The 56,018-nt window shown below is 65.4% G+C and carries 53 protein-coding genes, 1 tRNA gene and 1 pseudogene (1 of these 55 cut by a window edge); 16 read left to right on the plus strand and 39 right to left on the minus strand.

All coding sequences use genetic code 11. From position 1 onward, the window contains the following. From FPH17_RS00280 to dop, 7 genes are all read right to left on the minus strand, one after another. On the minus strand, nt 1–528 hold the beginning of the coding sequence (locus FPH17_RS00280; RefSeq protein ID WP_154878253.1) for a DEAD/DEAH box helicase. The gene continues 2,352 nt to the left of window position 1, outside the view; only the first 528 of its 2,880 coding nucleotides appear in the window; the start codon lies at nt 526–528; its stop codon lies off the left edge, out of view. Nucleotides 529–533: 5 nt separating this feature from the next. After that, nucleotides 534–1,514 (minus strand): twin-arginine translocase subunit TatC, encoded by a 981-nt coding sequence (tatC, locus tag FPH17_RS00285; RefSeq protein ID WP_154878566.1) that lies wholly within the window; start codon nt 1,512–1,514, stop codon nt 534–536. A 78-nt stretch (nt 1,515–1,592) separates the two neighbouring features. Beyond that, a complete protein-coding gene (gene tatA / locus FPH17_RS00290) occupies nt 1,593–1,880 on the minus strand; it encodes a Sec-independent protein translocase subunit TatA (protein WP_095276619.1) in 288 nt (95 codons plus the stop codon). Nucleotides 1,881–1,963: 83 nt separating this feature from the next. Continuing rightward, on the minus strand, nt 1,964–3,919 hold the full coding sequence (locus FPH17_RS00295; protein ID WP_154878254.1) for a helix-turn-helix transcriptional regulator: 1,956 nt from the start codon (nt 3,917–3,919) through the stop codon (nt 1,964–1,966). 32 nt (nt 3,920–3,951) lie between these two features. Then, nucleotides 3,952–5,343 (minus strand): Pup--protein ligase, encoded by a 1,392-nt coding sequence (gene pafA, locus FPH17_RS00300; protein WP_154878255.1) that lies wholly within the window; start codon nt 5,341–5,343, stop codon nt 3,952–3,954. Between the two features lie 5 nt (nt 5,344–5,348). Next, nucleotides 5,349–5,537, minus strand: a complete 189-nt coding sequence (locus FPH17_RS00305) for a ubiquitin-like protein Pup (protein ID WP_154878256.1) — start codon at nt 5,535–5,537, stop codon at nt 5,349–5,351. Then, entirely contained in the window at nt 5,530–7,041 is a 1,512-nt protein-coding gene (gene dop, locus FPH17_RS00310; RefSeq protein ID WP_154878257.1) for a depupylase/deamidase Dop, read from the minus strand. The genes FPH17_RS00305 and dop overlap by 8 nt, the downstream gene beginning before the upstream one ends. A gap of 67 nt (nt 7,042–7,108) precedes the next feature. On the opposite strand from dop, the gene FPH17_RS00315 reads away from it, so the two are divergent. Further along, nucleotides 7,109–8,596, plus strand: a complete 1,488-nt coding sequence (locus FPH17_RS00315; protein ID WP_154878258.1) for a peptide MFS transporter — start codon at nt 7,109–7,111, stop codon at nt 8,594–8,596. Between the two features lie 106 nt (nt 8,597–8,702). On the opposite strand, the gene pdxS is transcribed toward FPH17_RS00315, so the two are convergent. After that, nucleotides 8,703–9,587 carry a pyridoxal 5'-phosphate synthase lyase subunit PdxS gene (pdxS, locus tag FPH17_RS00320; RefSeq protein ID WP_095536145.1) on the minus strand — a complete coding sequence of 295 codons (885 nt, stop codon included), beginning with the start codon at nt 9,585–9,587 and terminating at the stop codon, nt 8,703–8,705. A gap of 79 nt (nt 9,588–9,666) precedes the next feature. Between pdxS and pdxR the strand changes: the two genes are divergently transcribed. Next, entirely contained in the window at nt 9,667–11,031 is a 1,365-nt protein-coding gene (gene pdxR / locus FPH17_RS00325; RefSeq protein WP_154878259.1) for a MocR-like pyridoxine biosynthesis transcription factor PdxR, read from the plus strand. 1 nt (nt 11,032) lies between these two features. Here the strand turns inward: pdxR and FPH17_RS00330 are convergent. The 4 genes and pseudogenes from FPH17_RS00330 to FPH17_RS00345 all read right to left on the minus strand — a co-directional run. Next, a pseudogene (locus FPH17_RS00330) lies at nt 11,033–11,764 on the minus strand (bile acid:sodium symporter family protein); the annotation flags it as partial. Between the two features lie 119 nt (nt 11,765–11,883). Then, entirely contained in the window at nt 11,884–13,434 is a 1,551-nt protein-coding gene (arc, locus tag FPH17_RS00335; protein ID WP_154878261.1) for a proteasome ATPase, read from the minus strand. Between the two features lie 30 nt (nt 13,435–13,464). Then, a complete protein-coding gene (locus FPH17_RS00340) occupies nt 13,465–14,298 on the minus strand; it encodes a tRNA (adenine-N1)-methyltransferase (RefSeq protein ID WP_095276590.1) in 834 nt (277 codons plus the stop codon). A 15-nt stretch (nt 14,299–14,313) separates the two neighbouring features. Next, nucleotides 14,314–15,537 (minus strand): M18 family aminopeptidase, encoded by a 1,224-nt coding sequence (locus FPH17_RS00345; protein WP_154878262.1) that lies wholly within the window; start codon nt 15,535–15,537, stop codon nt 14,314–14,316. 26 nt (nt 15,538–15,563) lie between these two features. On the opposite strand from FPH17_RS00345, the gene FPH17_RS00350 reads away from it, so the two are divergent. Then, the gene (locus tag FPH17_RS00350; RefSeq protein WP_414437229.1) at nt 15,564–16,388 is read left to right on the plus strand and encodes a RecB family exonuclease; all 825 of its coding nucleotides are present in this window, start codon (nt 15,564–15,566) and stop codon (nt 16,386–16,388) included. Here FPH17_RS00350 and FPH17_RS00355 read toward each other — a convergent pair. The 9 genes from FPH17_RS00355 to FPH17_RS00395 form a co-directional block, all read right to left on the minus strand. Further along, a complete protein-coding gene (locus tag FPH17_RS00355) occupies nt 16,385–18,085 on the minus strand; it encodes a formate--tetrahydrofolate ligase (protein WP_154878264.1) in 1,701 nt (566 codons plus the stop codon). The two genes, FPH17_RS00350 and FPH17_RS00355, sit on opposite strands and share 4 nt — an antisense overlap. Nucleotides 18,086–18,134: 49 nt before the next feature. Then, on the minus strand, nt 18,135–19,442 hold the full coding sequence (locus tag FPH17_RS00360) for an anaerobic C4-dicarboxylate transporter (protein ID WP_154878567.1): 1,308 nt from the start codon (nt 19,440–19,442) through the stop codon (nt 18,135–18,137). A gap of 187 nt (nt 19,443–19,629) precedes the next feature. Continuing rightward, nucleotides 19,630–21,054, minus strand: coding sequence for an aspartate ammonia-lyase (aspA, locus tag FPH17_RS00365; protein WP_154878265.1), 1,425 nt, complete (start codon nt 21,052–21,054; stop codon nt 19,630–19,632). A 61-nt stretch (nt 21,055–21,115) separates the two neighbouring features. Continuing rightward, nucleotides 21,116–21,964, minus strand: a complete 849-nt coding sequence (hisG, locus tag FPH17_RS00370; RefSeq protein ID WP_154878568.1) for an ATP phosphoribosyltransferase — start codon at nt 21,962–21,964, stop codon at nt 21,116–21,118. A 33-nt stretch (nt 21,965–21,997) separates the two neighbouring features. Next, entirely contained in the window at nt 21,998–22,261 is a 264-nt protein-coding gene (locus FPH17_RS00375; RefSeq protein WP_154878266.1) for a phosphoribosyl-ATP diphosphatase, read from the minus strand. Nucleotides 22,262–22,272: 11 nt separating this feature from the next. Then, on the minus strand, nt 22,273–22,986 hold the full coding sequence (locus FPH17_RS00380; protein ID WP_269150538.1) for an HAD family hydrolase: 714 nt from the start codon (nt 22,984–22,986) through the stop codon (nt 22,273–22,275). Then, entirely contained in the window at nt 22,952–23,356 is a 405-nt protein-coding gene (locus FPH17_RS00385; protein WP_154878268.1) for a hypothetical protein, read from the minus strand. The genes FPH17_RS00380 and FPH17_RS00385 overlap by 35 nt, the downstream gene beginning before the upstream one ends. A gap of 9 nt (nt 23,357–23,365) precedes the next feature. Beyond that, a complete protein-coding gene (mshC, locus tag FPH17_RS00390) occupies nt 23,366–24,586 on the minus strand; it encodes a cysteine--1-D-myo-inosityl 2-amino-2-deoxy-alpha-D-glucopyranoside ligase (protein ID WP_154878269.1) in 1,221 nt (406 codons plus the stop codon). 67 nt (nt 24,587–24,653) lie between these two features. Next, nucleotides 24,654–25,511 (minus strand): undecaprenyl-diphosphate phosphatase, encoded by an 858-nt coding sequence (locus FPH17_RS00395; protein ID WP_154878270.1) that lies wholly within the window; start codon nt 25,509–25,511, stop codon nt 24,654–24,656. 85 nt (nt 25,512–25,596) lie between these two features. Here FPH17_RS00395 and FPH17_RS00400 point away from each other — a divergent pair, with 85 nt between their 5' ends. Together FPH17_RS00400 and FPH17_RS00405 are read left to right on the plus strand one after the other, a co-directional pair. Beyond that, nucleotides 25,597–26,688 carry a YncE family protein gene (locus FPH17_RS00400; RefSeq protein ID WP_244288028.1) on the plus strand — a complete coding sequence of 364 codons (1,092 nt, stop codon included), beginning with the start codon at nt 25,597–25,599 and terminating at the stop codon, nt 26,686–26,688. A gap of 23 nt (nt 26,689–26,711) precedes the next feature. Beyond that, the gene (locus FPH17_RS00405; RefSeq protein ID WP_154878569.1) at nt 26,712–27,842 is read left to right on the plus strand and encodes a quinone-dependent dihydroorotate dehydrogenase; all 1,131 of its coding nucleotides are present in this window, start codon (nt 26,712–26,714) and stop codon (nt 27,840–27,842) included. 13 nt (nt 27,843–27,855) lie between these two features. On the opposite strand, the gene FPH17_RS00410 is transcribed toward FPH17_RS00405, so the two are convergent. Beyond that, nucleotides 27,856–28,212, minus strand: coding sequence for a hypothetical protein (locus FPH17_RS00410; protein ID WP_154878271.1), 357 nt, complete (start codon nt 28,210–28,212; stop codon nt 27,856–27,858). Between the two features lie 11 nt (nt 28,213–28,223). After that, nucleotides 28,224–28,760, minus strand: coding sequence for a YbhB/YbcL family Raf kinase inhibitor-like protein (locus tag FPH17_RS00415; protein ID WP_154878272.1), 537 nt, complete (start codon nt 28,758–28,760; stop codon nt 28,224–28,226). Between the two features lie 233 nt (nt 28,761–28,993). Here FPH17_RS00415 and FPH17_RS00420 point away from each other — a divergent pair. The 3 genes from FPH17_RS00420 (at nt 28,994) to FPH17_RS00430 (ending at nt 30,405) form a co-directional block, all read left to right on the plus strand. Continuing rightward, nucleotides 28,994–29,079 (plus strand) — tRNA-Leu (locus FPH17_RS00420). 59 nt (nt 29,080–29,138) lie between these two features. After that, entirely contained in the window at nt 29,139–29,840 is a 702-nt protein-coding gene (locus FPH17_RS00425; protein WP_244288029.1) for a TVP38/TMEM64 family protein, read from the plus strand. A gap of 10 nt (nt 29,841–29,850) precedes the next feature. Next, entirely contained in the window at nt 29,851–30,405 is a 555-nt protein-coding gene (locus tag FPH17_RS00430) for a MarR family transcriptional regulator (RefSeq protein WP_144716974.1), read from the plus strand. A gap of 4 nt (nt 30,406–30,409) precedes the next feature. Here the strand turns inward: FPH17_RS00430 and FPH17_RS00435 are convergent, their stop codons facing one another. The 3 genes from FPH17_RS00435 to FPH17_RS00445 are packed head-to-tail and all read right to left on the minus strand — an operon-like array spanning nt 30,410 to nt 32,916. Then, complete coding sequence (locus FPH17_RS00435) at nt 30,410–31,621, minus strand: SPFH domain-containing protein (RefSeq protein ID WP_154878274.1); 1,212 nt, start codon at nt 31,619–31,621, stop codon at nt 30,410–30,412. Next, the gene (locus FPH17_RS00440) at nt 31,622–32,050 is read right to left on the minus strand and encodes an NfeD family protein (protein ID WP_154878275.1); all 429 of its coding nucleotides are present in this window, start codon (nt 32,048–32,050) and stop codon (nt 31,622–31,624) included. Between the two features lie 20 nt (nt 32,051–32,070). Then, nucleotides 32,071–32,916, minus strand: coding sequence for a DUF3097 domain-containing protein (locus FPH17_RS00445; RefSeq protein ID WP_154878276.1), 846 nt, complete (start codon nt 32,914–32,916; stop codon nt 32,071–32,073). Between the two features lie 52 nt (nt 32,917–32,968). On the opposite strand from FPH17_RS00445, the gene FPH17_RS00450 reads away from it, so the two are divergent. Continuing rightward, nucleotides 32,969–33,754 carry an Rv1486c family protein gene (locus FPH17_RS00450; RefSeq protein ID WP_154878277.1) on the plus strand — a complete coding sequence of 262 codons (786 nt, stop codon included), beginning with the start codon at nt 32,969–32,971 and terminating at the stop codon, nt 33,752–33,754. On the opposite strand, the gene FPH17_RS00455 is transcribed toward FPH17_RS00450, so the two are convergent. From FPH17_RS00455 to FPH17_RS00465, 3 genes are all read right to left on the minus strand, one after another. After that, nucleotides 33,751–34,803, minus strand: a complete 1,053-nt coding sequence (locus FPH17_RS00455) for a ferrochelatase (RefSeq protein ID WP_154878278.1) — start codon at nt 34,801–34,803, stop codon at nt 33,751–33,753. The genes FPH17_RS00450 and FPH17_RS00455 overlap by 4 nt on opposite strands. A gap of 51 nt (nt 34,804–34,854) precedes the next feature. Continuing rightward, nucleotides 34,855–36,690: a DIP1281 family NlpC/P60 protein gene (locus FPH17_RS00460; protein WP_154878279.1), complete on the minus strand. Its 1,836-nt coding sequence runs from the start codon at nt 36,688–36,690 to the stop codon at nt 34,855–34,857. A 544-nt stretch (nt 36,691–37,234) separates the two neighbouring features. Continuing rightward, complete coding sequence (locus FPH17_RS00465) at nt 37,235–37,687, minus strand: Rv1476 family membrane protein (protein WP_154878280.1); 453 nt, start codon at nt 37,685–37,687, stop codon at nt 37,235–37,237. A gap of 396 nt (nt 37,688–38,083) precedes the next feature. Between FPH17_RS00465 and acnA the strand changes: the two genes are divergently transcribed. From acnA to FPH17_RS00480, 3 genes are all read left to right on the plus strand, one after another. Further along, the gene (gene acnA / locus FPH17_RS00470) at nt 38,084–40,864 is read left to right on the plus strand and encodes an aconitate hydratase AcnA (RefSeq protein ID WP_203085490.1); all 2,781 of its coding nucleotides are present in this window, start codon (nt 38,084–38,086) and stop codon (nt 40,862–40,864) included. 115 nt (nt 40,865–40,979) lie between these two features. Beyond that, the gene (locus FPH17_RS00475) at nt 40,980–41,546 is read left to right on the plus strand and encodes a TetR/AcrR family transcriptional regulator (protein WP_095276521.1); all 567 of its coding nucleotides are present in this window, start codon (nt 40,980–40,982) and stop codon (nt 41,544–41,546) included. Between the two features lie 24 nt (nt 41,547–41,570). Further along, nucleotides 41,571–42,326 (plus strand): glutamine amidotransferase-related protein, encoded by a 756-nt coding sequence (locus tag FPH17_RS00480; protein ID WP_154878282.1) that lies wholly within the window; start codon nt 41,571–41,573, stop codon nt 42,324–42,326. A gap of 30 nt (nt 42,327–42,356) precedes the next feature. On the opposite strand, the gene FPH17_RS00485 is transcribed toward FPH17_RS00480, so the two are convergent. Further along, nucleotides 42,357–43,100: an SDR family oxidoreductase gene (locus tag FPH17_RS00485; RefSeq protein ID WP_154878283.1), complete on the minus strand. Its 744-nt coding sequence runs from the start codon at nt 43,098–43,100 to the stop codon at nt 42,357–42,359. A gap of 84 nt (nt 43,101–43,184) precedes the next feature. Between FPH17_RS00485 and FPH17_RS00490 the strand changes: the two genes are divergently transcribed. Then, complete coding sequence (locus FPH17_RS00490) at nt 43,185–43,454, plus strand: ACT domain-containing protein (RefSeq protein ID WP_154878284.1); 270 nt, start codon at nt 43,185–43,187, stop codon at nt 43,452–43,454. A gap of 10 nt (nt 43,455–43,464) precedes the next feature. Further along, on the plus strand, nt 43,465–44,835 hold the full coding sequence (locus FPH17_RS00495; protein WP_154878285.1) for a PFL family protein: 1,371 nt from the start codon (nt 43,465–43,467) through the stop codon (nt 44,833–44,835). Here FPH17_RS00495 and FPH17_RS00500 read toward each other — a convergent pair. The 9 genes from FPH17_RS00500 to FPH17_RS00540 all read right to left on the minus strand — a co-directional run bounded on the left by FPH17_RS00500 (nt 44,832) and on the right by FPH17_RS00540 (nt 53,177). Further along, entirely contained in the window at nt 44,832–45,080 is a 249-nt protein-coding gene (locus tag FPH17_RS00500) for a PLDc N-terminal domain-containing protein (protein WP_238397079.1), read from the minus strand. The genes FPH17_RS00495 and FPH17_RS00500 overlap by 4 nt on opposite strands. A 32-nt stretch (nt 45,081–45,112) precedes the next feature. Continuing rightward, on the minus strand, nt 45,113–46,741 hold the full coding sequence (locus tag FPH17_RS00505; RefSeq protein ID WP_095554897.1) for an ABC-F family ATP-binding cassette domain-containing protein: 1,629 nt from the start codon (nt 46,739–46,741) through the stop codon (nt 45,113–45,115). 108 nt (nt 46,742–46,849) lie between these two features. Beyond that, complete coding sequence (locus FPH17_RS00510) at nt 46,850–47,290, minus strand: metal-sulfur cluster assembly factor (protein WP_095536171.1); 441 nt, start codon at nt 47,288–47,290, stop codon at nt 46,850–46,852. A gap of 3 nt (nt 47,291–47,293) precedes the next feature. Next, the gene (gene sufU, locus FPH17_RS00515; protein WP_154878286.1) at nt 47,294–47,746 is read right to left on the minus strand and encodes a Fe-S cluster assembly sulfur transfer protein SufU; all 453 of its coding nucleotides are present in this window, start codon (nt 47,744–47,746) and stop codon (nt 47,294–47,296) included. Next, a complete protein-coding gene (locus tag FPH17_RS00520; RefSeq protein ID WP_154878287.1) occupies nt 47,743–49,002 on the minus strand; it encodes a cysteine desulfurase in 1,260 nt (419 codons plus the stop codon). The genes sufU and FPH17_RS00520 overlap by 4 nt, the downstream gene beginning before the upstream one ends. After that, the gene (gene sufC, locus FPH17_RS00525; protein ID WP_095276490.1) at nt 49,002–49,757 is read right to left on the minus strand and encodes a Fe-S cluster assembly ATPase SufC; all 756 of its coding nucleotides are present in this window, start codon (nt 49,755–49,757) and stop codon (nt 49,002–49,004) included. Before sufC ends, FPH17_RS00520 begins: the two co-directional genes overlap by 1 nt. Nucleotides 49,758–49,826: 69 nt before the next feature. After that, the gene (gene sufD, locus FPH17_RS00530) at nt 49,827–50,999 is read right to left on the minus strand and encodes a Fe-S cluster assembly protein SufD (protein ID WP_095276487.1); all 1,173 of its coding nucleotides are present in this window, start codon (nt 50,997–50,999) and stop codon (nt 49,827–49,829) included. A 5-nt stretch (nt 51,000–51,004) separates the two neighbouring features. Further along, nucleotides 51,005–52,450, minus strand: coding sequence for a Fe-S cluster assembly protein SufB (gene sufB, locus FPH17_RS00535; RefSeq protein WP_095536175.1), 1,446 nt, complete (start codon nt 52,448–52,450; stop codon nt 51,005–51,007). After that, on the minus strand, nt 52,437–53,177 hold the full coding sequence (locus FPH17_RS00540; RefSeq protein ID WP_154878288.1) for a helix-turn-helix transcriptional regulator: 741 nt from the start codon (nt 53,175–53,177) through the stop codon (nt 52,437–52,439). Before FPH17_RS00540 ends, sufB begins: the two co-directional genes overlap by 14 nt. Before the next feature lie 166 nt (nt 53,178–53,343). Here FPH17_RS00540 and mptB point away from each other — a divergent pair, with 166 nt between their 5' ends. Continuing rightward, nucleotides 53,344–55,017 (plus strand): polyprenol phosphomannose-dependent alpha 1,6 mannosyltransferase MptB, encoded by a 1,674-nt coding sequence (gene mptB / locus FPH17_RS00545; RefSeq protein ID WP_167496749.1) that lies wholly within the window; start codon nt 53,344–53,346, stop codon nt 55,015–55,017. Nucleotides 55,018–55,023: 6 nt separating this feature from the next. Beyond that, entirely contained in the window at nt 55,024–55,968 is a 945-nt protein-coding gene (locus FPH17_RS00550; protein ID WP_154878289.1) for an ABC transporter ATP-binding protein, read from the plus strand. The last annotated feature ends 50 nt before the right edge of the window (nt 55,969–56,018 follow it).

Consider the following 56,018-nt stretch of genomic DNA (forward strand, 5'->3'; position numbering starts at 1 on the left):
CTCCCACACCGCGCCGCGGTCCCGGTCGGCGAGGTAGTGGATTTCATCCATCACCACGTGCGAGAGCCGATCAAGCTGCCGGGAGTCCGCGTAGATCATATTTCGCAGCACCTCGGTGGTCATCACCACGATTTCGGCGGACCCGTTGATGGAGGTGTCGCCGGTGAGGAGGCCGACGGCGTCCTCACCGTGCTCGGCGACGAGGTCGTGGTACTTCTGGTTACTCAGCGCTTTAATCGGCGTGGTGTAGAAGCACTTCGTGCCTTGGTGCAGGGCCAGCGCCACGGCGAACTCGCCCACAATCGTCTTGCCGGAGCCGGTCGGTGCGCACACGAGGACGCCGTGGCCGCGCTCGATGTCTGCGCAGGCCTCCACCTGGAAGTCGTCGAGTGGGAAGGGCTTAGCGTCGCGGAACTCCGGCAGAAACGCTAAGGGTGCGGAAGCCTCAGTGGCCCCTGTGATCTCGGCGGTGTTGTCCTCCGAAAGACTTTGGTTGTCTGACTGTGAGGGGGTAACGCTGGAATCCATGCCCCTTACAGTACGTCGTTGAACGGATCCCCGTGACCGTAGGTGTGCGAGCCACCGCGGCCCGGGGCGGGCGGGGCGCTCGGGGCCGCCGGCGGTGCCGACGGGGAAACCCTCGACGGCGCGCTTGGCCGGGAGGTCGCGCCGACGGGCTGTGCGCGCCCGATGGAGCCGGAGGAGGCGACGGGTCCGGACGCTTGCTCGTCGTCAAGGTCCATCCACTCCGGGCGCGACTGGTTCGTGCGCTTGTCATGAATGCGGCAGAACTGGAAGGCCATCTCCACTAGCACGGTGATGGACAGCGCGAGCGCGACCATGGAGAACGGATCCTGCCCCGGGGTCATGATGGCGGCGAAGATGAAGATGAGCACGATGATCAGGCGGCGCTTGCCCGCGACGTGCTCGTAGCGCAGCACGCCGACGAGGTTGAGCATCACGATGATGAGCGGCAGCTCGAAGCTCACGCCAAAGATGACGATCAACGCGAGCAGGAAGCTGTAATAGTTGCCGCCGGTGAGCGCGCCGACTTGCACTTCGGTGCCGATGGACATGAGCACGTACAGGCCCTTGTCCAGCACGAAGTACGCGAGCACAGCGCCAGCCACAAACAGCGCGACCGCCAGCGTGACAAAGGTAAAGGTGTAGCGGCGCTCGTTCTTGTGCAGCCCCGGGGTGATGAAGTTCCAGATCTGCGTCAGCCATACCGGGGAGGCCAGGACGAGACCGGCGAGGGCGCCGACCTTCAGGCGCAGCATGAACATCTCGAACGGGCTGGTGGCAAGCAGGCGGCACTCGCCGTCGCCGGCCAGGTCTACGCGCAGTTCGCTGGGCAGGTTGCAATAGGGGCCGCGAATGATCTCGCCCAACGGAAAGATGCCCGGCGGGGCGGTCTGATACCAAATGAAGCCGACAATGGTGCCCACCAAAATTGCGGCCATGGACACCATGACGCGCCGGCGTAGCTCCTGGAGGTGCTCTACCAGGCTCATTTCACCGGTCGGGTTTTTCGGCTTCCTCGCGCGCTTGAGCTTCAGCGCCAACGCTTTTCCCCTCTCTGTCGCGAGCGGTTACTGCTGCGCGGGCGGGGTCTGGTTGCGCTGGTGCTCCGGCTTGTCCCAGAAGCTTTCCGGTTGCGCAACGGACTGGGTCTCCGCGTTGCGGCCGGACTCGATCGCGTTCGGCTGAGCCTTGGGTGCCTCGCCCGCGTCGTCGTGCTTCATCTCATCAACCTCGGACTTGAAGATGCGCGCGGAGCGACCCATCGATCGCGCGAGGTCCGGCAACTTGTTTGCGCCGAACAGCAGCAACACGATGACTAGGATGATGAGGAGCTCTGTCCAACCAATGTTTGGCATGGTTTCTCTTTCCACGGGTATCGACGATGCCCTGCAACGAAAACATCGACATCGAATGTTTGAATTTCTCAATATCTAACGCGTCATCTTAACGCGTCGAGCGCGCGAAGTGAACGCTCGCGCACCGTGTCCACCAAGCTTTCCGGTTCCACCAAGCGCAGTCGGTCCGCGTGGGCCAGGCAGAACCTCACCAGCCAGTCCTCACTGCCAAAGCGGAACGTCGCAGGCACCCACGTTCCGGTGCCGCCCGCCTCGTCGATCTCCAGTTCCCAGTAGTCGGCCATCCACGTCGCGTCGCTGCGCACAAGCAGTTGCGCGAGTGGCGCATCGGCCAGTCCGAAAGGGTTGTCGGGGTCAAGGGGCGCGACGCTTATCGACGCCTCCGCGTCCCCCTCCCCCTGCCTGACCTCACGAATCCGGTCGAGCCGGAAGGACTTGACGCGGTCGCCGTCGAGCGCCTGCAGGTACGCCTGCTCGTCGCGTTGAAACACGCCGACCGGGGATACGGTTCGCTCGGTCACCCGGTCCGAGGAAGCGGAATAGTAGCGGAGCTCGAGCTGCTTGCCGGCGTCGATTGCCTGGCGGATTTCCTGCGCGACGGACCCCAGGCCGCCGACCTGGTCCACGTCCGCTACCCCGCGCTTCCGGTTGACACGGCGGATCTTGTCCGCGGCGGAGCGCACGGCGTCGACGTTGACCAGGCCGGGCAGCGTCTCGAGCGATTCGAGCAGGAGCAGCAGCGCGTGGGCCTCGGTGGGCTTGAGGTGGAGTGGCGCGGTGAGACCCTGGTCATCCAGGACGGTCACACCGCGCCAGGTGTGCTCGAGGTCGAACATCTCGCCCGGGCCGCGCCCGACCCCGGAAAGCAGGAGCCGGTTGAGGTCGTCGCGGACCTCGTCCACGCTGGACCCGAGGTCGCGAGCGATCTCCATAAGTGATTTCCCCTGGTGCCTCGTGATGTACGGCAGGAGGTTGAGGAGGCGGACGAGCCTGGTTGACCCGGTGGCGTTTCCGTGACCCGTGGGACGCTTGCTCCCCGAGTCCTCCGGAGATGGGGCCTTGACACTCGTTGCGCTGCGGAGCGGGGCGTCGTGGGGCGTGGCGGATTGTTTAAGCAGGGCGATGACCTGTTCGCGGACCGTCTCCGGATCCACGGCGACCAGGTCGGCGGCGTGGGCCGCCGATGTGCGCACCACCCAGTCGAGCTCAGCGTCGTGCAGACGAATCTCGTCGCGGTCCGCACGAGCGTCGCCCCGGGCGCCCGGCGCGCGAGTGCCGGCGGCGGCGAGTTCCTCACAGGTGCCGCGGCGTACGGTGACAATGGCGTCGGTGACCGGTCCGCGCAGCACGTCGCGAACCAGCTCCCCGGTGTTCTCCGGCGACTGGTGGAAGTCCTCGGTCTCGCGCACGAGGGTCACGTTGGCGACGCGGACCAGCCGGAAGATGCGGTCGGCGTCGCGCTCGATGTCCCACCCTACGAGGTAGGCGCGGTTGTTCAGCGAGACGATGTCCCACGGGTCCAACGTCCGGCGCTGCGGGGGCCCTCCGCCGGCTGGGGTGAAGTCGAACGAGACTCGCTTCTGCAGCTCAATCGCGGCGAGGAGGTTGTGGAATGCCTGCGGGTCGATCCGATTGGCGTCGCTGGCCGCAGAGGTCAACGGCGCGCTGTCAAATACGCGGGTCGCGCCGGACGCCGCGAGCTTGGTCCAGCCGGAGCGGGCAAACGCGCCGAGCGAGCCGCCAGTGCTGAGATCCACCGCCAAACCCACGGCGCTCGCCTCTTCTTCGGTGAGGTCGACGGGTTCCAGCTCGTAGCGGTCCCGGTCCATGGTGAGGGTCCCGCCGGAATACGCAATAGGCACTCCTGCCCGGCGCAGCGCCTCAACATCGCGCCGGATCTTCACGCGTAACGCTTCGGTCTCCAGGTCCTGGTAGCCGTCCACGTTGCGGGCAACCCACTCCGACTCGCGGTCGTGCGAGGACCCCAGCATGGCAAAGGCCAGATTCGCCTGCCGGACTTCCGGTTCGAGCTCTGCCACGTAACTGCCTTTCTCCCTCGTCCCCGGTCCGGCTAGTCGGCGGCGTCCATCGCGCGGATATGTGCGATGAACTCGTCGACGCGCTGGTCCTCGGTAGCGAAGGGATCGAGCAGCTCCAAGGTGCGGGGTTCCGGGCGGTTGGTTTTCAGGTGGACCCAGTCCACATTGTGGTCCATCCCCGCCGAGCGCGCAGCGCTGAGGAACCGGCCGCGCAACGACGCGCGCGTCGTCTCCGGCGGTGCCGTCGCGGCGTGGGCGATCGCTTCGTCGGTGGTCCACCGGCGCACTAGGCCCTTGCGCTCCAGGAGGTAAAACAGCCCGCGCTCGCGGTTGATGTCGTGGTAGGTCAGGTCGATCTGCGCGAGCTTTGGATGGTCCCACTCCGCCCCGAGTTTGTCCTTGACCTGGAGCAACAACTTTCGCTTGATCACCCAGTCAATCTCTTGGTCCACGCCGGAGAAGTCTTGCGACGCAATTGCGTCCAGGGTGCGTTGCCACAAGTCAATGACGCGTGCCATTTCCTCGTTCGGCGTGCCCTCGTCCGGCCGGGACTCCAACCAGCGCCGTGCGGCATCCAACGTGGCCTGCTGGACCTCGAGCGCGGTGACTGTGCCCCCGCTCTTGAGCGCGAGTGGGGTCTGGCCCGTGGGGTCCGCCGCGATGTCGCGGATGTGATCGATGGCGTTGTCGAGGGTGAAATCCGGGAGATCGAAGCCAGCTTCGAGCATCTCAATGACCAACAGTGTCGAGCCGACCTTGAGCGCGAACGTCGGTTCCGCCATGTTCGAGTCGCCGACGATGACGTGCATACGGCGGAAGCGGTGGGAATCGCCGTGGGGTTCGTCGCGGGTGTTGATGATCGGCCGGGTGCGGGTGGTGGCCGAGGAGACGCCCTCCCACACCTGGTCCGCCCGCTGCGAGAGGACGAAGCGCCCCTTCTTGATCATCCCGGCTCCGCAGAGAAGTTGGCGGGTGATGAGGAACGGCAGCAGCTGCATGCCGAACGACTTCAGGGCGAGCTCGCGGCTGATCAGGTAGTTTTCGTGCGTGCCGTAGGAGTTGCCCTTCGAGTCCACGTTGTTTTTGAACAGGAAGACTTTGCCGCCCACACGGTCCCGCTCGAGCGCCTGCTCTGCTTGCGTGGCGAGGTCGCTGAAGATGACCTCGCCCGCCTTGTCGTAGTTGAGCAGCTGGGTGACCGAGTCACATTCGGCGGTGGCGTACTCGGGGTGCGAGCCAACGTCGAGGTAGAGGCGCGACGCGTTGTCGGTGAAGATGTTGGAGCTGCGGTGCTCGGCGACGACCGGGCGAAAGAGGTAGCGGGAGATCTCCTCGGGTGTGAGCACGGCCTTGCCGTGCTCGAACGCGGTGACGCCAAACTCGGTCTCCACGCCCATGATGCGGCGGGGGTAGACGGTGGCCATGCGGGTTACTGCCCGCCCTTCTGCACGAACGAGCGCACGAACTCCTCGGCGTTGGTGTCCAGCAGGGCGTCAATCTCGTCGAGGATGTCGTCGGTGCCAGAGGTATTCAGCTGGGCCTGCCCGGCATCAACGGCGCCCTCGTCCGCGCCGTCGTCGCCGTGGTTGCCGCCTTGTACAAACTGCTGCTTAGACATGATGCGATTCTAATCCTTTCAGTAGCGATTCGACGGTGTCGGCGCGCTCGATAAGCCCGCCGACCTCCGCCTTGGTCAAACCGTCGACCTCGTCCATGGCGAACCGGAACGGCTGGCCGCCCACCGCAAAGAGGACGGACTGCCAGCTTGACGCGATGATGTTCTCGCCGAACTTCTCGCTCACCTTGCCGCGGAACCACGCCCGTGAGTCCTCCGGCGGCACGGTCACGGCTCGGCGGATTGCTTCCTCGCCCACGAGCGTGCGCATCTGTCCCTTGCGCACGAGGGCGTGGTACAGCGACTTCGCGGGGTCAATGTCGGCGTATTGGATGTCTATCAGCTTGAGCTTCGGGTCCGAGATGGGCACGCCGCGCTCCAGGTACCGGCTGATGAGGGCCCACTTCGCCGTCCAATCCAGGCGGTCTGCGGTAGACAGCGGGTCGCGCTCGAGGTCGTCGAGCACCTCGCCCCACAGGCGCAGGACCTTTGCATCGACCTCGTCCAGGTCCGGGAGCGCTGCGGCACGGTCGCGGTACTCGCGCAGGAGGTCGATTGCGGTGAGCCGGCGCCCGTCGGCAAGCAACAGGCGATGCGTGCACGTTGGGTCGTGGGAGACCTGCTTGATCTCGTCAACGGCGTTGGTGAGCCGCAGGTCGCTGAAGTCGACGTCAGCCTCGATGCAGTCGAGCACGAGCTTGGTCATCCCCAGCTTGAGGAAGTTGGAGAACTGGCTCATGTTCGCATCGCCAACGATGACGTGCAGGCGGCGGAACTTGGTGGCCAGTGCGTGCGGTTCGTCGCGCGTGTTCACGATGCCGCGGTTGAGCGTGGTTTCCAGCGAGACTTCCTGCTCGAAGTAGTCCGCGCGCTGCGAGATCTGGAAGCCGTCGCGCTCGGATTCCTGGCCAATGCCCACGCGGCCTGCGCCGATGATGACCTGGCGGGTGACAAAGAACGGGACGAGCGCCTGGGTGAGCCGCGAGAAGTCGGTCTGGCGGGAGTACTGATAGTTCTCGTGGCTGCCGTAGGACTGGCCTTTGCCATCAACGTTGTTTTTGTAAAACTTCAGCGGCGGGCACGGCGCGGTCTTGTCCAGCACGCTGACCTGCTGCTCCCACAGCTCGCGGATGTCCGCCGCGGCCTTGTTGAGGACGTAGTCCCCGGCAGCGTCATAGATCATCGCGTCCCATGCGTTGGACACCTCCGGCGAGGAGTACTCGGGGTGGCCGTGGTCGACGTAGTAGCGCGCGCCGTTGGTGGTCACCACGTTGGCCACGCCCATCGCGTTCGGGTCCACCACGGGAACCGTGCGGTAGCGCTGCAGATCGAACCCGCGGGTGTCTTTGAGCGGTGCTTCCTCCTCGTAGTCCCAGCGGGAGCGGGCGGCCGTATTCATCGCGGCATACGCCACCACCGCGTGCGTCGAAGTGAGCAGCGGGCTTATCGACGGGTCGTCCGGGGTCGTGATCCCGTACTCGGTCTCGGTCCCCATGTAACGTGTCATACTGAACTACCGTACTCGTTGGTATGCCTATTTGTGTGAAAAATGCATACTGGCGTATTTTATTTACATGAGTTCTGAGACCCTCGCAAGCGACCCAGGTGTAGTGCCGAAGGAACGTAAATTCTTCGGTCAGCCCTGGGGACTCGCTAACCTCTTCGGCATTGAGCTGTGGGAGCGCTTCAGCTTCTACGGCATGCAGGCCCTCCTGGCCTTCTACATGTACTACTCCACCACTGAAGGTGGTCTGGGCATTGACCAGACCACGGCGCTTAACCTCGTGGGCGCCTACGGTGGCTTCGTCTACATGATGGCGCTGGTCGCCTCGTTTGTGGGTGACCGGTTGCTTGGCGCGGAGCGCACACTGTTCTACTCCGCGATCCTGGTGATGGTCGGACACATCGTCCTCGCCCTTGTGCCTGGCGGTCTAGGCCTTGCCACTGGCTTGGTGTGCATCGGTATAGGCTCCGGTGGAGTCAAAACGTCCTCGCAGGTGGTGCTCGGCGATTTGTACTCGCGTGAGGATCCCCGCCGAGACGCTGGCTTCTCCATCTTCTACATGTCGGTCAATATTGGTTCCCTATTTGGCCCGGCGTTGACTGGCCTAGTGTGGGGCAAGGCCGGTTTCCACTGGGGCTTTGGGCTTGCCGCGATCGGAATGGCAATGGGACTGACGCAGTACATCATTATGCGGAAGTCTTCCATCGGCGCTGTCGGATCTGAAGTTCCAAATCCACTGCCGCGCGAGCGGCGTGGTGTGTGGGCGATTGGTGCAATTGCTGTCGTTGTTGTCGTAGTCGCGCTGCTGGTCACCGGCATTGTTCCGCTCGGATCGCTGTCGTGGATCGTGTTTGCTATCGCTCTTATCGCCACGATTTACCTGTTGTGGGAAATGTTCCACTCTGATGAAGTTACCCCTGCTGAGAAGTCGCGTCTAACCGGCTACATTCCGCTCCTGTTTGGTTCTGTGGCGTTTTTCGCGATCTTTCAATCCCAATTCACTGTGGTCGCGGTCTACTCCGATCAGCGCGCTAACCTGAATTTCTTGATGTGGGAGCTCACGCCGGCCCAGGTACAGGCGTTTAACCCTTTCTTCATCGTGGTCTTCTCCCCCATCTTTGCAGCCATGTGGACTGCGCTGGGGCAGCGCCAGTGGTCATCTGCGGTGAAGTTTGGTGTGGCAAACTTGGTTACAGGTAGCGCGCTCTTCTTCTTCCTGCCGTACGCGGGTGGTGGTCCGAAGTCGACGCCGCTGCTGGTCTTGGTGATTATCCTCTTTATGTTCACGATGGGCGAGCTGCTGTTGTCTCCTGTGGGCAACTCGCTGGCAACGAAGGTAGCACCTGAGGCGTTTAAATCTCGGCTGTTTGCTGCCTGGTTGATGTCGCTGTCTATGGGCACGGCGCTATCTGGCGTGCTCGGCTCGCTGTACAACCCTGATGATGCCTCCGCCGAGCGGACGTTCTTCATTACGCTGTCGGTGATCACCATTGTGCTTGGCGTAGTGTTGATCTCGATTCGTCGCTGGGTGCTGAAGAAGTTCGTCGACGTGCGCTAGCGCGCCTCGCTTCACGACGCCACCGCGTCCCCATCCCAACCACAAAGCCGGCCCCTCGGGGCCGGCTTTCCTCGTTACCTCAGTTCCGCGACGAGCGGGGCGTGCGCTACCAGCCGCGCTCTGCCAGGCGGTGCGGTGCGGGCAGGTCAGCAACGTTGATGCCCACCATCGCCTCGCCCAGGCCGCGGGACGCCTCGGTGACGACGGCGATGTCGTCCCAGTTGCGCACGGCCTTGACCACTGCCTTGGCGCGTGCCTCCGGGTTCCCGGACTTGAAGATGCCGGAGCCGACGAAGACGCCGTCGGCGCCGAGCTCCATCATCAGCGCGGCGTCGGCAGGCGTTGCCACGCCGCCGGCGGTAAACAGCGGCACCGGCAGCTTGCCGTGTTCCGCGACGTAGCAGACCAGCTCGTAGGGTGCCTGCAGCTCCTTAGCGGCGACGTAGAGCTCGTCGCGGTTGGCGTTGTAGGTGGCTTGCAGCGCTGCGATCTCGCTGCGGATGGCGCGCATGTGCTTCGTGGCTTCGGAGACGTCACCAGTGCCGGCCTCGCCCTTGGAGCGGATCATCGCGGCGCCCTCGTTGACGCGGCGCAGCGCCTCGCCGAGGTTGGTAGCGCCGCAGACGAAGGGAACGTCGAAGGCGCGCTTGTCCACGTGGTGGGCGTAATCGGCGGGGCTGAGCACCTCGGACTCATCGATGTAGTGGATGCCCAGGTGCTCGAGGACGCGCGCCTCCATGGTGTGACCGATGCGGGCCTTCGCCATCACCGGGATGTTTACGGCGTTCAGAATGCCCTCGATGAGGTCGGGGTCGGACATGCGGGCGACGCCGCCCTCAGCGCGGATGTCCGCGGGTACGCGCTCGAGCGCCATGACGGCCACGGCACCGGCCGCTTCGGCGATCTTCGCCTGCTCCGGCGTGACGACGTCCATGATCACGCCGCCCTTGAACGAGTTGGTGAGTTCTGCAAACTTGGTGAAATCTGTCATAGTGCTCCATTGTCTGAGCACAACTGGTAGATTCCAAGGTCCAGTATCATTTTCATTCCTTGTACCAGTTGGTGATCATGTGCTCCTCAGCATCTCCCCCGAGCTGCCCATCCCCTTGCCCACGCAGATCGCACAGCAGATTCGGCTCGCGGTCACCAATGGCACGCTGCAGCCCGGAGACACGGTCTCCAGCACACGCGCACTCGCCCGCCAGCTCGGCGTCTCCCGTGGCACGGTCGTTACCGCCTACGACCAACTCATCAGTGAGGGCTTCCTTCTCGCTGCACAGGGCGCACCGACTCGGATCCACCCGGCGCTCACGCTTGCGCCACCGGCGCAGGAGCCGCAGCGCGACACGCGCCCAAGGACGACACCCCGCCCTCGGGTGTCGTTGCGGCCGTCCGCGGGCAGCGCCGGCGCAGTGCGCCCGGCCGCGTGGCGCAAGGCCTGGAGGGACGCCCTTAACGCGGACGGTGCCAGCCTGGATAAGACCGGAGAACCAGAACTCAGAGCCGCCATCGCCGAGCACCTGCGCCTCGCGCGTGGCATACAGGTCGACCCCGCACACGTGGTGGTCACTGGAGGATCGCGCGAAGGGCTGCAGCTCATCCTGTACACACTGGGGTCGCGGCTGCGCGTGGGCGTTGAAGACCCGGGCCACCCCGGCCTGCGTCGCGTGATCCCCCTCAGCGGACACGAGGTGGTCCCCTGCACCACCGATCCCGGCGGGGTGGTCGTGGGCGAGCTTTCAGACCGCCTCAACGCGCTCTTGGTCACTCCGTCCCACCTGTACCCTTTTGGCGGTGCGATGAGCGCCTCGCGCCGCTCCTCCCTGCTCAACTGGGCAACGCGGACCGGCGCCGTGCTCATCGAGGACGACTTCAACACCGAGCTGCGCTACCTCATCTCGCCACAGCCTCCGCTCGCGGCGCTATCACCGGGCGCCGACGTGCTCACGCTCGGCACGTTCTCCACGCTCCTCTCCCGCGAGCTCGCCGCGGGGTATGTCGTGGCCTCCCCCACGCTTGCTCCCGCGCTGCGAGAGACCCGAGAGCTCCTGGGAATGCCTGTGGCCACGGTGACGCAGCGCGCCATCGCGCACCTCCTCGACCGCGGGTACGTGCGCCGAAACGCGCGTGCAGCACACAATCGGCTCGCGCGACGGCGCAAAGCCGTTGCCGCCGCGGTGGTCCCCGCCCTGGAGGCGCGCGGCGCGCGGGTGACCGTGCCGGAAGCAGGCGGCGCGGACGTTACCGCCGAGTTTCCCACCGTTGCGCTGCGGCAACAGTTCGAGGACCAGCTTGCCGCCAGCGGCGTGGAGTGCGGCCACGAGTCCAGCCTGTGGTCGGGTGGTGGGGATGGGCTTGTCCTGAGCTTTTCGCACCTGACGGATGAGGACTTCGAGTACGCGCTCGAGGCCATCCACCCGGGAAAGACGGCCTGACCTAGCCAGCTGCGGCCGCGACCGCAGCGCGACGCGGGGGCTCGCCGGCAGGTGCCCCCGCCTTCCGGCGTACTGCCCAGGCGTAGATCGCGCCGGTGATGTTGTGTAGCACCGCGGCGACCGCGCCGGGCAGCGCCGCCTCCGGGGAGAAGAACTTGCTGGCCATGCCACTTGCAAGACCCGCCGACTGCGTGCCCACCTCGATCGCCACCGTCCGGCGGTAGCTCGCTGGCTGCCCTGTCACCTTCGCCGTGAAGTAGCCCAGCAGGTAGCCGAGCGCGTTGTGCAGCAGCACCGCCGCGAACACGAGCAGCCCGACCTCGATGAGCGCCTCGTGGTTCTTCGCCACGGTTGGGAAGACCACGCCGCCAATGCCCAGGATGGAGATCCACGGCAGCACCGGAGCGATCTTGCCCATCCACGCATCGAGCGCGTAGCGCAGCGCGATCCCGCCGATCACCGGGATGAGCACGGTCTGCGCGAGCGACCAGGCCATCCCCGCGCCGTCCACCGCCACGTCAGTGCCGGCGAGCAGCAGCATGATAACCGGGGTCATGATCGGGGCGAGCAGCGTGGAAACGCTCGTCATCGCCACGGACAGCGCGACATCTCTCTTGGCCAGATACGCGATCACGTTCGAGGAGGTGCCGCCGGGAACCGAGCCCAGCATGAGCAGCCCCACCGCAAGCGCAGCGCTCAGGCCCAGGAGCTTGGCCACCGCGACCGCGCCGAGCGATCTTCCTGTGTATTCATGGCGAACTCCTACTCACTCTGTGGGATGAAATTCCGCATAACGGAATATGGGTGAGTATAAGTGATACCGCGCACACTTTTGGGCGTTTCGCTCGATTGCTACCCGACGACCTCCGCGGCCACCACTCGCTTGCCCTGCCGGCCGGAGATGCGCGCCCACTCATCGGGGTTCGCCGTGTTCGGCATATCTTCGCTCTCGTCCTGCTCAGCGCGCACGGCCGCCCGGAGATGTTCCGCGGTAATCCCCTTCTGCATCCCGCCGAGCTGCTTATCGACGCCCACCGCCCCGATCCAGTCCTTAATCGCCAGCTTCTTCGCGCGGTCCACCACGTTGGCGATCATCGCGCCGGAGATGAAGTCGGAATAGTGGAGGAGCTGCGACGTGCCGTCGACAAGCTCCAAGCGCACGAACGGACGCGGGGCGAACATGGCGTCGGCGGCCGCGGCAATGAGCTCCTCGGGTGCCGCAGCGAGCGGGATGTCGGGCGTGATGTAGCGGGCGAGGATGTCTTCGGCCTCCGCGCGGTTTGGGCGCGAGACGCGCACCTTGATGTCCAGGCGGCCGGGGCGCAGGATGGCGGGGTCGATGAGCTCCTCGCGGTTGGTTGCGCCGATGACGATGACATTGGCGATGCCCTCGACGCCGTCGATTTCGGTAAGCAGCTGCGGCACCACGGTGGTTTCCATGTCGGAGCTGACCCCGGAGCCGCGGGTGCGGAAGATGGACTCCATCTCGTCGAAAAACACGATGACGGGGCGGCCACCCTCGGCCAGCTCGCGGGCGCGCTCGAAGATAAGCCGGATGCGTCGCTCGGTCTCACCGACGAACTTGTTCAGCAGCTCGGGGCCCTTGACGTTGATGAAGTGGGCCTGTCCCCCGTCGCCGATGCGCTGAGACAGCGAGTTGGCCACGGCCTTGGCAATCAGCGTTTTGCCGCACCCGGGCGGACCGTAGAGTAGAAGCCCCTTCGGCGGGGTGAGGTCGAACTCTCGATAGAGGTCCGGGTGCGAGAACGGGAGCTCGACCGAGTCCTGGATCATCTCAATCTGCGAGCTCAGTCCGCCGATGTCGGCGTAGGTGACGTCCGGAACCTCGTCGAGGGAAAGCTGGTTGACCTGGGTCTTAGGGATGCGCTCGAAGGCGTACCCGGCGCGGGTGTCCACCAGGACCGTATCGCCTGCGCGTGCGTGCTCCCGGAGTGGCTGCGCGAGGTAGACCAGGTGCTCGGCACCCTGTTGGTCCGCAATGATGGCGCGCTCCGTGCCAATCTTCTCGGACAGGGTGGCGAGCTGGCCGACGGCCTCGTACCCGCAGGACTCAACGACGATGGCGCCGTCGCCCAGGCGGACCAGCGTGCCCGGGCGCAGCGCGTCCGGCGAGACGGTCGGCGCGACCTTGACGCGCATGCGGCGTCCGGAGGTAAACACCTCGGCCTCGTGGCCGCGCGGGGATCCCTCGAGGAACACCCCATACGTCGACGCCGGCTCGCCGAGTGCTTCTACCTGCGCATACAGGTCGTTGAGCTTGTCGCGGCTCGCTTTAAGCAGCTCCGCCAGCTTTGTGTTCCGCGAACTCATCGCCTGATTCTCGCGTTTGAGCTCTCGCAGCTCCGGGCCGAATGCGTCGTCGTTGATTGTGTTGCCAGCCATACCCACCACACTAGTGGGTGCGGGTAACAGCTACTTGCGTGCCCGGCGTTGCGGGCGCGGCGGCGTGACGCCGTCGGCAAGCCTGCGGGTCCACACGAGAAATGCCGTGTGCGCGTTCATGCGGTGCTCCGGGCGGGTGGCCAGGCCCTCCACCTTCCACTCACGCAGCAGCGTCTCCCAGGCGCGCGGCTCGGTGAAGCACTTCGCCTCGCGGATCGCTTCCATAATGTTCATCAGCTGCGGCACGGTGGCCACGTACGTCATGAACACACCGCCGGGGATGAGCACGTTTTTCACCGTGTCGATGAAGTGCCAGGGCTCGACCATGTCCAGGATGACGCGGTCGACCGGGCCGTCGAGGTCCTCGGTGGTGATCTCGCCGAAGTCGCCTAAGCGCGGGGTCCACCACTCCGGGGTGCCGTTAAAGTAATCGGCCACGTTGTCCTTGGCAAAGGCGAGGTGATCGTCGCGGATTTCGTAGGAGAACACGCGGCCCTCGGGCCCGACCGCGCGCAACAGCGACATGGTCAGCGCGCCGGAGCCCGCGCCCGCCTCCAGCACGCGCGCGCCCATAAAGATGTCGCCCTCCACCAGGATCTGCGCGGCGTCTTTGGGATAAATCACCGCGGCGCCGCGCGGCATGGACAGCACGTGGTCGACCAGGAGGTGGCGGAAGCACAGGTAGTCACTGCCCAGCGTGGATTTGACCACCGAGCCTTCGTCCGCGCCGATGATGTCATCGTGCATGACGATGCCCTTGTGCGTGTGGAACTGGCCGCCCTCGACCAATTGGATCGTAAAATGACGGCGTTTCGCGTCGGTGAGCTGGACTTTGTCTCCTGCTTGGAACGGGCCTGAATACATGCGCCTAAGTATGCCCTACTCGGCTCGCGCACCGTAAAACGCGGTGAGCGCGCGGACGAAGTACTCCATGTCGCGCGCGCCGCACAACTCGCGCGCCGAGTGCATCGACAGCAGCGGCACTCCCACGTCGACGGTGCGGATGCCCATGCGCGTCGATGAGATCGGCCCGATCGTGGATCCGCAGGGCACGCTGTTGTTGCCCACGAAGGTTTGCGAGGGCACCTCGGCCGCGCGGCAGGCGCGGAGCCACTCCGCCTCGGTGACCGCGTCCGAGGCGTAGCGCTGATTCGCGTTGATCTTGAGCACCGGCCCCCCGTTGAGGCGCGGCCGGTGCGTCGGGTCGTGCTTCTCCGGGTAGTTCGGGTGGACGGCGTGCGCCGCATCCGCGGAGACCTGGAACGATTCAGCGAACACGTCGAAGGGTTCGCCGAGCTCACGGGCGATGCGGGTCAGCACGCGCTCGAGGAGCGGGCCGCCGGCACCGGTGGTCGATGCGGAGCCGACCTCCTCGTGGTTGAATGCGGCGAGCACCAAGATGTCCTGGGCGGTGTCCTTCGCGGCCAGCAACGCCTCGAGCGACGCCCACACGCTGGAAAGGTTGTCCAGGCGCCCGGCGGCGAGCAAGTCCCCGAGCAGCTCGCCGCGCTGCGCGTCGGCGGTGATGAGCTCGTGGGCCACGATGCGCTGCGGGTCCACGCCGGCCGCCTCACCGACGAGCTCCATGAGCGGTTGGTTGACGCCGAGGACGGGCGGTGTGTGCGCCTGGCGCTCCACCGTGGGCGCGTCGGCGCGGTAGAGGTGGATTGCCAGGTTGGGCACGCGGGCGACGGCGCCGGTATCCACGAGGTGCTGCGCGCCGTCATCGGTGACCACCCGCCCGGCAAAGCGCAGGTCTCGGTCCAGCCACGTCTGCAGGATTGGTCCGCCGTACACCTCCACCGCCACCTGGCGCAGGCCCTCGCGCTGGAAGTCCGGCTGCGGTTTGGCCATCAGGCCCGGCGAGTCCGTGTGGGAGCCGACGATGCGGAAGCGCGGTCGCGGGCGCTCGGGGACCCACCACGCGATCACGGCACCGCCGTCGACCAGGACGTGTCCGCCGGGTGCGGCCGGGGCGGAGGGAGCGGGCGACGTGGCGTCGATAAGCGAAAAGCCCTGCGCGGTGAGTGCCTGCGCGACGTTGTGCGCGGCGTGGAAGGCGCTGGGGCTGGTGTGGAGGAAGTCGATGAAGCGAGCGTGCATACCTCCACTCTAAGATGTGGGACACGATGACTCCACGACCGCTCGCACTTTCCCCGTCCCGCGCCTCCGACTACCAGCGCTGCCCGCTGCAATACCGGCTGCGCACCATTGACAAGATTCCGGAGCCGACCACGGAAGCGCAGGTCAAAGGCACATTGGTGCACGCGGTGCTCGAGGAAATGTTCGGTTGGCCGCGTGCGGAGCGCACGTTCCCGGCCGCCGTCAAGCGCATCAAGCCGGCGTGGGAGGAAATGTGCGAGAAGGACCCGAGCTGCGCGGAGCCGATTGACAACGAACTGGCGCTCTTCCAAGCCGCACGCGAGCTGCTTCGCGGGTACTTCCACATGGAAAATCCGCTCGGTTTCGACGCGCACGAGCAGGAAATGTACGTGAACACCGTCCTGCCCAATGGGGTGCCCGTGCGCGGGTTCATCGACCGTGTGGACATCGCGCCCACGGGCGAGGTTCGCGTGGTGGACTATAAGACCGGGAAGAAACCACTGCCCCGCTACTCGCAGGACGCGCAGTTCCAGATGCGGTTTTACGCGCTCGTGTACTGGCGGCTGTTCCAGACCATCCCCACCCAGCTGCGGCTGATGTACCTCAAGGTTATGGACTCGATGATCCTCACCCCGTCGCGCGAGGAGCTGGAGTACTTCGAGCGCGACCTCGCGGACTTGTGGGCGAAGATCGAGGCGGACGGGAAGGAGGGGCACTTCCGGCCGAAGAAGTCCAAGCTGTGCGGCTGGTGCGCGTTCCAGGACCTGTGCCCCGAGTTCGGCGGGACGCCGCCGGAGTACCCGGGCTGGCCGGGCTCCGCGGCGGACGGCACCACCTCGCCAGAGGACTAGAACAGCCCGGAGACGCGGCCCTCGCCGTCGACGTCGATGTTGTTCGCCGCCGGCTTCTTAGGCAGGCCGGGCATGGTCATGACGTCGCCGGTCAGCGCGACGACGAACCCGGCACCGGTGCGCGGGATGAGGTTGCGCACGTGCAGCGTGTGTCCCTCCGGGGCGCCGAGCTGCTGCGGGTCGTCCGAGAATGAGTACTGCGTCTTCGATACACACACCGGCAGCGTGTCAAAGCCGTTGTCCTTGAGCATCTTGAGGTCGCGCAGAGCAGCCGTCGAGTACTGGACGTCGTCTGCACGGTAGATCTCGCGCGCGATGGTCTCGATGGAGGCCTCAATACCGTTGGCCGGGTCGTAGAGCTGCGTTGACGTGCCCTCGGTCAGGTTGTCCAGCAGCGTGGTCGCCAGCTCCGTGGCCCCCTCGCCACCCTTAGCCCACACGTCGGCCTCCGCGATGGCCACGCCGGTGCGCTCAGCCCAGTCGCGGACCCACTTAAGCTCCGCCGGCGTGTCCGTGTCGAAGCGGTTGAGGGCGACCACCGGGGTCACGCCGAACTTGCGGATGTTGTCCACGTGGCGCTCCAGGTTCGCAATCCCCTGCTCCAGCGCATCGACGTTTTCCTGCTTGAGTTCCTCGCGCGCGATGCCGGCGTTGTACTTGATCGAGCGAACGGTGGCGACGACGACTGCACCGGCGACGTCCAGGTCGCCGTAGCGTGCCTTGATGTCAAAGAACTTCTCCGCGCCCAGGTCGGAGCCGAAGCCGGCCTCCGTGAGCACGATGTCCGCGTACTGCATCGCGGTGCGGGTGGCCAGCAGCGTGTTGCAGCCGTGCGCGATGTTGGCAAAGGGGCCGCCGTGGATAAACGCGGGCGTGCCGCCGAGGGTCTGTACCAGGTTCGGGTGAATCGCCTGCTTGAGCAGTGCTGCCATCGCCCCTTCCGCGCCGAGGTCGCCCGCGGTGACCGGCTTCTGGTCGTAGGTGAGGCCGATGGTGATGTTGGCCAGGCGCCGCTTGAGGTCCTGCAGGTCCGTGGCCAGGCCGAGGATAGCCATGATCTCCGAGGCGGCGGTGATGGTGAACCCGGTCTGCGCCGGAACACCGCTGGTCGGCCCGCCGAGGCCGGTGACCACGTTACGCAGGGAGCGGTCGTTGACGTCCAGGCAGCGCTGCCAAGTGACGCGGCGTGGGTCGATGCCCAGCTCGTTGCCCTGGTGGATGTGGTTATCAATCAGCGCCGCGAGCGTGTTGTTGGCCGAGGTGATGGCGTGGAAGTCACCGGTGAAGTGGAGGTTGATGTCCTCCATCGGCACGACCTGTGCGTAGCCGCCACCGGCCGCGCCGCCCTTGATCCCCATGACGGGGCCGAGGGAGGGCTCGCGCAGCGCGACCATGGCGTTGTGGCCGAGGAGCGAGAGGGCGTCGGTAAGCCCGATGAGCACCGTTGACTTGCCCTCCCCGGCGGGGGTTGGGGACACGCCGGTGACCAGGACAAGCTTCGCTTTCGGCTGACCCGGGTGCTTGGTCACGTCAACCTTGGCCATGTGCGTGCCGTACGGGATGAGCGCGTCGGCCGAAACGCCGGCCTTCGCCGCAATGTCCGAGATGGGCGCGAGTTGGTGCGCCTGTGCGATCTCAACGTCGGATTTCGGGGTGTGGTTTTGGGACGCAGATTGCGTTGCTGTGGTGTCTGACATACCACCACAGTACCCGGTGCCTGGGGCGCCACCCCCGTGCGATGCGCTGTTAGAGCACGAGGACGCCGATGCCGTACCCCAGCAGGATCGCCGTAGAGATGCAGACGACGCCGGGGGCGATAAACGGGTGGTCAAAAACATATTTGCCGATGCGGGTACTGCCGGTGTCATCCATTTCCACCGCCGCGAGCAGCGTCGGGTAGGTCGGCAGCACGAACAGCGCCGAGACCGCCGGGAAGGCGGCGACGGCGGTGAGCGGGCTCACTCCGATGGCGAGCGCTGCCGGCATGAGCGCCTTCGCCGTTGCCGCCTGCGAGTACAGCAGGCACGCGGCGAAGAAGAGGACCACGGCCAGCAGCCACGGCTGCGCCTGCAGCACGGTGCCGGCGACCGCCTGGATGTCGTCGATGTAGTAGTTGATAAATGTCGTGCCGAGCCACGCCACGCCCAGGACGCACACGCAGGCGGACATCCCGGAGCGGAACACCTGGGTGGTGAGCACCTCGGCCGCTGCGTGCTTGGTCACCCAGAGGATGATGGCGGCGGCCGACAGCATGATCGCCATGATGGCCTCGTTGCGTGGCACCGTCGGGTTCGGGATGAGCCCGATCTGGTCCGAAATCAACGTGGCGTAGGCCATCACGATGAGGATCGCGGCGACGAAGATGCCCACCGAGGTTCTCGCGCCCGCCTTCGGTGCGAACTCCGCGGACGCCTGCGGCTGCGCGACGAGCCCGTCAGCCACACGCTGCTGGTACACGGGGTCGTCCCCGAGATCCTTGCCCAGGCGATTGGCCAGCCACGCCGTGGGGAAGATGGCCAGCAGCGTCGCCGGGAGCATCACCGCGAGCAGTTGCAGGTAGCCCACCCCGTGATCCTCCAGGATAGAGGCCATGAACACGACGGCCGCGGAGATCGGCGAGGCCACAATAGCCATCTGTGAGGCAATGACCGCGACAGAAAGCGGCCGCGACGGACGCACCTTGCCCTCCTTCGCCACCTCAACGATCACGGGGAGTGTGGAGAAGGCGGTGTGGCCGGTGCCCGCCAGCACCGTCATCAGCCAGGTGACCACAGGCGCGTACACGGTCACCCGCTTCGGGTTACTGCGCAGGAACTTCTCCGCCAGGTACACCAGGTAGTCCATTCCGCCGGCGAGCTGCATGGCGGAGATCGCCGCGATCACGCACATGATGATGCCGATGACGTCGAACGGGATCGCTTCCGCGCTCACCGGGATGCCGGTCGCGCCGAGGAGCAGCACCCCGAGCCCGCCAGCAAAACCGATAGCAATGGACCCCATCCGCGCGCCCAGCACAATGGCGCCGAACAGGATGATGATGTGCACGACGAGCAGCAGCGACACAGACCATTCCCCTCACGAGTTCAACGAATATAAATCGCGTACCATTATCGCCCGGATGGTACGACCATTCCAACTCGCGGTGCGTGCCCCTCCCCTGCAACGCGGGTGCCTGTGCCTATCGACGCCACGCCACCGGCACCCGCGCACCCCCGATCAATGTGGCGTGCTCGTTGTCGGCCTAGTCTTCGTCGACGTAGAGCTTCCCGCGGTACTCCGGGTGCATGAGGTTTTCCTTGCTCAGCACCGCGTCGAGCTCCTCCTCGCTGAGCAGGCCCTTCTCCAGGACGAGCTCGCGGACGCCGCGGCCGGTCGCCGCGGCCTCTTTGCCAATCAGGTCGCCGTTGTGGTGGCCAATCACCGGGTTGAGGTAGGTGATGATGCCGATCGAGTTGGCAACGTAGGCCTCGCACACCTCCTTGTTGGCGGTGATCCCGGTGACGCACTTCTCGCGCAGCGTGCGCGCCGCGTTGGAGAGCAGCGAAATCGAGCTGAACAGTGACTGCGCGATCACCGGCTCCATCACATTGAGCTGCAGCTGGCCGGCCTCCGCCGCCATGGAGACGGTGAGGTCGTTGCCAAACACCTTGAAGCAAGCCTGGTTGACTACCTCGGGGATGACCGGGTTCACCTTCGCCGGCATGATCGACGAGCCGGCCTGTCGCTCCGGCAGGTTGATCTCGTTGAGGCCGGCGCGCGGCCCGGAGGACAGCAGGCGCAGGTCGTTGCTGATCTTGGACATCTTCATCGCAGCGCGCTTGATCGCGCCGTGCATCATGACGTAGCCGCCGGTGTCCGAGGTCGCCTCGATTAGGTTCGGGGACGCCTGGATCTCCAGCTCGGTGACCTCGCGCAGCGCCGCAACAACCTGGTCGCGGTAGCCCTTCGGCGTGTTGATGCCGGTGCCGATGGCGGTCGCACCGAGGTTGATCTCCAGGAGCACGTTCGCGGCGTTGACCAACGTGCGGTTCTCCTCGCCCAGGTTCTCGCCGAAGGCGGTGAACTCCTCCCCCAGCGTCATCGGGACGGCGTCCTGGAGCTGCGTACGGCCCATCTTGATGATGTCTGCAAACTCATCGCCCTTGGCGCGGAACGCCTTCTGCAGGAGGTCGAATTCCTCGATGAGGCCCTGGACGGCGTAGTACAAGCCGAGGCGGAAGCCGGTCGGGTACGCGTCGTTCGTCGACTGCGACATGTTCACGTCGTCGTTCGGGTTGATCTCGCTGTAATCGCCCTTGTCCTTGCCAATGTGCTCCAGCGCAAGGTTCGCCACGACCTCGTTGGTGTTCATGTTCACCGAGGTGCCGGCGCCGCCCTGGAACGCGTCGATCGGGAACTGGTCCATGCAGCGCCCTTCTTCCAGGATCTGGTCGCAGGCCCACACGATCGCCTCCGCCTTCGCCTTGGGCAGCGCATGCAGGCGGCGGTTGGCCAGCGCCGCAGCCTTTTTCACCTGCACCATGCCGCGAATAAAATCGGGCACATCATTGATCGTTTCGCTGGAGATCTGGAAGTTCTCCATGGCGCGCAGGGTGTGGATGCCGTAGTAGACGTCCGCCGGGACGTCCATCGTGCCGAGCAGGTCTTCTTCTTTGCGAGTCGTCATGCGGACCATCGTACGGAACGGACTCTTACCGTTCGTCATTTGCCCGCTTCGGGGGTGAAAACTAGAGGCGCGCGATGCGCAGCTCGGTGGCAATCGTGCCCTCTGTGCCCAGCTCAGCGAGCTGATCCATCACCTGGTTAGCCGTCGCGCGCGGGACCATCGCGCGGACCGCGACCCAGTCCTCGCGCGACAGCGGCGAGACCGTCGGCCCCGTGATACCCGGGGTCAGCGCCAGGACCGCGTCGAGGTTATCGCGGCAGACGTTGTAGTCGATCATCAGGTAGTTGTGCGCGTTGAGGATGCCCTCGATGCGGTTGAGAACCTTCACGTGGGCGTCGTCAAGCTGCATGCCCTGGCGCTTCACGACGACCGCCGCGCTGGAAATAATCGGCTCGCCGAACGGAGCGAGCCCCTGCTGGCGGAGGGTGGCGCCCGTGGAGACGACGTCCGCGATCACGTCGGCGACGCCGAGCTTGATTGAGATCTCCACTGCCCCGTCGAGGCGGATGACCTGGCTGGGGGTAATCCCGCGCTGGGCGAGGTAGTCCTCCACGAGGTGCGGGTAGGAGGTGGCGATGCGCTTGCCTGCGAGGTCCTCGACCGCCCACTGCTCGCCCTGCTTCGCGGCAAAGCAGAAGGTGGAGGAGCCGAACCCGAGGTCCAGGACTTCCTCGACCTGCGCGCGGGAGTCTGCGGCGAGGTCGCGGCCGGTAATTCCCAGGTCGAGGTGGCCCTGGGCAACGTAGATGGCGATGTCCTTCGGGCGGAGGAAGAAGAACTCGACGCCGTTGGGCTCGTCAACAATATTGAGCGCCTTGTTCGCGCCGCGGCCCTTGTACCCGGCCTCCTTGAGCACCTGCAGCGCGTGCTCCGAGAGCGAACCCTTATTTGGAACGGCGAGCTTGATCAACGACTTCTCCATGGGTGGTTCTCCGCTGGGGATCTAGAGGTACTTGTACAGGTCGTCCGGGGTGAGGCCGCGCTTGAGCATCATCACCTGAGTCCAATAGAGCAGCTGGCTCATCTCTTCGGCCAGCTCCTCGTCCGACTGGTATTCGGCGGCGATCCAGACCTCGCCGGCTTCCTCGATGATCTTCTTCCCAATGAAATGCTCGCCCTTGTCCAAGGCGTCAACCGTGCCGGACTCAGCCGGGCGGTCCGCGGTCTTTTGGGTCAGTTCTGCGAAAAGATCATCGAAGGATTTCACGCCTTCAAACCTTAGCGGACCTCGCGCGCCGCCGTGGCAAACCAGGAAAAGAGATCCTCCGCGGTGGCGCCAACAAAGCGAGCCGGGTCGAATTGGTAGACCCCGCTCGGGACCGGGTCGCCGAGCCCGAGGACGCGGCACCCGGACGCCGCGGCGGCGGACATGCCAGTCCAGGAGTCCTCCACCACGAGACACTCCGCGGTGGGAGCACCAACCCGGCGCGCTGCCTCTTCGTACATGTCGGGTGCCGGCTTGGGGCGGGTGACCTCGTCGCCCGTGATGGAGTCCGTGAACAGTGCCGTGCCGATGGCCGCGATACAGCGGTCCGCCAGGGCGCGCTCCGTGTTCGTTGTGACAAACATGGGCACCCCGGCAGCGCGCAGCTGTTCGAGCAGGGGGCGGATGCCCGGGTTGAGTTCGATACCGCCGGCCAACTTCTCGGCCATGCGCTGGTACATCCAGGCGCGGAGTTCGTCCTGCTCGCCGTTGGTAAGCTCGTAGCCCGCCCACCTCGCGCAGATGCCCAGAGATTCCGCGAAGCTCGCGCCCTCGGTCTTCTTGCGTTCTTCAGGGGACAGCCTGCGTCCGAGTTTCTCCGAGAGTTCGAACGTGGCCTCCGCCCAGAGGGGTTCGGTGTTGATGAGAGTGCCGTCCATGTCCCAGAAGATGGCTGCTGGAGCGGCGGTCGCGCTACTCAAAGTCGGGCAGCTCCCCGAGCGCCTCATCGTCCGCGCCGGAAGCGATTGCGGCGCGACGGACCACGTCCGTAAGCTCCGACTTCTCCTCCGGTTCCAGCACCGCGTACTCGTGCTTGGCGTTGAACTGCTCCAGGTTGCCGTAAAACGGCTGCACGAGCGCCTTCAACCGTTCTCCGTCCGGGGACGGCTCAATGAGGTCGAATGCGTCAAGGAACATCTCGATGATCTGCTTGAGCTCCGGCAGCGCCTCCGGGTCGAACGGCTGCTCCCACAGCTCCTTGTCGCTTTCTTGCAGGTAGGAGCCGGTGGCAAAGGTGCGGAGGTCATCGATGAACTGGTCAACGTCCGGCTGCAGTCGGGCGCGGATCGAGGTCTCTGGTTGCGTCATGCTTCCCATTGTGATCGACTACGCGAAAACGCGCACCCCGAGCAGGCCGTCGATCGCGTTCACCAGGATGTTGTCGTAGTCGCCGCGGGCCATGTCCAACACCCGCAGGGCGCGCGGGGTGTCCAGGTCGTCCGCCAGCGCGGTGCGCAGCTCGTTGACGTTGGCCAGCGCTTCCGCCTCCGTGACGGGCTGCGCGAGTCGCTCCTGCCAGCGGGCCAGGCGCTGCTCAGCAGCCTCGAGGCCGCGGTAGGAAAAGTCGCGGTCCTCGCGGTAGTGCCCGGCAAACACGGCGAGTCGGATCGCGGCGGCGCTGTGCCCCTGCGCGGTCAGCTTGTGCACGAACACGAGGTTGCCCAGCGACTTGGACATCTTCACGCCGTTGAGGGCGATCATGCCCGAGTGCACATAGTGGCCCGCCATGCGCGGTTCCGCGTAGGCCGCCTCCGCGTGCGCGGCGGAGAACTCGTGGTGCGGGAAGGCAAGGTCCGAACCGCCGCCCTGGATGGCAAACGTGTGCCCCAGCCGGTTCGTGGCAATCGCGGAGCACTCGACGTGCCATCCGGGGCGCCCCGGGCCGATCTTGGTCTGCCACGCGGGCTCGCCCTTACGGGGGCCGCGCCACACCAGTGCGTCGAGCGTATCCTGCTTGCCTTCGCGGTCGGGGTCGCCGCCGCGCTCTGCAAAGAAGGTTTCCATCGTGGCGCGGTCGTAGTTGGACTCATAGCCAAATTGCTCGGTGGCGTGAATGGACGCGTACACGTCGCCCTGGTCGAGGCGGTATGCGGAACCGTTGTCCAACAGCGTTTGCACCATGGCGGCAACTTCGTCGACAGCTTCCATTGCGCCGATGAAGTCGCGCGGCGGGATCACGGAGAGCTCCTCCATGTCACTGCGGAACAGGGCAATCTGGCTGCGGCCGAGCTCGCGCCAGTCCACGCCGTCACGATCCGCGCGCTCGAAGAGGGGGTCGTCCACGTCGGTGACGTTCTGGACGTAGTGCACCTTGTGGCCGTTGGCCAGCAGCTGTCGGTGCACAAGGTCAAAGGTCAGGTAGGTCGCGGCATGCCCGAGGTGCGTGGAATCGTACGGGGTAATGCCGCAGACGTACATGCCCACCTCTCCGTTGGCGTTCGGCGTGACGTCGACGGCGTGAACGTGTTGATCCGCGGTGTCGTACAGCTGCAGGGGGCGAGGGATGCCAGCCACAGCAGCGACATGAGGAGTAGGCCAGGATTGCATGGCCACTACCCTACCCACTGCTGCCGGGGGCGCCGCTAATCGACGCTGTGCGTTGGTCCCACGGCTCCTAGCCGGCCGCCATCACGCCGGTTCCCAGCAGCAGCATGACCACGAGGCCGAGCGGGATGCGGTACGCGGCGAACCAGGCGAAGGAGTGGTTGGACACGAACTTCAGCAGCCAGGCGATGGAGATGTAGCCAAGCACAAACGCGATGGCGGAACCGATGAGGAGTTGGCTGCCGCTGGCGGCTTGTCCGCTTTCGGGGTTGAAGGCGTCGGGAAGCGAAAAGAGGCCCGACGCGAGCACTGCGGGGATGGCGAGCAGGAAGCTAAAACGGGTGGCCACCTCGCGCTCGAGGTTGAGGAACAGGCCGCCGGAGATGGTGCCGCCGGAGCGGGAGACGCCCGGGATCAGCGCGAGGCACTGCCAGAAGCCCATGAGCACGGCGTCCTTCATGGTCAGGTCCTCGAAGCCGCGGGTCTTGGTGCCGCGGCGCTCCGCAAGGATGAAGACGAGCGAGAAAATGATGAGCACCGTCGCGGTAATCCAGAGGTTGCGGAAGTTGTCTCGGATGAGGTCCTTGAGCAGGACGCCCAACACCGCGACGGGGATGGTGCCGGCGATGACCATCCAACCCATGCGGTAGTCAAAACCGCGCTTGTCCTTGTTGGCAAGGCCGACGAACCAGCCGGAGAGGTAGCGCCAGATGTCCTTGGCAAAGTAGACCAGGACCGCGAGCTCGGTCCCCAGCTGGATGACGGCGGTGAAGCTCGCGCCGGCGTCTTCGCCCCAGAAGAGCTGCGAGACGATGCGGAGGTGCCCGGACGAAGAGACAGGGAGGAACTCGGTGAGCCCCTGCACGATGGAGAGGACGATGACCTGAACCCAGGACATGGATTCGGCCAACTGTGTCGGATCAGTCATGGCAGAACACACTACCCGTCGGTGGCTGCTGGGACCGAACACACACGGCCGGGGTAAAGCTAGCAGGTTGCTAGGGTAAAGGGTTGTGAAACACGGAAAGAGAATTGCCGTTGCGATCGCGGCCGCGACGTCCTTGGCGCTCAGCGCCTGCGGTTCGGATGTGACGGGTGACCAGCTGGAAGAAAGCATGGGCAACGCGACGCCCGATCCGTCGCCGCAGGCCTTAGACTTCGCCGGGGAGGTCCTCCCCTTCGACGCGATCGAAGACCTCGATACGACCGATGGTGTGATCGCCGTCCGCACCGCCAACGAACTCACGGTGGGCACGCTCGCGCAGCTGCAGGACGGCAGCGCCACCGCGCACCCACTTGCCCGCGAGTGCGGCGACGTCTCTGCAAACGCGGGCACCTTCGCGCTGGGCTGCGGCAACTCGATCATGCTGGTGCACGCCGACCATCCGGAGCAGGCGGACGCGCTCGATGTGGAAGAACACGTGACGTCCGCGACGGTGACCTCCAGTGGCGACGTACTCGCCGGCAGCAACAGCGAGCGCGACGTCTGGCTCTACCGCGACGGCGAGCTCGCGGACACCTTCTCGGTGGCGCGCGAGACCGACCAGCTCCAGGCCGTACCCGTCGACGGCCAGGCGGACAGCGTCGTGCGTACCAACCGCTTCGACACCACCGTCCAGGACATCGATTGGGGCAACGGGCGCCAGGGCGGCACACTGCGCGCAGGTCTCGGTGTGGGCAAGATCGCCGCCGGGGCGAATGGTCTGCTGCTTGCCGCCGATGCCACGGGCGACCAGCTGCTCGTCTACACCACGGACGACATCATCCGCCTGCACCAGATGGCCCCAGCCCCGGAAAGCCCGTGGGACGTCGCCTGGGACGCCCACAACCAGCTCGCGTGGGTCGCGTCCACGGCGAACAACACCGCCACCGGCTACGACATTTCGCGCGGCGTTCCGCTTCAGCGGGGCGAGCTGGCTACGGTGGGCGATGCGCAGAGCATTGCCACGCTTGACGACGCCACGCTGCTCATCGCCTCCGCCTCCGGCGGTGGCCTCCAGGTCGTTGGGCCGGACGAGCTCCACCTCGACGCACTGCCGGCGGCAACCGCGGCGGCGGACGCCCCGCCCCAACAGTCTCCTTCCTCCCAGCACAACGAGGGTTAATCATGACGTTTCTCCAGAAAGCAATGCACTCCCTGCCCAGCGGTACGCAACTGACCAAGGCTTCCGAAACGGCCTACGACGCAGCGTACGCCGCCGCGCTGAAGGCGATGTTCCTCCTTCCGCCCGAGCGCATTCACGGAATCATCAACGCAGGCTTGCGCGCGCTGCACGTGGCGAGCCCGGTGAACCGACTCGCCGAGCGCGTGGTGCGCGTGCACGACTCCGCGCTCGAGCAGGAGTGCTTCGGCGTTCGTTTCCCCGCGCCGCTGGGCCTTGCCGCCGGCTTTGACAAGAACGCGTCGTCCCTCGACGCGTGGGGCGCGCTCGGCTTCGGCTACGCGGAGGTCGGGACGGTCACGCCGAAGGCACAGCCCGGTAACCCGGCTCCGCGCCTGTTCCGCCTCCCCGCGGACAAGGCGATCCTCAACCGCATGGGGTTCAACAACGACGGCGCCCTGCCCGCCGCGCTGAACCTGGACGCCCGGAAGTCGGACGACATTGTGGGCATCAACATCGGCAAGAACAAGACGGCGACTGACGCGGTGGCGGACTACCGGGCTGGCGCCACCGTGCTTGGGCCACACGCCGACTACCTGGTGGTAAACGTGTCCTCGCCAAACACACCCGGCCTGCGCGACCTCCAGGCGGTTGAGGAGCTGCGCCCGATTCTCTCCGTCGTTGCAGAGTCCACCGACACTCCGGTGCTGGTCAAGATCGCCCCGGACCTCTCCGACGAGGACATCGACGCGGTCGCCGACCTGGCCGTGGAGCTGGGGCTCGCCGGCATCGTGGCCACCAACACGACTATTTCGCGCGAGGGGCTGCGCACCCCCGCGGATGAGGTGGAAGCGATGGGCGCCGGTGGCATTTCAGGCGCGCCGCTGAACGATCGCGCCCTTGAGGTCCTGCGCCGGCTGCACGCGCGCGTGGGCGACCAGCTGACGCTCATGAGCGTTGGCGGTATTTCCACGCCGGAGCAGGCGTGGGAGCGCATCGCCGCGGGCGCCAGCCTTCTCCAGGGCTACACCGGGTTCATCTACGGTGGTCCGGCCTGGATCAGCCGTATTCACCGCGGGATCGCTGCGCAGGTGCGCGCCCACGGGCTGGAAAACATCGCGCAGGCGGTGGGCAGCGAGCTGCCCTACCTGCGGTAGTCGCTCCCCCCGCTTACGCCCGCGGGCGCGTAGTGCGTCGCAGCACGATCGCGCAGAGTAGCGCTGCGACGCCCCACAGGGCGGGCCAGTACGTCTGCGTGTAGAAGAGCGTGTGTGTAGGCAACGCGACGCCCAAACCGATGAGCACGAGCGCGACAATGAGCGCGACGACCTGCGTGCGCGATCCTTCGTGCGAGGTGCTCACCGTGGCGAACGCGCCGATGATCACTGCAGCGATGAGGACGGTCAGGGTTTGGAGTGTGAGGGCAAAGAGCTCCTCGCCACGCAAGACCGAGAGAATCGTAAAGAGGAAAAGCGCGGCGGCGAGCGTGATAAACGCTCCGCCGACGCGAAGTTGGAGCGGGGCCATGACGGATCGGTCTACTTGGTCTCGGTCCAGCCCCACGCGATCGCGCGGCCCACGCTGTGGAAGTACAGGTTGAAGCCGAGCTGCGTCGGGTTCGCGATCTGGTCCGCCGGCAGCTCCTCCACGTCCACCGCGTGCACCGCGAACAGGTAGCGGTGCGGGCCGTGCCCCGCAGGCGGGTTCGCGCCGTAGAAACCGGGCGCGCCCGAATCACCAACCAGCTGGATCGCACCGACGCCCAAGTCCTCCTTGGACGCATCACCGGTCGCAATGGACTGCGTGCTCACCGGAATGTTGAACGCGGCCCAGTGCCAAAAACCAGAGGTTGTCGGCGCGTCCGGGTCGTAGCACGTAATGGCCAGGGACTTCGTCCCCTCCGGAAGATCGGACCAGGCCAGCTGAGGCGACGTGGCATCGTCGCCGACCAGGGCGTCGGGCAGCTCGGCGCCATCCTCGAAGTCGGTGGAGCTAAGCGGGAACGACGGCAGGTCCTTCAACGCTGCGTACGGGTCCGGGCCGGGAAAACGGTCTGAAACGTAGGAAGCAGTCATACAGATATTTCTACCCCAGCGCTGTGACTTTCGCCATGACTTTCACCAAATGCTCTGTGTGATCACGGCGTGATGCGTGATGGGCGGGAGCGGCAGAATGCCAAGGGTGTGGTTTGGAAGCGCAATTGTGCCCATCGCGCCCTAAAAAAGCGCTGTTGTGCAGGCGATTTGTGTGTTTTACGTCGTGCACCTTATAGTGTTTCAAGTGCCCAGCCGAGAGGCTGAAACACCCGGCCCGGGTGGCGGAATGGCAGACGCGCTAGCTTGAGGTGCTAGTGTCCTATTAACGGACGTGGGGGTTCAAGTCCCCCCTCGGGCACAACCGACCGGCCTCCTACAATGGAGGCCGGTTTTCTTTTTATACAAGGAGGTTCGGCGGTGGCGCAGCGTCAACCTACAGCGCGCCCCTCAACCGGTCGGATCGCGCTCATCGTACTCGCAGCGGTGGGGTTCGTGGCGGCGTGGTGGCTCCTGGACGTCCCCTCCCTCGCCACGCTCCGCACGTGGGCGGAATCGACCGGCCCCTGGTTCCCGCTCGTTTTCTGGCTGCTCTATGTACTCATCACGCAGTTCCCCATCCCGCGGACGGTCATGACGCTGTCTGCGGGCATCCTCTTCGGCACCGGGCTCGGCATCGCGCTCTCACTGACGGCGACCACGGTCGCCGCAGTGATCTCACTGCTCATCGTCCGCTTCCTGCTGCGCGGCTGGGTCGAGCCCCGCCTCACCCACCCCGCCGTGCAAAAGATAAACGCGCGCCTGGAGCAGCGCGGCTGGCTGGCCGTGACCAGCCTGCGCATGATCGCTGGAGTCCCATTCTCCATCATGAACTACGCAGCAGCGCTCACCCGCGTACGCGTCCTCCCCTTCGCCATCGCCACACTGATCGGCTCCGCGCCCAACACGGTGCTCGTCGCAGTCTTCGGAGACACGCTCACGGGCCACGCCAACCCGTGGGTCATCGTCGCCGTTGTCGTGTTAGCAGTGCTGGGCGTCGGGGGCTTGCTTATCGACGCCACCCTGCCCACCCGCGACACGCCCACCCCGAAAAGTAAAGGCCTGAACGTAGACCAGGCGTAACATTTCGGTCATGATTGCAGTCCACGCGAGATACCGGGGAAGGGATAAGGCGCGCGCCGAGGTCGTGCGGCGCTCGGCTGAGGCGCTCGCGACGCTGCCTGGCGTCGGCGAGTTTGAATTGTGCAGCGTGGAGGACATCCGCGCCGATGTCGTCGGGCCCGAGCACGCGCTCAACGTGATCATGGCGCTACTCTCCGACGGCGACTGGGCCATCGGCCTGGGGATCACGGGACACGGACGCGCCGTCTTCGCGGCGACAGACGCGGTGGGCACGCGACCCGCGCAGGTGAAGGTCGTGGTGGATACGCCGGACCCCGGCACCTCCGCAAACGACATCGAGGCGACGTTCGCGCTCCTGGGGTATGTGCTGCACAAGCGCACCCTGGAAGGCCGAGAAGCCACCTCGCTGGTGCGAGGCGGCCTCAATCAGAACGAAGCGGCTGCGGAGCTGGGCATCTCCAAGCAGGCGATGAGCCAGCGGCTGCAGGCCGCCGGCTGGCAGGCGGAGCAGTCGGGGTGGAAGCTGGCGCTAAACCTGCTCACGCAGGCGTCGCAAAGCGCTTGATGCGCTACCCCTGGTACGGGCGATTCGGTTCGTCGGCCGGCAGCGGATCCTGCGGGCCCGTACCGAGTTCACGGCGACTGCTTCCCGGGGCCACCTGCGGGGTGTCCTGCGTAGGATCTGGGTCGTCGACGTGCTTGTTGGCTACCGCGCGGGCCTCGGCGAGCGCCTTGGCCAGCTCCGGGTCGGTCGAGGTGTCGAACCAGGAGTCCGTGTTTTCCGTCTCCGCCATCTCCTTGGTTTCCTCATCCACGTTTGCCGGTTCGTAGCGGAACACGCCGTCCTCGCCCTTGCCCGCGAACGCCTGCGCAAACTGCTGCAGCGAATCGCCGAACTGGGACGGGATCATCCACATCGTGGCTGCCTCGTTCTCCGCGATCTTGGGCAGCTTTTCCAGGTACTGGTACGCCAGGAGTTCCGGTGTGACGCCGGAGGACTTCACGGCCGCGTTGACCTTCTGGATCGCGCGTGCCTCGCCCTGTGCGGCCAAGTACTTCGCGGCGCGCTCGCCCTCTGCGCGCAGGATCATAGCCTGACGCTCCGCCTCCGCGTTCAGAATGGCGGCGTGCTTCTCGCCCTCGGCGGAGAGGATGCGCGCTTGCTTCTCGCCCTCGGCAGTTTTGATGTCGGATTCGCGCTTGCCCTCTGCGGTGAGGATCATTGCGCGCTTTTCTCGGTCCGCCTTCATCTGCATCTCCATGGACTGCTGGATCGACGGCGGCGGTTCAATGGCCTTAAGCTCAACTCGGCTGATACGAAGGCCCCACTTGCCGGTGGCCGCGTCAAGTTCGCCGCGCAGGCGGCGGTTGATGGTTTCGCGGGAGGTCAACGTCTCTTCAAGCGTCATGCCCCCAACCACGTCGCGCAGTGTGGCGGTAGAAATCTGCTCCACGCCGACAAGATAGTTGTCCACGCCGTAGATGGCCTTGGCGGGATCGTTGATCTGAAACGTGACCACCGTGTCGATGGCGACGGTGAGGTTGTCCTGCGTGATCACGGCCTGCGGTGGGAAGGACACGACGCGCTCACGGGTGTCCACGCGTGCACGCACGGAGTCAATGAACGGGATGAGGAGGGTCAAGCCACCGGAGACCGTGCGGGTGTAGCGGCCAAGCCGCTCGATCACCGCGGCTTCACCCTGTGGAATCAGTTTCACCGATGCGAAGAGGAGTGCCGCCACCAGCGCAATGATGACGACGAGGACAATAGTTGGGCCCATCTAACGTTCCTTCCAGACGACCGCGACAGGGCCGTCAATGTCTGCCACTGTGACAATATCGCCGGCGACGATCGTGTCCGCCGGATCCAGCGACCTCGCTGACCAGATGGAACCGTCCATCCGGACCTGGCCGCCGGTGGGGCCGAAGGCCTCGAGCGCTTCCGCGCGCTGCCCCACCAGGGCCCGCGGGGAATCGTCGTACACCTTCGGCTGGTGGTAGCGCTTGTGCAGGTAAGGCCGCAAGAAAAACCAGAACGCCGCCGAGGAGGCGACGAACGTGAGGACTTCCGCCCACAGCGGAACCCCGGCCAGTGCCACGCCGGCGGTAGTGAGTGCGCCGGCCCCGAGCATGAGTAGCGTGAACTCACCCACCGCCAATTCAAGGCCGGCGAGGACAGCTGCTGCGACAAACCAAATGAGTGCTCCCACGTGTCTGAGGTTACAGGAACTTACAGATCCTCTTTGGATAACTCTGGGTTAGTGACAAAGTCGACGAGCCGTTCTACCGCGCCGATCAGGGTGGAGTCGAGATCGCGGAACGTCTCCACCGCCGAGTACACGCGGCGCCACCCATCCTTCGGGTCCGACCAGCCGAGGCGTTTGCACACGCCCGTCTTCCAGTCCTCCCCGTACGGCACGTCTGGCCAGGCGGGGATCCGCAGCTTCTCCGGCTTCACCGCGGCCCAAATGTCGATGTATGGGTGCCCCGTCACGAGCACGTGTTCGCCGACGTTGCGGACCAGGCGCGACTCCTTCGTGCCCTCGATAAGGTGGTCTGCGAGCACACCGATTCGGCGCCCAGGCCCCGGCTGAAACTCGTCGAGGCGCGCCTGGAGGTTGTCCAACCCTTCGAGGTACTCCACGACGACGCCTTCGACGCGGAGGTCGTGGCCCCAGACCTTTTCCACAATCGCGGCGTCGTGAATGCCCTCGACCCAGATCCGGCTCGGCATGGCCACCTTCGCGCGGACATTTTCAACTTTGCGGGACCCCGAGTTGGAGCGCTTCGGCCCGGAGTCCCGCTTGGGCACGTAGCGGGTGAGCGTGACGCGCTGTCCCTCCACCATGAACGCGCCGGGCAGCATCTTAAACAGTCGTTCGGTGCCGTAGCGGTCTTCGAGGCGGACGAAGTCGCCGTCGTAAGTGCGCTCGAAGCCGATGACGGCCCCAACGAAGTCGTTGCCCACGATCTCGACGATGATCCCGGGCTTTGCCGGCATCTCCGGGTAGGTCGGGCGCTTGCGTCGCGCATGACCCTGAAAAATGTCTGCTCCGTAGCGGTCGTCATAGCTCATAGTGACCAGAGTGTATCTTCCCCAACCCCCAGTTCCTGTTAGGATACCCCGGATGCAAACTCGTGCCGAGGTCTATTCACCGCTCCAGAACACCGCCGTGTGGCTCGCCGCATGGCTGTACAACGTCGAATCCAGCGACGAAACCATGGACGCCTTGCGCGACCTCGGCGGCACCCACGAATACCTCGGCGGCCCGTTGTTGCCGCTGCTTCGCGACGTCCGCGCCGCCGCCGACCTGGACACCCCGGGTCCAGCGGTTCGCCTCATCCTCTGGGGTCCGGGCCAGGCCGCCGGGCTCATCGCGGGCAGCCCCGCCATGGAAGCCCTCACGCCGGCCGGTGCGATCGTGGTCCGCGGCTCGGACCAATCGCACATCCTCGTCCCGGAGTACGCCGGCCCGTCCGTGCGCTGGCGGTGGTTCGAGGAATCCCGCCGGCTCCCGGAGCCCGCGTGGCTCAGCCCCGGCGAGGCCGATGCGCTCCTGTCCCAGGCAACCAACCAGGCAGCAGTGCTTATCGACGCCACGCGCTCCGCGAGCCCCGCAAACCAAGCGCTTCGCGAACTCCCCAACCCGCGCCTGACCGTGGGGACGCTCGCGGACTTCTACGACACGCCCGGCTTGCCCGCGGGCGTCACGCCGCGCGCCGCGAAGCTGTTCGCCCGCGCTGACCGGGTGGCGGCGATCATTGAGACGGTGACCGACCGGTTGGACGATCACTCCTTCGACCCTCAGCTCTTCGCGCTGTGGCGCCATATCCGCACCGCCCGCATGGCAGGCGTCGCCGACGCGGTGGTGGACTACCAGCGCGAGTACGCGGGGTTCACCGGCGGCGCTTAGCCGTTGAGCGCGCGGGCGGGCCGCTTCTGCGGCTCGCAGCACCCCTCGCAGCACGGGGCGCCGTTGCGGGTGCAGCCCTGGACGGTCAACGTCGACAGGCTCGCTGGCTGCTCGCCCCGGGCGACTGCCTCCGCGATGTCGACGACCATGGACGCAAACTCCTGAGTCAGCCCGACGGTCGCGACGCGATCCATCGTGACCCCGCGGTTGTCGCAGGCGTGCTGCAGCTCAGTGTCCAGGTCCCACACGACCTCCATGTGGTCCGTAATAAACCCGATGGGGACGCAGATGAGGTGCTGCACGTTGGCGTCGGCAAGCGCCTCCGCCCGGTCCACCACATCCGGCTCGAGCCACGGCGTGGCCGGGTTGCCCGACCTAGATTGCCAGACCACCTCGTAGTCGGGCGCGCCGGCGCGCTCCGCGACGAGCCGCGCGGCCTCCGCAATCTGCCGGGAGTAGAGGTTTGCGTTATCGGGGCCGCCCGAGGCGACATCGGCCGCCGTAGGCACACTGTGGGCGGTAAACAGCACCCGGTAGTCCTTCCCCTGTGCCTGCGCGAGCGCCTCCTTGAGGCCTGCCGCAACCTGGTTGATGAACGCCTCGTTGCCGTAGAACTGCCACAGCTTGGTGAACTCGACCTCGGGTGCCACCTCGCGCATGCGCTGGATGTCCTCGTCGTACTGCCTGCAGGCGGAATAGCCGCCCCACGCGCTCGTGGCGAAGACGAGGACGCGGCGCGCGCCGTCTGCGGCGAGCTGCTTCGCGGTGTCCTCCGCAAACGGGTGCCAATTGCGGTTGCCAAAATAAACGGGCAACTCGATCCCGCGGCGCTCCAGCTCGGCGCGGATGTTGGCGATCAGCGTGCGGTTCTGCTGGTTGATGGGGCTCACACCGCCAAAGTGGAAGTAGTGCTCGCCGACGGTGGCCAGCCGTTCCTTGGGGATGCCCCGGCCGCGCGTGACGTTCTCCAAGAACGGAATAACCTCGTCCTTTCCTTCGGGGCCGCCGAAGGAAAGGACGAGGAGTGCATCGTAGTCAGATAGCTTCATGCCACTGATGGTAGTGCGGTGGCAATCCGCGGCGTCACACCGCTTCGCTGCCTAGAGCAAACGCACCGCGTTCGGGGCCATTCCGGAGTAGCGCACCGGGGAAATCTGCACGTTCTGCCCGGCCTGCGGGGCCTCGATCATGGTGCCGTCGCCAAGGTAGATGGCCACGTGCTGGTTGCCGCCCGGGCCCCAGAACAGGAGGTCGCCGCGCTGCGCCTCGCTCGCCGGCACCTGGGTGCCGCGCTGGTACTGGTACCCGGTGTAGTGGGGCAGCGAAATGCCTACCGCAGCGAAGGCGTAGAGCACGAGGCCCGAGCAGTCGAAGCCCGCCTGGCTGCCGCCGTCCACACCCGTGGTCGGGCCGTTGGCGTCACCGCCGCCCCACACGTACGGGGTGCCGATGGCGGATTGGGCGCGGGCGATCACGGTCTCGATGGAACCGGAGCTAGAGGCGCTCTGCGAGCCGCTGGCCTTGCTCACGGCGCTCTGAATCGTGTCCGAGACCGTTGCTGCGGAGTCGACCTCCGGGAGCACGGAGTTGAGATTGTCAGTGGTGCCAGTGGATGCGGATTCTTCGTCCGAGGTCTGGTTCACCTGCGCGGCCCCACCGGCGCCGAGCGCGTCGCTCAGCCCGCCGGCGAATGCCGCGATGACCTCGCTGTCGCTCGAGGAGCCGTACGGGCTTTCCAGGCTTGTGTGGTTGGCTTGGGTCGCGCCAACCATCGCGGCGGCGGCGATGATGCCTGCCGCCGCGGCGATGGTGTCTTCGGAGATGTTCAGGTCACTGGACATGCCGCTGAAGGACGGCGCTGCCGCGTCGGGTGCGCCTGCCTCCGGCTCCGATTGCAGGCTCTCCCCGTTCGCTGCGGCGGCGTTGGTGAGGGCTTGCGCGACCGTCTCCGAGCTGAGCTGTGCGACCGAGGGATCGATGTCCGCCGCGTGCTGCTCGACGCGAAGCACCACGTCCTCGGGGACCTCATCAGCAGTGACCTGCTGCTCGGGGGCGGCAGCGGACGCCTCGATGCGCGGCTGCGCGGTTTGGCCCTGCGTGGACTGCTGCTGCGACCCCTCCGACTCGGCCGTCTGGGAGGTCGCAGGTGCCGCCGTCTCGCCTGACTCCGCCGCCACAGTCGGGCCACCGGACTCGCTCGCACCGGTCTGGGTGGCCGATCCCGACGCCTGGCGCTGCTCGGCTAACGACGCCTGAGCGCTGTCCAACTCGGACTGCGCCCGATCACGCTCCCGACGCTGCTCGGCCAGGGCCTCGCTGGTGGAGTCGAGCAGCTCGCGGGCCTCGGCCTCCGCGGCCTCCGCCTCGCTGGCGGTCGATTCGGCGAGCTGGCTCGCCTTGCGCTGGATCGACGCCTCGTTGGCCGCCTCGGTGCGTGCGCGCTCGACCTCGTCGAGCTTCGCCCGGCGTTCGTCGCTGCGCTGGCGCAAGTACAGCGAACGGTCGAGCACGTCTTTCTGCGCGTCACCGCTGGTGGCCATGTCGAGCCCGCCGCTCTGGCCGGCGCCGCGGTACTGCGACCGCGTGACCTCGTCGAGCGCTGCTCGCGCCTCCTCGACGGCGTGTTCCGAGGCCTCCAGGCGCTTCTTCGCTTCCTCTGCGCCCTGGCGAGCCTGCTCGGCCCGGCCTTGGGCGTCCTTGAGGTCCACGAGCGCCTGATTGACCTTTTCCTGCAGGTCGCCGATGTTCAAGTTCAGGTCATCGATGTTGGACTGCGCCTGCGAGATGCTGGTGACCAGCTCCGTCATGGACGCAGGTTGCGCGGTTGCCACTGGGGTGACCAGCGTCGCCGCGAGAGACAGAGTTGTGGAACACGCGATCGTGCCGAGCGCAATGCGCGCGCGACCCGACCGGGTGAACCTCGATGGTTCTACCACGGAATGGGGCTCCTCACGCCGCGCGCCCAGGCATGACAAATCAAGCGAGGAGCAAAGTGCTTCTCGACGATTCACCGCCGCAGGTGACTAGCCCGCAGCCTTGACGCGCAGCCCTAATGGGTTGACTACTGATGCAGGCACGCGAGCCTTCAGCCCCACCTTCGTTACCGGCCTGGTTCTTGGCGTGCTTCCCCACATGCCCGAACCGGGGCCTTTACCGAATGACGAGTTCAGTCAAGGAGCAAGGCCTGAAACGATTGGTGTTGCATTCAGCTCACGAGCCGACAGCAAGACCATACGACACGTAATCAACTTGTTGCACAATCTTTACCAAAAACCACAGCAGTCAAGGCATTTCACATGACCCGATAGCGCCGGGTACAGCAGATATAGTCGATACGAACAAGTAGTGTGAAGTTCGACACATTTTCCGGCAGGGGGAATAGGTCGCCATGACCGTTGCGCCGGGATCGCGATGCGGCTGTGCGACCCTCGGTGCAAAGCAAAACCGTCAAGGCAAAGGGCTTGACGTAGTGGGGAGTGGCTAACGGCGTGCGCGCCAGGCGGACAACACCGCGATGCACGCAAGAGCGAGCACCACCGCTCCAACGGCAATCCCCCACGCCACGGAGTGCCCCTGCGTCGCCTCCGCGAACGCGACGACCCCTTGCGAGTAATCAGGCTGGGCCACCATCGCAGTTTGCCCGCGCTCGATCGCCGCCCGGCTGAGCGAATCGCTCACCGCGATAGCGGCGTTCGGCGTCCGGACCACGACTGTGTCATAACCGGTGCCATTGAGGAGGTCCTGTGCGACGTCGCGAAGGTCTGCAATCTGCGGTGGGGTCTGCTCAAGCACCACGAGCCCGGCCTCCCCCATGTCGCCGGACGGTGCTTGCGTCAGCGCGTCGCGCATTGCGGCTTCGAGCGGTACGTTGACGGGGTTTTCCGTCCCAAAGGCGATCCCATCCTCCTGGAGCTGGGCTTCCAGACTCGCCATGTCAACGTCTACTGGAATCACGTCGTCCCTTTCCGCTCGCATTCGCCGTCGTTACGGAGTGTAATCGGCTCGCCGTCACCCTTTGCGCTCCGGTCTTCCAACACGCAGCCGGAAACCTACCACGCATTTGGGGGTAAGCAGTGTGGCCAGAGTGAGCGCGCTCCGCCCTCGCCGTCGCTGCGTTTGCCCAGGTGCTTTGGTTATCCGGGTGCGTTTGCCCCCGCGGATGAGGGGATTTGGATGCTCCGGGGCGTCGATAAGCGCGCCCTAGCGCAAAACATAACGACCGTACTGTTACTATGGCGACGGAACCGTGAGAGGTCGCATATCATTATTGGTTGACCATCACGTGTCATAGTTCCCAGATTTGCATTACGACGAGAAATGGAGCTCACTGTGGCTGAAAGCAAGAACTCCTTCAACGCTAAGCAGACCCTCGAGGTCGGCGGTAAGTCCTACGACTACTTTGCCCTCGATGCGGTTGACGGCATGAAGAAGCTGCCCTACTCCCTGAAGGTGCTCGGCGAGAACCTGCTGCGCACCGAGGACGGCAAGAACGTCACCGAAGACCACATCAAGGCAATCGCCAACTGGGATCCGTCGGCAGAACCGTCGATTGAGATCCAGTTCACCCCGGCCCGCGTCCTCATGCAGGACTTCACCGGCGTGCCCTGCGTCGTCGACCTTGCAACCATGCGCGAGGCAGTCAGCGACCTCGGTGGCAGCCCGGACCAGGTCAACCCGCTGAACCCGGCCGAGATGGTCATTGACCACTCCGTCATCATCGAGGCATTTGGCTCCGACGCTGCACTGGATAAGAACGTCGAGATCGAGTACCAGCGCAACGAGGAGCGCTACCAGTTCCTGCGTTGGGGTGCTGAGAACTTCTCCAACTTCCGCGTCGTTCCGCCGGGAACCGGCATCGTCCACCAGGTCAACATTGAGTACCTCTCCCGCGTCGTCTTTGACAACGAGGGCCTTGCCTACCCGGATACCTGCATTGGTACCGACTCCCACACCACCATGGAGAACGGCCTGGGCATCCTGGGCTGGGGCGTCGGCGGCATCGAGGCAGAGGCGGCCATGCTGGGCCAGCCGGTGTCCATGCTCATTCCCCGCGTTGTCGGCTTCAAGCTCACCGGTGAGATCCCGGTCGGCGTGACCGCTACCGACGTCGTGCTGACCATCACCGAGATGCTCCGCGAGCACGGCGTGGTGCAGAAGTTCGTCGAGTTCTACGGCAACGGCGTCAAGCAGATCCCGCTGGCAAACCGCGCCACCATCGGCAACATGAGTCCGGAGTTCGGCTCCACCTGCGCGATCTTCCCGATCGACGAGGAGACCATCAATTACCTCGAGCTGACCGGCCGCGACCAGGAGGACATCGACCGCGTCGAGGCATACGCCAAGGCACAGGGCATGTGGCTGGAGCAGGACGCCGAGGAGGCCGAGTACTCCGAGTACCTCGAGCTGGACCTCTCCACCGTCGTGCCGTCCATCGCCGGCCCGAAGCGCCCGCAGGACCGCATCCTGCTCTCCGAGGCCAAGAGCACCTTCCGCACCCAGCTGCCGGACTACAACACCGCTGGCAACGACGTCACCGAGCCGGTGCGCGCCGAGAAGTCCGAGACCGTGGACTACAACCAGTCCTGGCCGGGTCACGGCGAGTCCGCCGCTGACGGCGCCGAGGGCCGCGCTTCCAAGCCGGTCATCGTCGAGTCCCCGCAGGGCGGCGAGTACACCCTCGACCACGGCATGGTTGCCATCGCTGCAATCACCTCTTGCACCAACACTTCCAACCCGTCCGTCATGGTCGGCGCTGCGCTGCTCGCACGCAAGGCTGCTGAAAAGGGCCTGCACGCCAAGCCGTGGGTCAAGACCATCATGGCTCCGGGTTCCCAGGTTGTCGACGGCTACTACGAGCGCGGCGACCTGTGGAAGGATCTTGAGGCAGTCGGCTTCTACCTCACCGGCTTCGGCTGCGCATCCTGCATCGGTAACTCCGGCCCGCTGCCGACCGAGGTCTCTGACGCCATCAACGAGTACGACCTGACCGCCACCGCGGTCCTGTCCGGTAACCGTAACTTCGAGGGCCGCATCTCCCCCGACGTGAAGATGAACTACCTGGCCTCCCCGCTGCTGGTCATCGCGTACTCCATTGCCGGCACCATGGACTTCGACTTCGACGCCCAGCCGCTCGGCCAGGACGCCGACGGCAACGACGTCTTCCTCAAGGACGTGTGGCCGTCCACCGAGGAGATCGAGAGCACCATCTCCGGCATCATCTCCCGCGAAATGTACGAGGCTGACTACGCCGACGTGTTCAAGGGCGACGAGCAGTGGCAGAACCTGGACATCCCGCAGGGCAAGACCTTCGACTGGAACGAGGACTCCACCTACATCCGCAAGGCTCCGTACTTCGACGGTATGCCGGAGCAGCCGGAGGCAGTCGAGGACATCGCCGGCGCACGCGTGCTGGCCAAGCTCGGCGACTCCGTGACCACCGACCACATCTCCCCTGCTTCCTCCATCAAGCCGGGCACCCCGGCGGCGAACTACCTGGACGAGCACGGTGTGGCACGCCACGACTACAACTCCTTCGGTTCCCGTCGTGGTAACCACGAGGTCATGGTCCGCGGTACCTTCGCCAACATCCGCCTGCGCAACGAGCTGGTGGACGAGCAGGGCGGCTACACCCGCGACTTCACCCAGGAGGGTGCACCGCAGGCGTACATCTACGACGCCGCGATGAACTACGCAGAGAAGAACATCCCGCTCGTGGTCATCGCCGGCAAGGAGTACGGCACCGGTTCCTCCCGTGACTGGGCCGCAAAGGGCACCAACCTGCTCGGCGTGAAGGCCGTCATCGCGGAGTCCTTCGAGCGCATCCACCGTTCGAACCTCATCGGCATGGGTGTGCTGCCGCTGCAGTTCCCCGCGGGCCAGTCGCACGGCTCCCTGGGCCTCGACGGCACCGAGACCTTTGAGGTCACGGGCATCACCGCCTTTAACGACGGCGACACGATCCCGGAGACCGTCCACGTTGCAGCAACGAAGGACGGCGGCGAGAAGGTCGAGTTCGACGCAGTTGTCCGCGTCGACACGCCTGGTGAGGCAGAGTACTTCCGCCACGGCGGCATCCTGCAGTACGTGCTGCGCCAGATGGTCAAGAACTAACTCCTTGACCCTGGAGAGGGGTAACCCGGGCTTCCCGCCCGGGTGCCCCTCTTCGTTTTCTCACCACCGAATTATTCAGTACACACCCCCTATTACAGGAAGGATTGCACCGCGCATGCCCATCGTCAGCGAAGGCGAACTCGCACGTCGGCGCCAAGAAATCATTGATGCCGCTCGGCTCTGCTTCGCCCACTACGGCTTCGAAGGCGCTACCGTGGCCAAGCTCGAACAGGCTACGGGCAAGACGCGCGGGGCAATCTTCCACCACTTTGCGGATAAGGAAGCGCTGTTTCTCGCCATCGCGAGCGAGGACGCGGAGCGGCAGGCGGCGGTGGTGAGCAACCAGGGCCTGGTCGAGGTGATGCGCGACATGCTCCACCACCGCGAAAAGAACGACTGGTTTGTCACCCGCGCGGAGATCGTCCGCAAGCTCCGCACCGACCCGGAGTTTGAGCAACGGTGGCGCGCTCACCAAGAGGTTCTGGACCAAGCTGTCCATGATCGCATCGTGTCCAACCGAGCCATGCGCGAGGACGTCTCCATCGACGTCGTCCAGACTTACCTGGAGACGGTGTTCGAAGGATTCGTGGTCAAGCTCGCTGCGGGCGAGCCAGTCGAGCGCCTGGAGGCCATGCTCTCGCTCGTCGAGCAGTCGGTCCGTAAGCCGGTTAGTGAAAAATAGACCAAGCGGTATAGAATTACCGCTATGTCCAAGCTGCTTTTCCTCTCCCTCCGACAAGGCGAGCTCGCACCCGAGATCGCGCGTGCCGAATACCACGACGTCCTCAACGCCGCCGGCCTGAGCGAGGTTGACGTCGAGCTCAAGATCCTGGACCGGGTTGACGAGGAAGTTGGCTCGCTGGAGACCATTAGCGGGATCATCATCGGCGGCAGCTCGCTCAACGTCAGCAACGCCGAATACTCACCGTGGCAGCGCCACATTAACGACGTGCTCGCGGGCGTGGTCGAATCGGGCCTACCAGTATTTTTCGTCTGCTTCGGCATCTCGTGGCTGGTTGATCACCTCGGTGGCACCGTCGGCCACACACACCCGGAGAACTCAGGCCCGACGAGCGTTGCGTTGACGGAAGCCGGCCGCGGCGACAGGCTGCTGCGTGGCGCCACAAAGCAGTTCACAGCACTCACCGGGCACACCGAGAACCCGGATGAAGACAGCCTCCCGGAGGCGCTCACCGTCCTCGCCACCGGACCTACCTGCCCCGTCCAGATGGTCCGCTACGGCGACCACGTGTGGGCCACCCAGTTCCACGCTGAAATGGACGCCGCCGCGATGCACACCCGGATGGACTTCTTCTACAACTACGGGTACTTCCCCGCCGAGGACTACGCCCGGATCGTCGCCGACTTGCCCAACCACGACGTCGCCTGGGCCAACGCGATCCTGCGGAACTTTGCGCAATACTGCTTCGATCGCAGCCCGGCCCACGCGCCGAAGGTGTAGCAGGAACCTTGTAGGGAGTCCCGCGGCGGATTAGCGCCCGATCTCGCGCACCGGGGTCTGCCCGTTCTGGAACTCAAACGGGTTTGCAATCCCCTTGACGCTGTCGCGACCAGCCAGCTCGACGATGACTTCGGCGACGAGCTCGCGCGAGGTCTGCGGGTGGCCCTGAGCGTCGTCCCCCTCGAGATCGATGGTGGCGTAGCCGGGCACGGGACCGTCGACGAGCATGCCCGGACCAAGAATGACCTGCTCGAGGTCGCTTTCCATGATGCGCACATCGACCGCCTTTTTGGACTCGACGTAGGCGTACCACGCGCCGTCATCATCCGTGGTGGCGAAGCGCGCGCCCGCGTAGGACACCATGAGGAGTCGGGGCGTGTGCTCGGTGAGCTGCTCGAGCGCTTCCACGACGCGCAGCGCCGCGTCTCGGTCCACAGCGTAGGTCGCCTCGGCAGAACTACCACCCGCTCCCGCGGACCACACCACGACATCGAACTTGGACAGCAGCGCCGCCCACTGCTCTACGGTGAGCTCCGTGATGTCGCGCACCTTTGCCTGCGCTCCCGCCTGCTCGATGCGGGCGACGTGATCGGGATTGCGTACAAGGCCGGTGACCTCGTGGCCCTGCTGGACCAGCAGCGGCACCGAGTGGCGGCTCACGTGACCACCCGCGCCTATGACGAGTACACGCGCGGTGCGCTCAGGTGTTTCCGACGCCGTGGTGGCAAACGGTTGGGGTGCAGAAGCATTGGGGGTGTTCGCTGAATCAGTCATGTAATCCACCGTAGCCAACTCGAAGTTGCGTTGCTGTGGCGCAACTCTCACCCGCGTGCGTACGTGCCACTATGATGGTCCCTCATGCACGCAATTATTACGACTACCGGCCCGGACCGTGTTGGCATCATCGCCGCAGTCGCGGGCGCCGCAGCAGAGCGCAACCTGAACATTCTCGACGTCTCGCAGACGCTCATGGATAACTACTTCACCATGGTCATGCGCGTCGCATTGCCGGACGACACCCCGGATATGGGCGAACTCCAGGATCACCTGACGCAAGTGGGCGACGCGCTCGGGGTGGTCGTGCGCATTCAGTCTGAGGACCTGTTCACCGCGATGAACGAAATCTAGGGGCGGCGCGATGGCTACAGACTTCGACTTCAAATCCAACCACATCCTCGACGTCATTAAGATGATCGAGGACTACCGCCTGGACATCCGCACCGTGACCATGGGCATTTCACTCATCGGCTGCACCCGCTCCACCATGGACGCCACCTGCCAGGCGGTGTACGACCGCGTCACCGCACGTGCCGCACGCCTTGTCGAGGTGTGCGAGGGCATCGAGCGCGAGCTTGGCATCCCGATTGTGAACAAGCGCATCTCCGTCTCCCCCGTCTCGCTCGTCGCCGCCGGCGTGGATGGAAACCCGGTCGACATCGCACGTGCCCTGGACAAGGCGGCGTCGGAGCTCGGCGTGAACTTCGTCGGTGGTTACTCCGCGCTCGTGGAAAAGGGTGCGACGTCCTCGGACCGCCGGCTCATCGACTCGATCCCCGAGGCGCTGAGCGTGACCCAGGCGGTCTGTGGCTCCGTGAACGTGGGTACCTCGCGCGCCGGCATCAACATGGACGCCGTGGCGCGAATGGGCGAGGTAGTCAAGGAGGCCGCCGAGCTGACCAAGGACGAGTCCTCCATCGCCTGCGCGAAGCTCGTCGTGTTTGCCAACGCCGTGGGAGACAACCCGTTCATGGCTGGCGCATTCCACGGCATTGAGGAGCCGGACACCGTCGTCTCTGTCGGCGTATCCGGCCCGGGCGTCGTGGACAACGCGATCACCCCGCTCAAGGGGGCTTCACTCAACGAGATCGCCGAGGAGATCAAGAAGGCCGCGTTTAAGATCACGCGCGCCGGCCAGCTCGTGGGCAACATGGCCGCCGAACGACTCGGCGTGCCGTTTGGCATCGTCGACCTCTCGCTCGCCCCGACAGCGGAGGTCGGCGACTCCGTGGCGCACATCCTCGAACACATTGGGCTCGAGCAGGTGGGCACCCACGGCACTACGGCGGCGCTCGCCCTGCTCAATGACGCGGTGAAAAAGGGCGGCATGATGGCCTGCTCCCGCGTCGGTGGCCTGTCCGGCTCCTTCATCCCGGTCTCCGAGGACCAGGGCATGATCGACGCGGTCCGCTCCGGCTCGATTTCCATGGACAAGCTCGAGGCCATGACCTCGATCTGCTCCGTCGGGTTCGACATGATCGCCATCCCGGGCGACACTTCCGCAGCATCCATCGCGGGCATGATTGCCGACGAGGCCGCGATCGGCATCATGAACCATAAAACCACCGCCGCACGCCTCATCCCAGTCCCGGGCACCAAGCCGGGCGACGAGGTGAACTTCGGCGGACTGCTCGGCTACGCGCCGGTCATTCCGGTGAACACGAAGGGCAGCGCCGAGATGATCCGGCGCGGCGGCTTCATCCCGGCGCCGGTGCACGGTTTTAGGAACTAGTGGCGCTTCCTCCCGATGAGGAAGTAGGCCGCCCAGCCAAGCGTGTTCACCGCGCCAATGATGGGCGCCCACAGCCACTTCGGGCCGCGCACCTTGCCGTCTTTCGCACGCGCAAGGTCGCGCAGCGCAAGCGCCTTGCCGAGTGCGTCAATGGCGGCCAGCATGCCGACGATGGTCTTTTGGTCGCTCGACATGGCGTTCCACGCGTCGCGGAACATGGTGATGAGGTCATTGTTCTTCGTCATACCAGCGAGTCTAGCCGGGCGAACTCATCCCGCTACGCCAGCTCCACGATCTCCATGTACTCATCGCTCCACAGGTCCTCATCGCCCTCGGGCATGATGATCACGCGCTCCGGCTCGAGCGCGCGCACCGCCCCCGGGTCGTGGGTGACCAGGACGACGGCCCCGGTGTAGGTCTTGAGCGCGTCAAGCACCTGCTCGCGCGACTGCGGGTCCAGGTTGTTCGTGGGCTCGTCGAGTAGCAGCACATTGGCGCGGGACGAGACAAGCGTGGCGAGCGCGAGGCGCGTCTTCTCACCACCGGAGAGGGTGCCAGCGGGCTGTTCGAGCTTGTCACCCGAGAACATGAAGGCGCCGAGCAGGCCCCGCAGGTCCTGCTGGCCGGCATCGGGGCAGGCCTCGATGGTGTTCTCCCAGACGCTCTTGTCACCGTCGATCGTGTCGTGCTCCTGCGCGAAGTACCCGATCTTCAGCCCGTGACCCGACACGAGGCCACCTTCGCCGTCAGTGCGCTCCACACCTGCCAGCAGCTTCAGCAGCGTCGTCTTACCCGCGCCGTTGGTGCCAAGCACGACCACGCGCGAGCCCTTGTCAATCGCCAGGTCAACCCCGGCGAAGACCTCGAGCGAGCCGTACATTTTGGTCAGCCCCTTGCCATGCAGCGGAGTCTTGCCGCACGGCGCGGGCTCAGGGAAGCTAATCGACGCAAACTTGTCTGCCACCCGAACCTCATCGAGTTGCTCCATCATGCGATCGGCGCGCGCGAGCATCTGCTTCGCTGCAGCTGCCTTCGTGGCCTTCGCACCGAGCTTTGCCGCCTGCTTCTGCAGCGCAGACGCTTTCTTCTCCGCATTGGCCCGCTCGCGGCGGCGGCGCGCCTCGTCGAGCGCGCGTGCGTCCTTGTACTTGGCAAAGCCCATGTTGTACACGTCCGCCTCGGCGCGGACGGCGTCGAGAAACCAGACCTTGTTGCACACGGCGTCGAGCAGTTCGACGTCGTGCGAGATCATGATGAGGCCGCCCTCGTGCTTGGACAGGAAGTTGCGCAGCCAGCTAATCGAGTCGGCGTCGAGGTGGTTCGTGGGCTCGTCGAGAAGCAGCGTGGTCTGCGACTTGCCCGACCCCTGGCGCGAGGCGAAGAGAATCTGCGCGAGCTCCACGCGGCGGCGCTGGCCACCCGACAGGGTCTTCAGCTGCTGGTCCAAGATTCGGCTGGGCAGGCCGAGGTTGTCACAGATCTGCGCCGCCTCCGCGTTCGCCTCGTAGCCACCGAGCGCCTGGTACCGCTCCTCCAGGCGGGAGAACTTGGCAATCGCCTTGTCGCGCTCCGCCCCGTCGGTGGTCTCCATGATCTCCTGCTGCTTGGCCATCGAGCGCTGGATCTGGTCGAGGCCGCGGGCGGAAAGCACTCGCGCGCGTGCGGTCTGCTCGATGTCGCCCTCTTTGGAGTCCTGCGGCAGGTAGCCGATCTCGCCCGAGCGCGTCACCGAACCGCCGTAGGGCTCCGTCTCCCCCGAGAGGATGCGCATGGTCGTCGTCTTGCCCGCGCCGTTTCGCCCCACCAGCCCGATACGGTCGCCCGGCTGCACGCGCAGGTGCTGGCCGGGCGCAGACAGGAGCGTGCGAGCGCCGACGCGGACTTCGAGATCATTGGTGACAATCACGGGATCACTGTAGCAAGCACCCCCAAATCGACACCGCAGGGTCAGCAGGGGCAGCAATGCAAAACGTCCCCCTCACGGCGCGAACCGTGAGGGGGACGTTCAGGGGTGCTACACAGCGAACCCGAGGGCGCGGAGCTGTTCGCGGCCCTCTTCAGTAATCATCTGCGGGCCCCACGGCGGCATCCATACCCAGTTGAGCACGATGTCGTCCGCCTCGGTGTTGCCCACCACGGCCTGCTGCGCCTGTTCTTCGAGCACGTCTGTCAGCGGGCATGCCGGCGAGGTGAGCGTCATGTTGATGCACGCAATCGTCTTGCCGTCGCGCTCCTCAATCCACAGGTCGTAGACCAGGCCGAGGTCGACGACGTTGATCCCCAGCTCCGGGTCGATCACGTCGCGGAGGAACTCCTCCACCTCTCCGGCCAGCTTGAGCTGTGCATCGGTCTGGGGCGGACGCTCGCCCGCGCCGCCGAAGTTCGACGCGGAGCCGCCTTTGGCAGCGTCAGCGTCGGCCGCAGTGGTCTGTTCGTTGACGTTGTCTTCAGCCATGTCCTAGCTCTCCTTTTTCTCCAGGGCCTCGTGCGTTGCCGCCTCGAAGGCCTTCCACCCGAGCAGTGCGCACTTCACGCGCGCCGGGAATTTCGCCACGCCACCGAACGCAACGCCGTCGCCAATCAGCGCCGGGTCGCCCTCGATGGTGCCGCGCGAGGTGATCATCTCCTCGAACGACCCCAGCTTCTCCATCGCCTGCTCGACGGGGAGCCCCTTCAGCTCCTCCGCCATCACGCTTGTCGACGCCTGCGAGATCGAGCAACCGGCCGCATCGTAGGAAACATCCTCCACCGTTTTCCCATCCTCGGACAGCTGAACGCGCAGCGTCAGCTCGTCGCCGCAGGACGGGTTCACGTGGTGCACTTCCGCCTCGTACGGCTCGCGCAGCCCGGCGTACTGGGGGTTCTTGTAGTGGTCCAGGATCACTTCCTGGTACATCGATTCAAGGTTCATCGTGTGAAAAACTCCTTCGCCTTGCCAATCGCTGCCACCAGCGTATCCACTTCTTCCTTCGTGTTGTACAGGTAGAAGCTTGCGCGCGAGGTGGATTGCAGGTTCAGGCCGCGGTGGGCAGGCCACGCGCAGTGGTGCCCGGTGCGGATTGCCACGCCTTCGGAGTCCAGCACCTGACCGAGGTCGTGCGGGTGCACGCCGTCGACGGTGAAGGAGATCGCCCCGCCGCGCCGCTCTGCGGTGAGCGGCCCCGCGATCTGCAGCCCCCCGATGCCCTGCATCTGCTCGAGCGCGTACGCGGTGAGCTCCTGCTCGTGGGCATGGATGGCGTCCATGCCGACCTCGTTGAGGAACTCGACTGCGGCACCTAGCCCCACGACCTGGCTGGTCATCTGGGTGCCCGCCTCAAATCGCTGCGGTGCCGGCGCGAAGGTGGTCTTTTCCATCTTCACAATCTCAATCATCGAGCCGCCCGTGAGGAACGGCGGCAGCTGATTGAGAATGTCGCCCTTGCCGTACACGGCGCCGACGCCCGACGGACCGCACATCTTGTGGCCGGAGAATGCAGCGAAGTCAACGTCGAGCGCGTGCAGGTCGACCGGCATGTGCGGCACCGATTGGCACGCGTCGAGCACCGTCAACGCGCCGACGGCCTTCGCGCGGCGCACCAGCTCGTCCACGTCAGCGACAGCACCGGTGACGTTCGACTGGTGCGTAAACGCCACGACTTTGACGGTCTCGTCTAGTTCGAGCGAGTCCAGATCGATCCGCCCGTCCGGCGTCATGCCGTACCACTTCAGGGTCGCACCAGTGCGTTCGGCGAGTTCCTGCCACGGCACGAGGTTGGCGTGGTGCTCAAGCTCGGTGATGACGATGGTGTCGCCTTCACGTACCGCGAGATCGCCCGCGCGTTCGTCGCCAAGCACATAGGCGACGAGGTTGAGTCCCTCAGTCGCGTTCTTTGTAAACGCGATTTCGTGGCCGTCCGCGCCGACGAACGCCGCGATGGCATCGCGCGCCGTCTCGTAGGCATCCGTGGCTTCTTCAGCAAGCTGGTAGGAGCCGCGGTGCACCGGCGCGAAGGTGTTGAGGACGAAGTCTCGCTCGACGTTCCACACGCGTTCCGGTCGCTGCGACGTCGCACCGGAGTCGAGGTAGACGAGCTTCTTGCCGTCCCTCACGGTGCGCGACAGGATCGGAAACTCCGCGCGGATCGCCTCCACGTTGAGTGTTCCGTTGTCGTTGACGTATCCCATTAGATGAACTTCTCGTAGCCTTCTGCCTCGAGCTGGTCTGCCAGCGATGCGTCGCCGGTCTGCACGATCTTGCCGTCAGCAAACACGTGCACGAACTGCGGCTGGACGTAGTTGAGGATGCGCTTGTAGTGGGTGATCATGAGGACGCCGCCGTTGGTCTCTTCCTGGTACTTGTTGATGCCCTCGGAGACGATGCGCAGCGCGTCAACGTCAAGACCGGAGTCGGTCTCGTCCATGACGGCGAACTTCGGCTTCATCAGCGCGAGCTGCATGACCTCGTGGCGCTTCTTCTCGCCGCCGGAGAAGCCCTCGTTGACCGAGCGCTCGGAGAAGGAGGCGTCCATCTGCAGGGACTCGCGGGCGGCGTTGAGCTCAGCAACCCACTCGCGCAGCTTCGGGGACTCGCCACGCACCGCGGTGACGGCGGAGCGCATGAAGTTGGACGAAGACACGCCCGGGACCTCGACCGGGTACTGCATTGCCAGGAAGAGGCCGGCGCGAGCGCGCTCGTCGATCTCCATCTCCAGGATGTTCTCGCCGTCGAGCAGCACCTCGCCCTCGGTGACCTCGTACTTCGGGTGGCCCGCAAGGGTGTAGGCCAGGGTGGACTTGCCGGAGCCGTTCGGGCCCATGATTGCGTGGGTCTCGCCCGCCTTGATGGTCAGGTTGACGCCCTTGAGGATCGGCTTCGGCTCCTGACCTTCCTCCGTGGGCAAGACGTTGGCGTGCAGGTTTTTAATTTCAAGCGTAGACATTCGGTGTTTTCAGCTTTCTTTATTCGGTGACGCGGGTGTTACAGGTGTACAGCGACGTAGCTGGGGCGCTTAGGAGTTGCTCCGCTCAAGCTCGCCGGCAACGCGGGCGATGAGTTCGTCCCGGACGGACTCGACAGGGATTTGGTTGAGGACCTCGTTGAAGAATCCGCGGATGATCAGGCGGGTCGCCTCGTCCTCCGGGATGCCGCGGGAGCGCAGGTAGAACAGCTGCTCGTCGTCGAAGCGTCCCACGGTCGCTGCGTGGCCGGCGCCGGCGATCTCGCCGGTCTCGATCTCCAAGTTGGGAATCGCGTCGGCTCGTGCGCCATCGGTGAGCACCAGGTTGCGGTTCGTCTCGTAGGTGTCGGTGCCCTTCGCGTCGGAGCGAATCAGGACGTCGCCAACCCAGCAGGTACGGGCCTCCGGTAGCGAAGACTGCTTGTCGCCCTGCAGTGCGCCTTTGTACAGGACGTTGGAGCGGCAGTTCGGGACGGAGTGGTCAACGAGCATGCGGTTCTCGATGTACTGACCCGCGTCCGCGAAGTAGACGCCGGTCAGCTCCGCGTCGCCGCCTGGCGCTGCGAACTTCACGCGCGGGGTGATGCGGACGACCTCGCCGCCGAACGTTGCAACGTGGTGGCGCAGCGTGGCGTCGCGCTCGACCAGCACGGACTGCTGTCCGATGTGGACAGCATCGGAGTTCCACTCCGCATCCACAATCGCGTGGACGCGGGAGCCCTCGCCGATGTGCCAGTTCACGTTGTCGGCGTGGGTACCGGTGCCCTCGTAGCGCAGGATGACGTTCGCCTTGGAGTGCGTGCCCGATTCAACCAGGATGTTGCCGAATGTGGTGACATCCTCCCCAGCACCGGTCACGGTGATGGTCACGTCTTCGTCCAGCTCGGTATCGGCCGGGATGGACACGATGTAACCGGACTTCGCAGAGGACCAGGCCTGCGCTGCGACGCGATCAACGGCGCCGCCGACCACCTTGAGGCGATCGTCGTCAATCGCGACCTCTTCGACGCTGACCGCTTCGGGGGCGTCGATCTTTACCTGCGCCTTTGCGGCGTCAGCGAACTTGCCGTTGTGCAGACCACGAAGGCGACGCAGGGAAATGAAGCGCCAGACCTCGTCGCGACCGCCCGGGACCGGGAAGTCGTCGACGGTGAAGGACTGGAAGAGGTCACCCTTGTTGTTGTGTGGGGTGGCGTTTTGTACGGGATCAACAGAGACGGTCATTGGGGTTAGCCCACCGATCCTTCCATTTGCAGCTCGATGAGACGGTTCAGTTCAAGGGCGTACTCCATCGGGAGCTCCTTGGCGATCGGCTCGACAAAGCCGCGCACGATCATGGCCATTGCTTCTTCCTCCGGAATGCCGCGGCTCATGAGGTAGAACAGCTGCTCCTCAGAGACCTTGGAAACCTTCGCCTCGTGGCCGAGGGTGACTCGGTCATTACGAATGTCGTTGTAGGGGTACGTGTCGGAACGGGAGATGTCGTCCACCAGCAGGGCGTCGCACTCCACGTTGGAGGTGGAGTGGTGCGCGTTCGCGTTCACCTGAATCAGGCCGCGGTACGCGGAACGTCCGCCGCCGCGAGCCACGGACTTGGACACCACGGACGAGGAGGTGTGCGGTGCCATGTGGGTCATCTTCGCGCCGGTGTCCTGGAACTGGCCCTCACCCGCAAACGCGACGGAAAGGACCTCGCCACGCGCGTGCTCACCAGTCATCCACACGGCCGGGTACTTCATGGTCACCTTCGAGCCGATGTTGCCGTCGACCCATTCCATGGTGGCGCCCTCTTCGGCCTTTGCGCGCTTGGTCACCAGGTTGTACACGTTGCCGGACCAGTTCTGGATCGTGGTGTAGCGGCAGCGGCCGCCCTTCTTCACGATGATCTCCACGACCGCGGAGTGCAGGGAGTCCGACTTGTAGATCGGGGCGGTGCAGCCCTCGACGTAGTGGACGTACGCGTCCTCATCCACGATGATCAGAGTGCGCTCGAACTGGCCCATGTTTTCCGTGTTGATGCGGAAGTAGGCCTGCAGCGGGATGTCCACGTGGACCCCCGGCGGAACGTAGATAAAGGAACCACCAGACCAGACAGCGGAGTTCAGTGCCGAGAACTTGTTGTCGCCGGCCGGAATCACCGTGCCGAAGTGCTCCTTGAACAGCTCCTCGTGCTCGCGCAGCGCGGTATCGGTGTCGACGAAGATAACGCCCTTCTCCTCCAGGTCCTCGCGGATCTGATGGTAGACCACCTCGGACTCGTACTGAGCCGCGACGCCGGCGACGAGGCGCTGCTTCTCCGCCTCAGGAATACCGAGCTTGTCGTAGGTGTGCTTAATGTCCTCCGGAAGATCGTCCCACGAGGCCGCCTGCTCCTCCGTGGAGCGCACGTAGTACTTAATGTTGTCGAAGTCGATGTCGGAGAGGTCTGCGCCCCAGGTCGGCATCGGCTTCTTGTCAAAGATCTCGAGCGCCTTGAGGCGCTGGTTGAGCATCCATTCCGGCTCGTTCTTGATCCCGGAGATGTCCTTGACAACGTCCTTGTTCAGACCGCGCCGTGCGGAGGCGCCGGCCACATCGGAGTCGTGCCAGCCGTAGCTGTAGGCGCCGATGGAGTCGATGATCTCATCATCATTCATCGGCTTGTCCAGGCCGGGTGCGGGGTTAGCTTTCGTCATAGTCTCCGCTCCTTTCGTTTATGGTTCCCGCCGCCGTAGCGGTAGCGGCGAGTGGAATGTTGGTTGTGCAAATGCCGTTGCCGTCTGCGATCAGCGCAAGCGGCTGCACGTGTTTGCCCACCAGAGCCGAGATCGCCTCGTGCTCTGCCTCGCAGATCTCCGGGTGCGCGGACGCAACTTCGGAGACTGGGCAGTGGTGCTGGCACAACTGGATTCCGTTGCCAACGGCGCTCACCGTTGCCGCGTACCCATGTTGATCAAGCACCTCGGCGACAGCTTCAACGGTAGCCTGTGTGCGCGCCGCCTCGCTGTCTCCTTTCGGCGATGTGTGGGCCCCGGAGGCCCCGTCGACACTCTGGAGGATCTTGTCAATCCGAGCGCGGGCAAAATCGCGCACGGCCGCCTCACCCCCGAGTGTCTTAATCATTTCGACGGCCTCGACCGCAAGGTCGTCATATTGTGTGCCAAATGAGCGCCGCCCGCTGTCAGTGAGCCGGAAGTGCTTGGCGGGTCTCCCCCGCGTCGCTTCTTCTCCGGCGATGGCGCGCGGACCGCACGTCTCCGCCAGTTCCGACTCAATGAGTTTGTCAAGGTGGCGGCGCACACCGGCGGCAGAAAGGCCTAATTGCGCGGCTATGTCGGTGGCGGTCACCGGGCCAAGCGTGAGAAGCGCGCGCATGACTTCGCCGCGGGTATCGCTCCCCGCAGCGTGGTGCTGCTCGGCCATTGCTTCACCTCAGCTTCCGTGTCGCTCGACGTCTCCGCGAATTCCGGTGACAAAAGGACGATCCTTTCGCCTTTACACAACACTAGTGTTTCCAAAATATTTCCGCTGCGGCGGGTCCCCAGCGTGTCGCAAAGCATTGCCGCTCTTCGAGCACCCGGGCCTTAGAATGCGTGATGTGACCCCTGCACGCCACACCCCCGAGACCACGCGGCCGTCCACGCTTGTCGACGCCCTGCCCCGATTCGGTGCGCCCGGCTCCCGCTCAGCCGCGCTGCACCGCGCTGGGATTTCGGACGAGGGGGTTCGCGCGTCCGTCGTTGAGCTCAACCGCTTCGCACTCCTTCGCTGGTTGGGTGCGGTCGGCACGCTCCTGATCGGCCTCGGTGGGCTGGGCGGCGGCGCGCTGCCCGTGGTGGACAACCCCTGGTTCGACCTCCCCGGCGGCGCGTTTATGGGGAGGATGCTGCAAGCCTCGTCCTCCCTCGTGCTCATCGGAGTCGGTTGCCTCGTGGTCGCGTGGCTGCTCATGGGGCCGTTTGTCGGTGCCGGATCCAATCACGCGCGAATCAGCGCCCGGGTGGTGTTTCGAACCTTTCTTGTGTGGGCGGCGCCTCTGCTGCTCACCGCGCCCCTGTTCACCCAGGACATCTACTCCTACCTCGCCCAGGGATCCATCGTTCGGCAAGGGCTGGACCCCTACGCCGCGGGCCCCGTCGAGCTGCTGGGCACCGAGGACCGGCTCGCCCGATCCGTCCCGTTCATTTGGGCACACTCCCCCAGCCCGTACGGCCCCGTTGCGCTCGGGATTGCCTCCGCGGTGTCATGGATCACCCAGGACTCGATCTACTTCGGGGTTCTGTGCCACCGCGTCTTGTCGCTCGCGGGCGTGGTGGCCGCGGCGTGGGGCATCCGCGCGCTGGCCCGGCGGTGCGGCGTCCACGGCGCGACCGCACTCTGGCTGGGGGTCTTGAACCCTCTGGCAATTCTGCACCTCATTGCCGGCATCCACAACGAGTCGATCATGCTCGGGTTCCTCCTCGTCGGTATGGAGGTAGGGCTACGGGGCATCGACGCGCTTGCGGCCGGCGGGCAGCGGCGTCGGGGGTGGGCGCTGTTCCTCCTCTCGGGGGCGCTCCTGTCCTGCGGCGGGCTGGTCAAGGTCACCGGGTTCATCGCCCTCGGGTTTACGGGCATGGCGCTGGCGCGGGTGTGGGCGCGAGGTGGGGGCAAGCGGGCGTCGATAAGCGCAATCTGCACCGCGGCCCTCGTCCAGGCGGGGTGCCTTGCGGTGACGGCTGGGCTGATCTCCTGGTTCACCGGAATCGGGCTTGGGTGGGTCACCGGGCAAGGCGGCGCGGCGACGATCCGCAGCTGGCTGTCGCTGACCACGGACATCGGCGTGATCAGCGGTGTTACGGGGATGCTGCTGCAGCTGGGCGATCACACGGAGGCGATCCTGAGCATCACGCGCGGAGTGGGACTCCTCGTGGCCGGCACGTTCCTCGTGCGCATGCTCTGGGCGACATTCCGCGGCTCCATCCACCCTGTCGGCGGGCTGGGTGTGGCAACGCTCGTCCTCGTCCTGCTCTTCCCAGTGGTTCACCCCTGGTATCCGCTCTGGGGGATCCTGCCGCTCGCGGCGTGGGCGAATCGCTTCTTCTTCCGGGCTGCCGTCGCGATCTACTCTGCGCTTTTTAGCTTCTTGGTACTGCCGCGCGGGCTCGCGCTGCCGCCGGGGACCGTCGCGACGATTTACCTCGCTGCCGCGGTGTGGTTTGCGGTCATGTGCGCCGCAGCGTGGTTCTGGTACCGCCGTACGGCCGGGAGAGGTCTACACTAACCAACCATGCCAAGCATGGAACCTGAAGCCCTCGTGCTCAACGAGGTAGTCAAGCAATTCGGGCCCAAGCGCGCAGTCGACGGGGTCTCATTCACCACTCGACGCGGCGAGCTTCTCGCGCTGCTGGGGCCAAACGGGGCGGGCAAGACCACCACCATCGAGATGTGCGAGGGGTTCACGCAGCCGACCTCCGGGTCCATCCGAGTCTTAGGGTACGACCCCGCGACCGAGCCACAGCGGGTTCGAGACCGCATCGGCATCATGCTCCAGGGCGGCGGATCATACTCCGGGGTCAAGGTGCGGGAGATGCTGCACCTCGCGGCGTCCTACAACGAGGACCCGCACGACCCCGACTGGCTCATCGAGCTGCTCGGGCTCGAGGGGGTAGCGTCAACGACGTACCGCAGACTTTCCGGCGGGCAGCAGCAGCGACTCTCCCTCGCCCTGGCCATTATCGGCAGGCCCGAGCTCCTCTTCCTCGACGAACCCACCGCAGGCATGGACGCGCAGTCCCGGCTCGCGGTGTGGGAGCTGGTCAATGCGATGAAGCGCGATGGCACCACGATCGTGCTGACTACCCACCTGATGGACGAGGCCGAATCGCTGGCGGACCGCGTGGTCATTGTGGATCGGGGGCGCGTCGTTGCCACCGGCGAGCCGGCGGAGCTCACCTCCCACGAGGACTACCCGCTCGTATCGTTCGGGACCGCGCAAGCGCTGGATTTGGAAACGTTCAACGACTCGCTGCGCGGGTTCGGCGCTGCGGACCGGGAAGCGGAAAACGTCAGGCCGCTCTCCTACCGCGTGCGCGGCGACGGCAGCCCCCAGCTGGTTGAGGCCATCGCGCACGCCGCGGCCCAGCAGGATGTCCTGCTGCGCGAACTCAGCGTGTCGCATCGAAACCTTGAGGACGTCTTCCTCGACATCACCGGCCGAGAGCTGCGCAGCTAGCGCAGACCGTTACTTGAAAACTTGAAGGAGGTACACCATGACGACAGCCC

Source organism: Corynebacterium gottingense (assembly GCF_007559235.1).
GTDB lineage: Bacteria > Actinomycetota > Actinomycetes > Mycobacteriales > Mycobacteriaceae > Corynebacterium > Corynebacterium gottingense.

What these genes read in the sequence shown, in the direction of transcription:
- sufU (WP_154878286.1), bottom strand. Translation starts at nt 47,746, where the DNA reads ATGAACCTTGAATCGATGTACCAGGAAGTGATCCTGGACCACTACAAG.
- dop (WP_154878257.1), bottom strand. Translation starts at nt 7,041, where the DNA reads ATGACACGTTACATGGGGACCGAGACCGAGTACGGGATCACGACCCCG.
- FPH17_RS00405 (WP_154878569.1), top strand. Translation starts at nt 26,712, where the DNA reads ATGCACTCCCTGCCCAGCGGTACGCAACTGACCAAGGCTTCCGAAACG.
- FPH17_RS00435 (WP_154878274.1), bottom strand. Translation starts at nt 31,621, where the DNA reads ATGGGCCCAACTATTGTCCTCGTCGTCATCATTGCGCTGGTGGCGGCA.
- FPH17_RS00345 (WP_154878262.1), bottom strand. Translation starts at nt 15,537, where the DNA reads ATGCACGCTCGCTTCATCGACTTCCTCCACACCAGCCCCAGCGCCTTC.
- FPH17_RS00340 (WP_095276590.1), bottom strand. Translation starts at nt 14,298, where the DNA reads ATGTATTCAGGCCCGTTCCAAGCAGGAGACAAAGTCCAGCTCACCGAC.
- FPH17_RS00520 (WP_154878287.1), bottom strand. Translation starts at nt 49,002, where the DNA reads ATGGGATACGTCAACGACAACGGAACACTCAACGTGGAGGCGATCCGC.
- FPH17_RS00485 (WP_154878283.1), bottom strand. Translation starts at nt 43,100, where the DNA reads ATGACTGATTCAGCGAACACCCCCAATGCTTCTGCACCCCAACCGTTT.
- FPH17_RS00540 (WP_154878288.1), bottom strand. Translation starts at nt 53,177, where the DNA reads ATGGCCGAGCAGCACCACGCTGCGGGGAGCGATACCCGCGGCGAAGTC.
- FPH17_RS00500 (WP_238397079.1), bottom strand. Translation starts at nt 45,080, where the DNA reads ATGACGAAGAACAATGACCTCATCACCATGTTCCGCGACGCGTGGAAC.
- tatC (WP_154878566.1), bottom strand. Translation starts at nt 1,514, where the DNA reads ATGAGCCTGGTAGAGCACCTCCAGGAGCTACGCCGGCGCGTCATGGTG.
- sufD (WP_095276487.1), bottom strand. Translation starts at nt 50,999, where the DNA reads ATGACCGTCTCTGTTGATCCCGTACAAAACGCCACCCCACACAACAAC.
- FPH17_RS00430 (WP_144716974.1), top strand. Translation starts at nt 29,851, where the DNA reads ATGATTGCAGTCCACGCGAGATACCGGGGAAGGGATAAGGCGCGCGCC.
- FPH17_RS00550 (WP_154878289.1), top strand. Translation starts at nt 55,024, where the DNA reads ATGCCAAGCATGGAACCTGAAGCCCTCGTGCTCAACGAGGTAGTCAAG.
- FPH17_RS00475 (WP_095276521.1), top strand. Translation starts at nt 40,980, where the DNA reads ATGCCCATCGTCAGCGAAGGCGAACTCGCACGTCGGCGCCAAGAAATC.
- tatA (WP_095276619.1), bottom strand. Translation starts at nt 1,880, where the DNA reads ATGCCAAACATTGGTTGGACAGAGCTCCTCATCATCCTAGTCATCGTG.
- FPH17_RS00455 (WP_154878278.1), bottom strand. Translation starts at nt 34,803, where the DNA reads ATGAAGCTATCTGACTACGATGCACTCCTCGTCCTTTCCTTCGGCGGC.
- FPH17_RS00305 (WP_154878256.1), bottom strand. Translation starts at nt 5,537, where the DNA reads ATGTCTAAGCAGCAGTTTGTACAAGGCGGCAACCACGGCGACGACGGC.
- FPH17_RS00480 (WP_154878282.1), top strand. Translation starts at nt 41,571, where the DNA reads ATGTCCAAGCTGCTTTTCCTCTCCCTCCGACAAGGCGAGCTCGCACCC.
- FPH17_RS00410 (WP_154878271.1), bottom strand. Translation starts at nt 28,212, where the DNA reads ATGGCCCCGCTCCAACTTCGCGTCGGCGGAGCGTTTATCACGCTCGCC.
- mshC (WP_154878269.1), bottom strand. Translation starts at nt 24,586, where the DNA reads ATGCAATCCTGGCCTACTCCTCATGTCGCTGCTGTGGCTGGCATCCCT.
- FPH17_RS00380 (WP_269150538.1), bottom strand. Translation starts at nt 22,986, where the DNA reads ATGAGGCGCTCGGGGAGCTGCCCGACTTTGAGTAGCGCGACCGCCGCT.
- mptB (WP_167496749.1), top strand. Translation starts at nt 53,344, where the DNA reads ATGCGTGATGTGACCCCTGCACGCCACACCCCCGAGACCACGCGGCCG.
- FPH17_RS00415 (WP_154878272.1), bottom strand. Translation starts at nt 28,760, where the DNA reads ATGACTGCTTCCTACGTTTCAGACCGTTTTCCCGGCCCGGACCCGTAC.
- FPH17_RS00315 (WP_154878258.1), top strand. Translation starts at nt 7,109, where the DNA reads ATGAGTTCTGAGACCCTCGCAAGCGACCCAGGTGTAGTGCCGAAGGAA.
- arc (WP_154878261.1), bottom strand. Translation starts at nt 13,434, where the DNA reads ATGGCTGGCAACACAATCAACGACGACGCATTCGGCCCGGAGCTGCGA.
- pafA (WP_154878255.1), bottom strand. Translation starts at nt 5,343, where the DNA reads ATGGCCACCGTCTACCCCCGCCGCATCATGGGCGTGGAGACCGAGTTT.
- aspA (WP_154878265.1), bottom strand. Translation starts at nt 21,054, where the DNA reads ATGACGACTCGCAAAGAAGAAGACCTGCTCGGCACGATGGACGTCCCG.
- FPH17_RS00490 (WP_154878284.1), top strand. Translation starts at nt 43,185, where the DNA reads ATGCACGCAATTATTACGACTACCGGCCCGGACCGTGTTGGCATCATC.
- sufB (WP_095536175.1), bottom strand. Translation starts at nt 52,450, where the DNA reads ATGACGAAAGCTAACCCCGCACCCGGCCTGGACAAGCCGATGAATGAT.
- sufC (WP_095276490.1), bottom strand. Translation starts at nt 49,757, where the DNA reads ATGTCTACGCTTGAAATTAAAAACCTGCACGCCAACGTCTTGCCCACG.
- FPH17_RS00450 (WP_154878277.1), top strand. Translation starts at nt 32,969, where the DNA reads ATGCAAACTCGTGCCGAGGTCTATTCACCGCTCCAGAACACCGCCGTG.
- FPH17_RS00350 (WP_414437229.1), top strand. Translation starts at nt 15,564, where the DNA reads ATGACTCCACGACCGCTCGCACTTTCCCCGTCCCGCGCCTCCGACTAC.
- pdxS (WP_095536145.1), bottom strand. Translation starts at nt 9,587, where the DNA reads ATGACAGATTTCACCAAGTTTGCAGAACTCACCAACTCGTTCAAGGGC.
- FPH17_RS00495 (WP_154878285.1), top strand. Translation starts at nt 43,465, where the DNA reads ATGGCTACAGACTTCGACTTCAAATCCAACCACATCCTCGACGTCATT.
- FPH17_RS00465 (WP_154878280.1), bottom strand. Translation starts at nt 37,687, where the DNA reads ATGGCGAGTCTGGAAGCCCAGCTCCAGGAGGATGGGATCGCCTTTGGG.
- FPH17_RS00510 (WP_095536171.1), bottom strand. Translation starts at nt 47,290, where the DNA reads ATGGCTGAAGACAACGTCAACGAACAGACCACTGCGGCCGACGCTGAC.
- FPH17_RS00385 (WP_154878268.1), bottom strand. Translation starts at nt 23,356, where the DNA reads ATGGGAAGCATGACGCAACCAGAGACCTCGATCCGCGCCCGACTGCAG.
- FPH17_RS00355 (WP_154878264.1), bottom strand. Translation starts at nt 18,085, where the DNA reads ATGTCAGACACCACAGCAACGCAATCTGCGTCCCAAAACCACACCCCG.
- FPH17_RS00395 (WP_154878270.1), bottom strand. Translation starts at nt 25,511, where the DNA reads ATGACTGATCCGACACAGTTGGCCGAATCCATGTCCTGGGTTCAGGTC.
- FPH17_RS00445 (WP_154878276.1), bottom strand. Translation starts at nt 32,916, where the DNA reads ATGAGCTATGACGACCGCTACGGAGCAGACATTTTTCAGGGTCATGCG.